The sequence below is a fragment of the Micromonospora sp. MGP-C2 genome (assembly GCF_057766525.1).
In genome coordinates, this window is the sequence record NZ_JBYMEN010000002.1 from 6,702,512 (window position 1) to 6,760,182 (window position 57,671).

At 71.1% G+C, this 57,671-nt stretch carries 50 protein-coding genes and 1 pseudogene (2 of these 51 running past the window's edge); 41 read left to right on the forward strand and 10 right to left on the reverse strand.

The window, feature by feature from the left end; genetic code table 11:
* Positions 1-756 carry the 3' end of an MFS transporter gene (locus tag AC3CF1_RS30815; RefSeq protein ID WP_327643568.1) on the forward strand. Its footprint begins 813 nt before the window's first position, so 756 of the gene's 1,569 nt are visible here — the last part of the coding sequence; its start codon lies beyond the left edge, outside the window; the stop codon is at positions 754-756.
* 11 nt (positions 757-767) lie between these two features.
* A complete protein-coding gene (locus AC3CF1_RS30820; RefSeq protein ID WP_358004265.1) occupies positions 768-1,376 on the forward strand; it encodes a TetR/AcrR family transcriptional regulator in 609 nt (202 codons plus the stop codon).
* Between the two features lie 34 nt (positions 1,377-1,410).
* Here AC3CF1_RS30820 and AC3CF1_RS30825 read toward each other — a convergent pair whose 3' ends face one another.
* Positions 1,411-3,330, reverse strand: a complete 1,920-nt coding sequence (locus tag AC3CF1_RS30825; protein ID WP_088947408.1) for a helix-turn-helix domain-containing protein — start codon at positions 3,328-3,330, stop codon at positions 1,411-1,413.
* Between the two features lie 14 nt (positions 3,331-3,344).
* Positions 3,345-4,127 (reverse strand): 3-hydroxybutyrate dehydrogenase, encoded by a 783-nt coding sequence (locus tag AC3CF1_RS30830; protein ID WP_088947409.1) that lies wholly within the window; start codon positions 4,125-4,127, stop codon positions 3,345-3,347.
* A gap of 369 nt (positions 4,128-4,496) precedes the next feature.
* Between AC3CF1_RS30830 and ruvC the strand changes: the two genes are divergently transcribed.
* The 8 genes from ruvC (at position 4,497) to AC3CF1_RS30870 (ending at position 13,925) form a co-directional block, all read left to right on the forward strand.
* Positions 4,497-5,024, forward strand: a complete 528-nt coding sequence (gene ruvC, locus AC3CF1_RS30835) for a crossover junction endodeoxyribonuclease RuvC (protein WP_088947410.1) — start codon at positions 4,497-4,499, stop codon at positions 5,022-5,024.
* Positions 5,021-5,623 carry a Holliday junction branch migration protein RuvA gene (gene ruvA, locus AC3CF1_RS30840; protein ID WP_099852214.1) on the forward strand — a complete coding sequence of 201 codons (603 nt, stop codon included), beginning with the start codon at positions 5,021-5,023 and terminating at the stop codon, positions 5,621-5,623. The genes ruvC and ruvA overlap by 4 nt, the downstream gene beginning before the upstream one ends.
* On the forward strand, positions 5,620-6,687 hold the full coding sequence (gene ruvB, locus AC3CF1_RS30845) for a Holliday junction branch migration DNA helicase RuvB (protein WP_141908817.1): 1,068 nt from the start codon (positions 5,620-5,622) through the stop codon (positions 6,685-6,687). Before ruvA ends, ruvB begins: the two co-directional genes overlap by 4 nt.
* Before the next feature lie 121 nt (positions 6,688-6,808).
* Entirely contained in the window at positions 6,809-7,165 is a 357-nt protein-coding gene (gene yajC / locus AC3CF1_RS30850) for a preprotein translocase subunit YajC (protein WP_231927316.1), read from the forward strand.
* A gap of 279 nt (positions 7,166-7,444) precedes the next feature.
* Positions 7,445-9,355 carry a protein translocase subunit SecD gene (gene secD / locus AC3CF1_RS30855; protein ID WP_488451845.1) on the forward strand — a complete coding sequence of 637 codons (1,911 nt, stop codon included), beginning with the start codon at positions 7,445-7,447 and terminating at the stop codon, positions 9,353-9,355.
* Position 9,356: 1 nt separating this feature from the next.
* Positions 9,357-10,550, forward strand: a complete 1,194-nt coding sequence (secF, locus tag AC3CF1_RS30860) for a protein translocase subunit SecF (RefSeq protein WP_488451846.1) — start codon at positions 9,357-9,359, stop codon at positions 10,548-10,550.
* Positions 10,551-10,638: 88 nt separating this feature from the next.
* Complete coding sequence (locus tag AC3CF1_RS30865; protein ID WP_088951624.1) at positions 10,639-11,205, forward strand: adenine phosphoribosyltransferase; 567 nt, start codon at positions 10,639-10,641, stop codon at positions 11,203-11,205.
* A 197-nt stretch (positions 11,206-11,402) separates the two neighbouring features.
* On the forward strand, positions 11,403-13,925 hold the full coding sequence (locus AC3CF1_RS30870; RefSeq protein WP_210923157.1) for a RelA/SpoT family protein: 2,523 nt from the start codon (positions 11,403-11,405) through the stop codon (positions 13,923-13,925).
* Positions 13,926-13,991: 66 nt separating this feature from the next.
* Here the strand turns inward: AC3CF1_RS30870 and AC3CF1_RS30875 are convergent, their stop codons facing one another.
* Together AC3CF1_RS30875 and AC3CF1_RS30880 are read right to left on the reverse strand one after the other, a co-directional pair.
* Positions 13,992-14,834: a peptidylprolyl isomerase gene (locus AC3CF1_RS30875; protein WP_488451847.1), complete on the reverse strand. Its 843-nt coding sequence runs from the start codon at positions 14,832-14,834 to the stop codon at positions 13,992-13,994.
* A gap of 61 nt (positions 14,835-14,895) precedes the next feature.
* Positions 14,896-15,774 carry a peptidylprolyl isomerase gene (locus tag AC3CF1_RS30880; protein ID WP_328375998.1) on the reverse strand — a complete coding sequence of 293 codons (879 nt, stop codon included), beginning with the start codon at positions 15,772-15,774 and terminating at the stop codon, positions 14,896-14,898.
* Positions 15,775-16,044: 270 nt separating this feature from the next.
* Here AC3CF1_RS30880 and AC3CF1_RS30885 point away from each other — a divergent pair, with 270 nt between their 5' ends.
* The 3 genes from AC3CF1_RS30885 (at position 16,045) to AC3CF1_RS30895 (ending at position 19,174) form a co-directional block, all read left to right on the forward strand.
* The gene (locus AC3CF1_RS30885) at positions 16,045-16,761 is read left to right on the forward strand and encodes an MBL fold metallo-hydrolase (protein ID WP_088947419.1); all 717 of its coding nucleotides are present in this window, start codon (positions 16,045-16,047) and stop codon (positions 16,759-16,761) included.
* Positions 16,762-16,832: 71 nt separating this feature from the next.
* On the forward strand, positions 16,833-18,161 hold the full coding sequence (gene hisS / locus AC3CF1_RS30890; RefSeq protein ID WP_355162038.1) for a histidine--tRNA ligase: 1,329 nt from the start codon (positions 16,833-16,835) through the stop codon (positions 18,159-18,161).
* Between the two features lie 71 nt (positions 18,162-18,232).
* Positions 18,233-19,174, forward strand: a complete 942-nt coding sequence (locus tag AC3CF1_RS30895) for an acyl-ACP desaturase (RefSeq protein ID WP_354980615.1) — start codon at positions 18,233-18,235, stop codon at positions 19,172-19,174.
* 124 nt (positions 19,175-19,298) lie between these two features.
* Here the strand turns inward: AC3CF1_RS30895 and AC3CF1_RS30900 are convergent, their stop codons facing one another.
* Complete coding sequence (locus AC3CF1_RS30900; protein WP_088947422.1) at positions 19,299-19,805, reverse strand: PaaI family thioesterase; 507 nt, start codon at positions 19,803-19,805, stop codon at positions 19,299-19,301.
* A 55-nt stretch (positions 19,806-19,860) separates the two neighbouring features.
* On the opposite strand from AC3CF1_RS30900, the gene AC3CF1_RS30905 reads away from it, so the two are divergent.
* Both AC3CF1_RS30905 and AC3CF1_RS30910 read left to right on the forward strand, forming a co-directional pair.
* Positions 19,861-20,337 carry a winged helix-turn-helix transcriptional regulator gene (locus tag AC3CF1_RS30905; RefSeq protein WP_354984012.1) on the forward strand — a complete coding sequence of 159 codons (477 nt, stop codon included), beginning with the start codon at positions 19,861-19,863 and terminating at the stop codon, positions 20,335-20,337.
* 289 nt (positions 20,338-20,626) lie between these two features.
* Positions 20,627-21,673 carry a S1 family peptidase gene (locus tag AC3CF1_RS30910; protein WP_088947424.1) on the forward strand — a complete coding sequence of 349 codons (1,047 nt, stop codon included), beginning with the start codon at positions 20,627-20,629 and terminating at the stop codon, positions 21,671-21,673.
* Between the two features lie 112 nt (positions 21,674-21,785).
* Here the strand turns inward: AC3CF1_RS30910 and AC3CF1_RS30915 are convergent, their stop codons facing one another.
* Positions 21,786-22,463 (reverse strand): DUF998 domain-containing protein, encoded by a 678-nt coding sequence (locus tag AC3CF1_RS30915; RefSeq protein WP_488451848.1) that lies wholly within the window; start codon positions 22,461-22,463, stop codon positions 21,786-21,788.
* A 73-nt stretch (positions 22,464-22,536) separates the two neighbouring features.
* Positions 22,537-23,271: a DUF998 domain-containing protein gene (locus AC3CF1_RS30920; RefSeq protein ID WP_355162422.1), complete on the reverse strand. Its 735-nt coding sequence runs from the start codon at positions 23,269-23,271 to the stop codon at positions 22,537-22,539.
* Positions 23,272-23,426: 155 nt separating this feature from the next.
* On the opposite strand from AC3CF1_RS30920, the gene aspS reads away from it, so the two are divergent.
* The 4 genes and pseudogenes from aspS to AC3CF1_RS30940 all read left to right on the forward strand — a co-directional run.
* Positions 23,427-25,232, forward strand: a complete 1,806-nt coding sequence (aspS, locus tag AC3CF1_RS30925; protein WP_488451849.1) for an aspartate--tRNA ligase — start codon at positions 23,427-23,429, stop codon at positions 25,230-25,232.
* Positions 25,233-25,327: 95 nt separating this feature from the next.
* Positions 25,328-26,140, forward strand: coding sequence for a sugar nucleotide-binding protein (locus AC3CF1_RS30930; protein ID WP_488451850.1), 813 nt, complete (start codon positions 25,328-25,330; stop codon positions 26,138-26,140).
* Between the two features lie 66 nt (positions 26,141-26,206).
* Complete coding sequence (locus tag AC3CF1_RS30935) at positions 26,207-26,806, forward strand: helix-turn-helix domain-containing protein (protein ID WP_488451851.1); 600 nt, start codon at positions 26,207-26,209, stop codon at positions 26,804-26,806.
* 55 nt (positions 26,807-26,861) lie between these two features.
* Positions 26,862-28,129: pseudogene (locus AC3CF1_RS30940) on the forward strand (MFS transporter); the annotation flags it as partial.
* 53 nt (positions 28,130-28,182) lie between these two features.
* Here AC3CF1_RS30940 and AC3CF1_RS30945 read toward each other — a convergent pair.
* The gene (locus AC3CF1_RS30945; RefSeq protein ID WP_488451852.1) at positions 28,183-28,923 is read right to left on the reverse strand and encodes a GNAT family N-acetyltransferase; all 741 of its coding nucleotides are present in this window, start codon (positions 28,921-28,923) and stop codon (positions 28,183-28,185) included.
* Between the two features lie 140 nt (positions 28,924-29,063).
* On the opposite strand from AC3CF1_RS30945, the gene AC3CF1_RS30950 reads away from it, so the two are divergent.
* The 21 genes from AC3CF1_RS30950 (at position 29,064) to AC3CF1_RS31050 (ending at position 55,511) form a co-directional block, all read left to right on the forward strand.
* The gene (locus tag AC3CF1_RS30950) at positions 29,064-29,285 is read left to right on the forward strand and encodes a hypothetical protein (RefSeq protein WP_053658556.1); all 222 of its coding nucleotides are present in this window, start codon (positions 29,064-29,066) and stop codon (positions 29,283-29,285) included.
* A gap of 74 nt (positions 29,286-29,359) precedes the next feature.
* Positions 29,360-30,898: a replication-associated recombination protein A gene (locus AC3CF1_RS30955; protein ID WP_488451853.1), complete on the forward strand. Its 1,539-nt coding sequence runs from the start codon at positions 29,360-29,362 to the stop codon at positions 30,896-30,898.
* Between the two features lie 2,324 nt (positions 30,899-33,222).
* On the forward strand, positions 33,223-33,930 hold the full coding sequence (locus AC3CF1_RS30960) for a hypothetical protein (protein WP_088951625.1): 708 nt from the start codon (positions 33,223-33,225) through the stop codon (positions 33,928-33,930).
* A gap of 149 nt (positions 33,931-34,079) precedes the next feature.
* Positions 34,080-34,544, forward strand: a complete 465-nt coding sequence (locus AC3CF1_RS30965) for a DUF948 domain-containing protein (RefSeq protein ID WP_088947435.1) — start codon at positions 34,080-34,082, stop codon at positions 34,542-34,544.
* 29 nt (positions 34,545-34,573) lie between these two features.
* A complete protein-coding gene (locus tag AC3CF1_RS30970; protein ID WP_088947436.1) occupies positions 34,574-34,879 on the forward strand; it encodes a hypothetical protein in 306 nt (101 codons plus the stop codon).
* Positions 34,876-37,554 carry an alanine--tRNA ligase gene (gene alaS, locus AC3CF1_RS30975; RefSeq protein ID WP_488451854.1) on the forward strand — a complete coding sequence of 893 codons (2,679 nt, stop codon included), beginning with the start codon at positions 34,876-34,878 and terminating at the stop codon, positions 37,552-37,554. The genes AC3CF1_RS30970 and alaS overlap by 4 nt, the downstream gene beginning before the upstream one ends.
* A gap of 72 nt (positions 37,555-37,626) precedes the next feature.
* Positions 37,627-38,085, forward strand: a complete 459-nt coding sequence (gene ruvX / locus AC3CF1_RS30980; RefSeq protein ID WP_088947438.1) for a Holliday junction resolvase RuvX — start codon at positions 37,627-37,629, stop codon at positions 38,083-38,085.
* Complete coding sequence (mltG, locus tag AC3CF1_RS30985; protein ID WP_488451855.1) at positions 38,085-39,281, forward strand: endolytic transglycosylase MltG; 1,197 nt, start codon at positions 38,085-38,087, stop codon at positions 39,279-39,281. Before ruvX ends, mltG begins: the two co-directional genes overlap by 1 nt.
* 526 nt (positions 39,282-39,807) lie before the next feature.
* Complete coding sequence (locus tag AC3CF1_RS30990; protein WP_488451856.1) at positions 39,808-40,677, forward strand: shikimate dehydrogenase; 870 nt, start codon at positions 39,808-39,810, stop codon at positions 40,675-40,677.
* Between the two features lie 90 nt (positions 40,678-40,767).
* Positions 40,768-42,474, forward strand: a complete 1,707-nt coding sequence (locus AC3CF1_RS30995; protein ID WP_488451857.1) for a glycoside hydrolase — start codon at positions 40,768-40,770, stop codon at positions 42,472-42,474.
* A 136-nt stretch (positions 42,475-42,610) separates the two neighbouring features.
* A complete protein-coding gene (locus tag AC3CF1_RS31000; RefSeq protein WP_354983640.1) occupies positions 42,611-43,441 on the forward strand; it encodes a phosphatase PAP2 family protein in 831 nt (276 codons plus the stop codon).
* Between the two features lie 213 nt (positions 43,442-43,654).
* Positions 43,655-45,598, forward strand: coding sequence for a hypothetical protein (locus AC3CF1_RS31005; protein WP_488452149.1), 1,944 nt, complete (start codon positions 43,655-43,657; stop codon positions 45,596-45,598).
* Positions 45,599-45,747: 149 nt separating this feature from the next.
* Complete coding sequence (locus tag AC3CF1_RS31010) at positions 45,748-47,358, forward strand: lipopolysaccharide biosynthesis protein (protein ID WP_354983641.1); 1,611 nt, start codon at positions 45,748-45,750, stop codon at positions 47,356-47,358.
* A gap of 2 nt (positions 47,359-47,360) precedes the next feature.
* Positions 47,361-48,710 (forward strand): O-antigen ligase family protein, encoded by a 1,350-nt coding sequence (locus AC3CF1_RS31015; RefSeq protein WP_435794872.1) that lies wholly within the window; start codon positions 47,361-47,363, stop codon positions 48,708-48,710.
* Complete coding sequence (locus AC3CF1_RS31020; RefSeq protein ID WP_488451858.1) at positions 48,707-50,302, forward strand: lipopolysaccharide biosynthesis protein; 1,596 nt, start codon at positions 48,707-48,709, stop codon at positions 50,300-50,302. Before AC3CF1_RS31015 ends, AC3CF1_RS31020 begins: the two co-directional genes overlap by 4 nt.
* Positions 50,303-50,309: 7 nt before the next feature.
* Positions 50,310-51,212 (forward strand): sulfotransferase domain-containing protein, encoded by a 903-nt coding sequence (locus AC3CF1_RS31025; protein ID WP_354983643.1) that lies wholly within the window; start codon positions 50,310-50,312, stop codon positions 51,210-51,212.
* A complete protein-coding gene (locus tag AC3CF1_RS31030; RefSeq protein WP_488451859.1) occupies positions 51,209-52,471 on the forward strand; it encodes a hypothetical protein in 1,263 nt (420 codons plus the stop codon). The genes AC3CF1_RS31025 and AC3CF1_RS31030 overlap by 4 nt, the downstream gene beginning before the upstream one ends.
* 221 nt (positions 52,472-52,692) lie before the next feature.
* A complete protein-coding gene (locus AC3CF1_RS31035; protein WP_354983645.1) occupies positions 52,693-53,175 on the forward strand; it encodes a UDP-N-acetylglucosamine--LPS N-acetylglucosamine transferase in 483 nt (160 codons plus the stop codon).
* A 74-nt stretch (positions 53,176-53,249) separates the two neighbouring features.
* Positions 53,250-53,864, forward strand: a complete 615-nt coding sequence (locus tag AC3CF1_RS31040) for a glycosyltransferase (protein ID WP_354983646.1) — start codon at positions 53,250-53,252, stop codon at positions 53,862-53,864.
* Positions 53,861-54,781 (forward strand): glycosyltransferase, encoded by a 921-nt coding sequence (locus AC3CF1_RS31045; RefSeq protein ID WP_354983647.1) that lies wholly within the window; start codon positions 53,861-53,863, stop codon positions 54,779-54,781. The genes AC3CF1_RS31040 and AC3CF1_RS31045 overlap by 4 nt, the downstream gene beginning before the upstream one ends.
* Positions 54,782-54,854: 73 nt before the next feature.
* Positions 54,855-55,511, forward strand: coding sequence for a class I SAM-dependent methyltransferase (locus AC3CF1_RS31050; RefSeq protein ID WP_354983648.1), 657 nt, complete (start codon positions 54,855-54,857; stop codon positions 55,509-55,511).
* Here the strand turns inward: AC3CF1_RS31050 and AC3CF1_RS31055 are convergent.
* Together AC3CF1_RS31055 and AC3CF1_RS31060 are read right to left on the reverse strand one after the other, a co-directional pair.
* Entirely contained in the window at positions 55,495-56,499 is a 1,005-nt protein-coding gene (locus AC3CF1_RS31055; protein WP_354983649.1) for a glycosyltransferase family 2 protein, read from the reverse strand. The genes AC3CF1_RS31050 and AC3CF1_RS31055 overlap by 17 nt on opposite strands.
* The gene (locus AC3CF1_RS31060) at positions 56,496-57,383 is read right to left on the reverse strand and encodes a WecB/TagA/CpsF family glycosyltransferase (RefSeq protein WP_354983650.1); all 888 of its coding nucleotides are present in this window, start codon (positions 57,381-57,383) and stop codon (positions 56,496-56,498) included. Before AC3CF1_RS31060 ends, AC3CF1_RS31055 begins: the two co-directional genes overlap by 4 nt.
* Positions 57,384-57,513: 130 nt before the next feature.
* Between AC3CF1_RS31060 and AC3CF1_RS31065 the strand changes: the two genes are divergently transcribed.
* A protein-coding gene (locus tag AC3CF1_RS31065) for a glycosyltransferase family 2 protein (RefSeq protein WP_354983651.1) crosses the window boundary here: on the forward strand, positions 57,514-57,671 show its beginning. 709 nt of this gene lie beyond the right edge of the window; 158 of the gene's 867 nt are visible here — the first part of the coding sequence; the start codon lies at positions 57,514-57,516; its stop codon lies beyond the right edge, outside the window.

Below are 57,671 nucleotides of genomic sequence, written 5' to 3' on the forward strand. Positions count from 1 at the left end.
GCCGCGCCGGTCGCCATCGTCGGCCTGGTGTTCTTCGCCGCGATGGGCTCGCTGTTCTTCGGCTCGTTCTACCTGCAACTGGTGCGGGGCTACAGTCCGCTGCAGACCGGTCTGCTCTTCCTGCCCTTCGCCGCCGCCCAGCTGGTCTTCGCACCGCGCAGCGCCGCGATGGTCCGCCGCTACGGCGGCCGGGCCGTCGCCACCGTCGGGTTGGCGCTGACAGTGGTGTCACTCGCCGCGTTCGTGTTCATCGGCGCCTCCACCCCGATCTGGGTCGTGCTGCTCGCCTTCCTCATCCAGGGCGCCGGGATGGCCAACATCATGCCGCCCGCCACCGAGTCGATCATGTCGGCGCTGCCCCGGGAGAAGGCCGGTGTGGGCTCCGCGGTCAGCAACACCGTCCGCCAGGTCGCCGGTGCGCTCGGTGTGGCGATCCTCGGCTCGGTGCTCTCCGCCGTCTATCGCAGCGACATCGGTGACGCGCTGACCGGCCTGCCCACGCAGGCCCGCGACACGGCCAACGAGTCGATCTCCGGGGCGTACGCTGCGGCGGGCCAGCTCGGCCCGGACGCGCCGGCGCTGATCTCGGCGGCCAACGACGCCTTCGTCACCGCCATGCACTGGGCGGCCGGGCTCTCCGCGGTGATCGCCGCACTGGGGGTCATCGTGGTGCTGCGCTGGATGCCGGGTCGGGAGGACACCAGCGTCGCCCCTGTGGCGCCGGTCGCCGAGCCCGAGTTGGCCGGCACGGCGTAGGTGCGGGAAGAATGCCGGACATGATGTCCACTGCCGATGCTCCGCGGTCGCCCGGGCGACCGCGGAGCATCCGCGCCGACGAGGCGATCATCGAAGCGACCCTCGACCTGCTCGCCGAGGGCAGCACCATCGAGGCGCTGTCGATCGAGGCGATCGCCGCCCGGGCCGGGGTCGGCAAGGCCACCATCTACCGCCGCTGGGCCGGCAAGGACGCCCTCCTGCTGGACGCGCTGCGGCGACTCAAGGGCGTCATGGCGCAGCCGGCCGGGCACTCCGTCCGCGACGACCTGGTCCTGCTGGTCGGCGCGATCGGCAAGAACGTCGACCCGCGCGCGGCGAAGATCATGCCCTGTCTGGTGCCCGCGGTGAACCGCAGCACGGACCAGTTCCAGCTCTACCAGAACATCATCGGGCCCCGGCGGCAGCTCATGCGCGAGGTGCTGCGGCGCGGCATCGCCGAAGGGGTGCTCCGGGCCGACATCGACGTCGAGGTGACGATGGCGCTGCTCACCGGGCCGATGCTGATCCAACGGGTGCTCCAGTGGAATCCGGACCTGGACGAGCAGACCCTGCCCGAGCGCGTCGTCGACGCCGTGCTGGAGGGCATTCAGGTCCGCTGAGCCGGCCGCGAGCCCGCCCGCTGGCCGGTCCTGGTCAGCCGGCCGGTGCGCGCAGTCGGTGCAGGCGCAGCGCGAGCTGCACCTCCAACGCCCGCTCGGGCCGCTGCCAGTCGGCGCCGAGCAGTTGCCCGACCCGCTCCAACCGCTGGGTGACCGTGTTGACGTGCACGTGCAACTGCTCGGCGGCCCGGGCCAGGCTGCCACCCACCCCGAAGTACGCCTCCAGCGTCTTCACCAGAGCCGTGCCCCGCCGGGCGTCGTAGTCGACCACCGGCCCGACGGTCGTGGCGAGGAACTGGGTCACGTCCTTCTCACCCCGATCGCCGACAGTGCCCAGCAGCAACCCGACGAAGCCCAGCTCCGCGGTGCTCGCACCCTGCCCGTCGCGACCCAGAGCGCCCAACGCCGTAAGGCACCGATCCGCCTCGTGGAACGTGGCGGCCAGCGCCGCCGGCCCGTTCGACGGACCACTCGCCCCGGCGGTCACCGGCCGGCCGGTCACCCGGGACAGGTCCCGCGCGACCGCGCGAGCGCTGCCACCGGCGTCCAGCCCCGGCAGCATCAGCACCACCCGGCCGTCCCGCGCCGCGGCCAGCCCGCTGCGCGCCGAGGCGTACGTGGTGGCCCAGGAGAGCACCCGCTGCCTCGCCGAGCCGGTCGCCGCGATCGCGTCGTCGCCCACCGCCACCAGCACGTGCGGCGCGTCCAGGTCGACCCCGAGCCGGCGGGCCCGACTGCGCAACGCGTCGGTGTCCCGCAACGGGCGGGCGATCAGGTCGTCCAGCAGCTCGCCCCGGACCCGCCCCTCCGCCTCGGCGACCGTACGGCGGAACAACAGCAGCAGCGCGGTCACCAGCGCGGCCCGCTCCAGGATCCGCTGGTCGGCGTCGACCAACTCGTCGTCCGGACGCAGCACCAGGGCACCCAGGTTCTCCGCGCCGGCCACCACCGCCGCGTACCAGAGTGGGCTGCGGCGCACGCTGCGCCCCTCGGTGCGCGACGCAGCGACCGCCTCCACGATGTCCGCCCGGTCCGGCTCGTCGATCTCACCCACCCGGGCCAGCAGGCGGCCCTCGGCGTCCAGTGCCAGCAGCGCACCGCCCAGCACCTCGGTCACCGCCGCCGCCACGTCCTCCACACCGCCGCCGCGCAGCACCAGCGCCGTCATCCGGTCGTGCGCCGCCGCGGCCCGCTCCACCGAGCTGCTGTGGGCCCGGATGGTGGTGTTCGCCGCCGACAGCTCGCCCAGCGCCGAGCGCGTCTCGGTCAGCAGCCGGGCGGTGTCGATCGCCACCGCGGCGTGCGCGGCGAGCGAGACCAGCAGCGCCACCTCCTCCCGGACGAACGGCCGGGCCGAACGGTTGGCCGCGTAGAGCACGCCGATCGAGGTGGAGCCGAGCCGCAGCGGCACCCCGAGGATCGCCACCAGCCCCTCCTCCCCGACCCCGGCGTCGATCTCACCGGTGTGGTGGAAGCGCGCGTCCTCGCCGTAGTTCGCGGTGACGTAGGGGGCCCCGGACTGGGCCACCAGCCCACCGAGGCCGGCACCCATCGGCAGGCGCAGCCGCTGGAAACGGGCCGAAACCGACCCGTCGGTCACCCGCATGTAGGTGTCGCCGCGCTCGTCGTCGTTGAGCGTCATGTAGGCCACGTCCGCGCCGAGCAGGTTGCGGGCCCGGTGCACGATCGCCCGCAACACGTCGTCCAGGTCGCGTAGCCCGGCCAGGTCGCTGACCGTGTCGTACAGGCCGGACAGCTCGGTCTCGCGCCGGCGCCGGCGCTCCAGCAGCGCGCGGACCCGCAACGCCACCGACTTGGCCTGCTCCAGCTCGGCCAGCTTGTCGGGCGGCAGCCCGGCAGCACGCGCGGCCACCAACGGTCCCTCGAACTCGACAGCGGCGGCCTCCCGCGCGAGCAGTTCCAGGAACTCCACCGGCGAAGACATGGTCGACATTGTGCTCGGGCCCACTAGTTGGCCGTCCAGCCCCCGTCGAGGGCGATCGACGCGCCGGTGATGAAGGCCGCCGGCGGCGAGCAGAGGTACGCCAGCAGTTCGGCCACCTCCTCCGGTTCGATCAGTCGCTTGATCGCGGCCCGGGCCAGCATGATCTTCTCGATCACCTCGGTCTCGTCGATGCCGTGGCTCGCCGCCTGGTCGGCGATCTGGCTCTCCACCAAGGCCGTGCGGACGTACGCCGGGTTGATGCAGTTGGCGGTCACCCCGTGCGCGGCGCCCTCCAACGCGACCACCTTCGACAGCCCCTCCAGGGCGTGCTTGGCCGAGACGTAGGCCGCCTTGTACGGCGACGCGCGCAGCCCGTGCACCGAGGAGATGTTGACGATGCGACCCCAGCCCCGGGCGTACATGTGCGGCAGCGCCCGGCGGATCAGCAGGAACGGCGCCTCCACCATCACCCGCTGGATGTACTCGAAGCGCTCGACGGGAAAGTCCTGCACCGGAGCGACGTGCTGAAGCCCGGCGTTGTTGACCACGATGTCCACGTCCACGTCGAGGCGGTCCACCGCCGCGGCGTCGGACAGGTCCACGCCCTCGGCGCGACCGCCGGCCTCGGCGGCGACCGCCTTGGCCGCCTCCAGGTTGCGGTCCACCACGAGCACCTTGGCGCCGGCCGCGCCCAGCCGCAGGGCGCACGCCCGCCCGATGCCGCTGCCGCCCCCGGTGACCAGGGCGGTCCGACCGGCGAGGTCGACCTGTACGACGTGGGGGACCGCCACGGGTTCTGCCGTCATGGCGCAAGAAGTTACGAGCTGTGTGCTCCCCGGCACATGGGCCAGCGACACATACTCCGACACAAAGCTGTGTGGCCCCACCCGCCCCGGCCACCCACTCCCGCCCCACCGCCGCTCGCGACCACCCCGCTCCGGCCCCGTCCCGCCGCGCTGCGGGCACGGTGTTCGTCGTCAAGATCCGCGCAACATCAGGGATGTTGCTGTCTCTCGCCCGCCGGAGGCAGCAACATCCGGGAAGTTGCGTAGATCTTGGCGTGGGGCGTGGGGCGTGGGGCGTGGGGCGTGGGGCGTGTCCCGTGGGGCCGCTGGGAGGGCGGGCAGTAGGGTGTCGAACACACGTACTGGTCACGGTTTTCGGGGAGGGGTCGCGTGCGGGTGCTGGGTGTGGACCCGGGGTTGACCCGGTGTGGGGTGGGCGTGGTCGAGGGTGTGCCGGGCCGGCCCTGCACTCTCATCGCCTACTACGTGGTCTACACCGACCCGGCCGACGACCTGTCGCTGCGCCTGCTGCACCTGGATCAGTCGCTGACCAAGCTGGTCGCCGAGCACCAGCCGGAGAGCGTCGCCGTCGAGCGGGTGTTCAGCCAGCACAACGTGCGCACGGTGATGGGCACCGCGCAGGCCAGCGGCATCGCCGTGCTGGCGGGGGCGCGTGCCGGGCTGCCGGTGCAGACGTACACGCCGAGCGAGGTGAAGGCGGCCGTGACCGGGTCCGGTCAGGCCGACAAGGCGCAGATGACCGCCATGGTGACCCGGCTGTTGCGGCTGGCCGAGCCACCGAAGCCGGCCGACGCCGCCGACGCGCTGGCCCTGGCCATCTGCCACGTGTGGCGCGGCGGCACCCGTTCCAAGCTGGCTGCGGCGGCCGACCGGGTACGACGAGGAGGAGCACGATGATCGCCAGCGTGCGCGGCACGGTGACCGCGACGGGTCCGGACCAGGCCGTGATCGAGGTCGGCGGTGTCGGTCTCGCCGTGCACTGCGCCCCCGGCACGCTCGCCGAGCTGCGGGTCGGTCAGGTCGCCCGCCTCGCGACCAGCCTGATCGTGCGGGAAGACTCGCTGACCCTCTACGGCTTCGCCGACGACGACGCCAAGTCGCTGTTCGAGCTGCTCCAGACCGCCAGCGGGGTGGGTCCGCGACTGGCCCAGGCGGTGCTGGCCGTGCACACCCCGGACGCGGTGCGCAAGGCGATCGCCAACGCCGACACGGCGGCGCTGACCCGGGTGCCCGGGATCGGCAAGAAGGGCGCCGAGCGCCTGGTGCTGGAGCTGCGCGACCGGATCGGCCCGGTGTCGATCGGCGCCGACGGCGTGGGCGGGGTGACTGCTGGCGCCTGGCCCGACCAGGTCCGGCAGGCGCTCGTCGGGCTGGGCTGGTCCGCTGGTCAGGCCGATCAGGCGGTGGCCGCCGTGGCGGAGACAATCGACGGCCCGACGCCGCCGGTGCCGGTCCTGCTCAAGCAGGCCATCCGCCTGCTGGGCCGCACCCGATGAGCGAGATCGACGGGCTTGTCTCGGCGTACGTGAGCGACGCGGAACGGGACGCGGAGGCCACGGTACGGCCGAAGCGGCTGGCCGAGTTCATCGCCCAGGACCGGGTGCGCGATCAGCTCGACCTGTTGTTGCAGGGCGCGATGCGGCGGGGGTCACCGCCGGACCACATCCTGCTCTCCGGCCCACCGGGGCTGGGTAAGACGAGTCTGGCCAACATCGTCGCTGCGGAGCTGGGCGCGGGCATCCGGGTGACCAGCGGCCCGGCGATCGAGCGTTCCGGTGATCTGGCGGCCATCCTGACCAGCCTCGCCGAGGGCGATGTGCTCTTCATCGACGAGATCCACCGCATCGCGCGGCCGGCGGAGGAGCTGCTCTACAGCGCGATGGAGGACTTCCGGGTCGACGTGGTGGTCGGCAAGGGTCCGGGGGCGACGGCGATCCCGCTGGACGTCGAGCCGTTCACCCTGGTGGGGGCGACGACCCGTTCGGGCCTGTTGACCGGGCCGATGCGCGACCGGTTCGGTTTCGTCGCGCACCTCGACTTCTACGCCCCGGCGGATCTGGAGACGCTGCTGCACCGCTCGGCGCGGATTCTCGGTGTGCCGATCACTCCCGAGGGCGCGACCGAGATCGCCGGTCGGTCCCGGGGCACGCCCCGGATCGCCAACCGGCTGCTGCGCCGGGTCCGCGACTACGCGGAGGTGCGGGCCGACGGGGTGGTCGATCTCGACACCGCCCGGGCGGCCCTGATCGTGTACGACGTGGACGCGCTCGGCCTGGACCGGCTGGACCGGGCGGTGCTGACCGCGCTGGTCGACTCGTTCCGGGGCGGCCCGGTGGGTCTGTCCACCCTCGCTGTGGCGGTGGGGGAGCAACCGGACACGGTCGAGGAGGTCTGCGAGCCGTTCCTGGTGCGTGCCGGCCTGTTGGCCCGTACGCCTCGGGGCCGGGTGGCGACTGAGGGAGCTTGGCGGCATCTGGGACGTACCCCGCCGAATGGTACATTTGGTATGGATAGTCCGCCCGCGCCCGATCTGTTCTCCTTGGATACCGATCAGCCGTGATGTGAACGTGATCTGTGCCGCATTCGGCGTTCTCAGGTGCAGGGTTTAGACTTCGCCGCGGTCTGTACAGGACGTGAGAATCCGCCTCCGCTCCGGCACCCCGGTGCCGGGCAGGTGGCCAATGGGAAGGTCAGTAACCGTGCATTTGGCAGCAGCGGGTGGCGGGGCCGGCGGTTTCACGCCGATCCTGATGATCGCCCTGCTCTTCGGTGTCATGTACTTCATGATGATCCGGCCCCAGCAGAAGCGCCGCAAAGAGGCAGAGGCGATGCAGTCCAACCTCGGCCCCGGCGACGAGGTCGTGACCATCGGTGGGCTCTACGGCACGGTCACCGGCATCGAGGACGACACCGTCCTGATCGAGGTCGCTCCGGGCGTGCAGACCCGCTACGCCCGACCGGCCATCGCCCGGGTGGTCACCCGCGCGGAGCTGCCGAGCGAGCCGGTCACCGAGGACGCGGACGTCGTCAAGGAGTGACCCTCCCTCCCGGGGGTGGCGAGTCCGGCGTACGGCCGGTCGACCGGCTTCCGGGCCGCCGCGCCCGACGGGGCAGCGGACGAGACGTGAAAACTGGATAGTTGGGTCGACGCCGGGCGTCGGCACGTTCCCGTGACCGTCGGCGTCCCCATGCCGGCGTGACCGGTCCTCGTGTCGGCACCTCGTCGGCCCAGGGCCGACCCGTCGGCCGGGACCCCCGGCCCGACACCCGCCGCCGCTGCGCGCAGCGGCGCGACCGTACAGGGAGACAGGACAGCCGTGGCACCACCTCAGGGACAGATGCGCCCCGGGCGGCAGCTCGCCGTGCTCGGGTTCATCTTCGTCGTCCTCTACCTTTTGGTGTTCTTCTCGGGTGCCAGCGGCAGCCTGAAGGACCGGCTCGAGCCCCGGCTCGGTCTGGACCTCATCGGCGGGACCCGGGTGACGCTGGAGGCGACGAACAGCGTCGACGGCAAGCCTCCGACGGCGGAGAACCTCGAGGAGGCCCGCCAGATCATCGAGAGCCGCGTCAACGCGTTCGGCGTGGCCGAGGCCGAGGTGGTCACCGAGGGCAACCGCAACATCGTCATCTCCCTGCCCGGTGAGAACCGCAACCTCGACGACGTCGGCGAAGCGGCCGAGCTGCGCTTCCGCAAGGTCCTCAAGGCCGCCGACGGCAGCGGGACGGCCGCCGTGCCGCCGCCGGCCGCCACGCCGGCCCCGTCCGGCAGCGCCGTGCCGACCCCGTCCGGCAGCGCGGTCCCGACCCCGTCGGGCAGTGGCGCGCCGAAGGCGACCTCCTCGCCCAGCGGCGGTCAGGGCGGGATGGCCCCGGCGTCGCCGAGCGCCACGCCGACCCCGTCCGCGTCCGCCTCGCCGAGTGCCGCAGCCCCCACGGCGAGCGCCAGCACCGAGCCGGTGCCGGCCAGCATCGAGCAGCAGCGCAAGGCCGTCGAGCAGAAGGTGGGCGCGGCGTCCTGGCAGGCCGCCAACGGTCTGCAGGCCCCCGCCGACCTGGCGTCCGACCCCTCGCTGGCCGACAAGCTCAAGCCGTTCGGCACCCTGTCGCCGCAAGAGGTGGCAGTGCTGCCGGCGCAGATGCAGTTCAACGTGCCAACCATCGGTTGCGCGCAGCTCGACGCGCGCCCGCCGGCGTCGATCTCGGACGCGAAGCAGCAGGTCGTCTCCTGCGAGGACGGCGCCTCGAAGTACCTGCTCGACCAGGCCAAGGTGCTGGGCACCGACGTGTCCGACGCCGACGCGGTGCTCGACCAGACCAACGCCTGGGTGGTCAGCCTCGACTTCACCGGCAACGGCCAGGGCAAGTGGACGGCGCTGACCCGTGAGGCGTTCAACAACGAGGGTCAGGCCTGCGACGCGACCGCGCTGGGTCAGGACGGCAAGTGCAGGGTGGCCGTCGTGCTGGACAACGAGATCGTCTCCTCCCCGGAGATCCAGGCCGTGCTGACCGGCAACTCCCAGATCACCGGCAACTTCAACCAGAAGGACGCCAGCACGCTGGCCGGTCAGCTGCGCTACGGCGCGCTGCCGGTGACCTTCGAGCAGCAGGAGGCGCAGAACGTCACCGCCACGCTGGGTGCCAGCCACCTGCGCGCCGGTCTGCTCGCGGCCGGCATCGGCATGCTGCTGGTCATCATCTACGCGTTCTTCTACTACCGGCTGCTCGGCTCGGTGATCTTCCTGAGCCTGATCCTCTCCGCGCTGCTCGTCTTCGGCGCGCTGGTGGTGCTCGGCCGGCAGATCGGCTTCACGCTCACCCTTGCTGGCATCGCCGGCATGATCGTGTCGTTGGGTGTGGCGGCGGACTCGTTCGTCATCTACTTCGAACGGTTGAAGGACGAGATCCGGGAGGGGCGCAGCCCCCGTAGCGCGGTGCCCCGCGCCTGGATCCGCGCCCGTCGGACGATCATCTCGGCCAACGCGATCACCCTGCTCTCCGCGGTGGTGCTCTACGTGGTCTCGGTCGGCACGGTCAAGGGCTTCGCGTTCGCCCTCGGCCTGGCCACGGTCCTGGACCTCGTCGTGGTCTTCCTCTTCCGCCACCCGATCATGACCATGTTCGCCCGGACCCGGGCGTTCCTGTCCCCGCGGGTCAGCGGTCTGGGCCGGGCGCTTCCGGCCCGCAACCAGCCGACTCAGCCCCGCAACCCGCGCGCCAAGGAGGCCTGAGATGGCTCAAAACGGTCTGGCGAGCCGCCTCTACAACGGCGAAGCCGGTCTCAACGTCGTCGGCAAGCGCAAGGTCTGGTTCGGCGTCGCCGGGGTCCTGATCCTGATCGCGCTCCTCAGCTTCGGGCTGCGTGGCTTCAGCCTCGGCATCGAGTTCGCCGGCGGCAACTCGTTCCAGGTGCCGGCCAGCGTCGGCACCCTGGAGGACGCCGAGCGGGAGGTCAACTCGGCCCTCGCCACGGAGAACACCGGCGTCACGGTGGCCACCGCACAGAAGGTCGGCGGCACCGGCGGCGACACCTACGAGCTGCGTACGGCACAGCTCGACGCCGACCAGACCACTGCGGTCAAGGCCCAGATCGCCGAGGACCTCGGCATCGACCCGGCTCAGATCAGCAGCAACCAGGTCAGCGAGGCGTGGGGCAGCCAGGTGACCGAGCGGGCCGTGCTCGGTCTGGTCATCTTCATCGCACTGGTCATGGTCTACCTGATCCTGCGCTTCGAGTGGCGGATGGCGGTCGCCGCGGTCGCCTCGCTGATCACGAACCTGATCCTCACCGCCGGCATCTACTCGCTGGTCGGCTTCGAGGTCACCCCGTCGACGATCATCGGCTTCCTCACGATCCTGGGCTTCGCGCTCTACGACGTGGTGGTGGTCTTCGACAAGGTGCAGGAGAACACGCGGGGCATCACCGCCAACAACAACCAGACGTACGGCGAGGCGGCCAACCTGGCCGTCAACCAGAGCCTGATGCGGTCGCTGAACACCTCGGTGGTCGCCCTGCTGCCGGTCGGCGGTCTGCTCTTCATCGGTGCCGGCCTGCTCGGCGCCGGCACGCTGAAGGACCTGGGCCTGGTGCTGTTCGTCGGTATGGCGGTGGCGTTCCTGACCTCCATCCTGGTGGCCACCCCGCTGCTGGCGCTGCTGAAGAACTACGACCCGCGGATCCAGGCGCACAACAAGCGCGTCCTGACCCGGCGGGGCGCCCTGGCCCGCGGCGAGGTCACCCCGAAGGGGGCCGCGAGCCCGGCCCAGGCCGACGCGACCGACGAGCCGCTCGACCCGGACGCCGCCGCGCTGGCGGGTGCCGCCCCCAAGGTGGGCGCCCGGCCGGCGGGCAAGCGGCCGACCGGTGCCCGGGGCGGTCGCCCGGGTGGCGGCGGCAACCGGCCGGGTGGCGCCAAGCGGCGCTGACCCGAACGGAAACACCCGAACGGCGTCCGGCATGCTGTGTGAGCAGCACTGCCGGACGCCGTCGTCGTTGAAGGAGAGCGGAACAGCCGTGACGGAGACCCACAGCACCGAGGCGCGCGGGGACAGCGGCCCGGAGGCCGCCCGACTGGTCGCCAGCCGGGTGCTGGACGTGCCCGACTTCCCCAAGCCCGGCGTCCTGTTCAAGGACCTGATGCCGTTGTTCGCCGACGGGAAGGTCTTCCGTGAGGTGATCGACGGGATCGTCGCGTACCACGGGCGGGACGCCTTCGACGTGGTGGTCGGCATCGAGGCGCGCGGCTTCGTCGTCGCGGCGGCCGTCGCCTACGCGGCCGGGGTGGGCGTGGTGCCGGTGCGCAAGGCCGGCAAGCTGCCCCGCCCGGCGCACTCGGTGTCCTACGCCCTGGAGTACGGCGAGGCCACCCTGGAGGTGCACGAGGATGCCTTCACCGCCGGGCACCGGGTCCTGGTCGTCGACGACGTGCTGGCCACCGGCGGCACCGCCGAGGCGACACTGGACCTGGTCGAGCGGGCCGGCGGCACCGTCACCGGCTTCACGGTGCTGCTGGAGCTCGGGTTCCTCGGCGGGCGCGAGCGGTTGGCGCAGCGTCCGGTGCACGCCCTGCTGACCGTTTGAGCAGTTAGACACGCGGCTGACCGTTTGATCCCAGATCCGGCGGACACTGCCGGCGTCGACCGTCCGGCGGAGCGGCAGGTGGCCTCCGGTGCGGGTAGCATTGCCCTTTGCTGACGCCGGCCGCACACGTCCGGCGAGGCGAGACCAGGCCGGCCGATGTTCGGTCGGTGTGTTTCCGGCGAGCGGTGAGGAGGCCGGTGTCCCACGATGTCGTCCCTCCGGCGGAGGGCACGGTGCACCCGACAGGCGACGCTGACGGCTCGGTGACTGACCGGACAGGCGACGCGCCGGCCCGGGTGACGGGCACCGGCAACGGCTCCGGCAAGGCTGCGGGCGAGACCACTGTCCGCCCGATCAGCGGCCCGCCGAGCGTCGAGGCCGCGCCCGGCGCCGACGGGGTTGTCGTGCCGTTCCCGACCGACGCGGGCATCGACCCGTCGCCGAGCGGTGGCTTCGGGCTGTCCAACGCGCCCACCGGCCGGCGCGTGCGGGCCCGGCTGGCCCGGTTCAACGCGCCCTGGCAGACCTCGCAGGTCAGCGAGGTGCTGGAGCCGCTGATCGCGAGCCACCGGGACAACCACCCCAAGGCCGACGCCCGGCTGCTCCAGCGCGCCTTCGACACGGCGGCGCGGTGGCACTCCGGGCAGTACCGCAAGTCCGGCGACCCGTACATCACCCACCCGCTCGCGGTGGCGACCATCCTCGGCAACCTGGGAATGGACACCACCACGCTGGTCGCCGCCCTGCTGCACGACACCATCGAGGACACCGAATACACCCTCGACCAGATGCGCGCCGACTTCGGTGGCGAGGTCGCCCTCCTGGTCGACGGCGTCACGAAGCTCGACAAGGTCAAGCTGGGTGACGCGGCCAAGGCCGAGACGATCCGCAAGATGGTCGTGGCGATGGCCAAGGACCCCCGGGTGCTGGTGATCAAGCTGGCCGACCGGCTGCACAACATGCGCACCCTGACCTTCCTGCCCCGCCCCAAGCAGGAGCAGAAGGCCAAGGAGACGCTGGAGATCCTGGCGCCTCTCGCGCACCGGCTCGGTATGAACACGATCAAGTGGGAGCTGGAGGACCTGTCCTTCGGCACGTTGTTCCCGAAGCGCTACGAGGAGATCAACCGGCTGATCGGGGAGCACCAGCCGCAGCGCGAGACGCTGCTGCGGCAGGTCACCCAGAAGGTCGGCACCGACCTGAAGGCCGCCAAGATCAAGGCGGAGACCACCGGGCGGCCGAAGCACCTCTACTCGATCTACCAGAAGATGATCGTGCGGGGTCGGGACTTCAACGACATCTACGACCTGGTCGGGGTGCGGATCCTGGTCGACACGGTTCGGGACTGCTACGCGGCGCTGGGTGTCATCCACGCCAACTGGCAGCCGGTGCCGGGCCGCTTCAAGGACTACATCGCGATGCCCAAGTTCAACATGTACCAGTCGTTGCACACGACTGTCATCGGGCCCACCGGCAAGCCGGTGGAGATGCAGATCCGCACGTACGCGATGCACCGCACCGCGGAGTTCGGCATCGCCGCGCACTGGAAGTACAAGGAGCACAAGGGCACCCAGATCGTCGGCCCGCCCGCGCACATCGACGAGATGACCTGGCTGCGGCAGCTGCTCGACTGGCAGCGTGAGGCGGCCGACCCGAGCGAGTTCCTGGACGCGCTGCGCTTCGACCTGTCCAGCCAGGAGGTGTACGTCTTCACCCCGAAGGGTGACGTCATCCCGCTGCCGACCGGGTCGACGCCTGTGGACTTCGCGTACGCGGTGCACACCGAGGTCGGGCACAAGTGCATCGGGGCGCGGGTCAACGGCAAGCTGGTGCCGTTGGAGTCGACGCTGTCCAACGGCGACGTGATCGAGATCTTCACGTCGAAGTCCGAGACGGCCGGCCCCACGCAGGACTGGCTGGGTTTCGTCAAGAGCCCCCGCGCCCGGACGAAGATCCGGCAGTACTTCAACAAGGAACGGCGCGAGGAGGCGATCGAGGCCGGCAAGGACGCGATCGTCAAGGCGATGCGCAAGCAGGGCATGCCGTTGCAGCGGATGCTCACCTCCGACGCGCTGATGTCGATCGCCCGGGACCTGCACCTCGCCGACGTGGCCTCGCTCTACGCGGCGGTCGGCGACAGCCAGGTCTCCGCGCAGTCGGTGGTGCAGAAGCTGATGGCCGCGTACGGCGGCGAGGAGGGCGCGGCGGAGGACATCGCCGAGACCGCCGTCGCCACCCGGCCACCGCGCAGCCGGCAGAGCAGCAGCGACCCCGGTGTCGTGGTCCGGGGCGTCAGCGACGTCTGGATCAAGCTGGCCCGCTGCTGCACCCCGGTCCCACCGGACTCGGTGTTCGGCTTCGTCACCCGCTCTGGCGGGGTGAGCGTGCACCGAGACGACTGCGCCAACGCCGAGGACCTGCGGGCGCAGAGCGAGCGTGTGGTCGAGGTGAGTTGGAAGCTCACCTCCGCCTCGACGTTCCTGGTCGCGATCCAGGTCGAGGCACTGGACCGGCACAAGCTGCTGGCCGACGTCACCCGAGTGCTCTCCGACGAGCGGGTCAACATCCTCTCCGCGACCGTCACCACGACCCGCGACCGGGTGGCGGTGAGCCGGTTCAGCTTCGAGATGGCCGACCCGAAGCACCTGGGCCACCTGCTGGCCACGGTCCGCAAGGTCGACGGCGTCTTCGACGCGTACCGGGTCACCTCCGGCGCCTGACGCGTACCCCGGACACGACAGCGCCCGCCGGCTCAGCCGGCGGGCGCTTCGTCGTGCGCGCGGGGGTCAGCCCTGCGGGTTGCTCATGGCGAGGTCCTTGATGATGACCTCCTTCTTCGGGTGGCCACCGCCGGCCTGCTGGGCGAAAGCCCCGTCGTCGCCGGCCTTGGCCACGTCCTTGACGATGTCCAGGCCACCGGTGATGGTGCCCAGCACCGTGTACGCCGGGTCCAGCGGCGAGTCGCCGTAGACGATGAAGAACTGGCTGCCGGTGCTGCCCGGCTGGCCGGAGTTGGCCATCGCGATGACACCCTCCGGGTACGGCGGGCGCTTGTCAGTGGGCAGGTTCTCCTCGGGCAGGCGGTAGCTCGGGCCACCCTGACCGTCGGTCTCCCGCCAGCCGTTGCCGGTGGCGCTGGGGTCACCGCACTGCAGCACCTTGATGCCCTCGGTCACCAGGCGGTGGCACTTGGTGTTGTCGAAGAAGTTCTTCTCCGCCAGGTAGGTGAAGCTGCCCGCCGTGCACGGCACCAGCGACCGGTCGACCTTGGCCGTGATCGGGCCGAGGTTGGTGTCGATCGTCATGGTCTGCACGCCCTTGGCGTACTGCTCGTTGCTCGGCACCCCGACGTCCTTGATCTGCGGGGGCCGCTGCTCGGCCGGCAGCGCGTTGAACACGCACTCGGACGCCCCGGCCGCGGGCGCGGCGGTGTCGTTCTTGTCGTCGTCGTCGCCGCCGAGGCTCATCGCCAGCCAGACGGTGCCGGCGACCACGAGCACCAGCGCGGCAGCCGCGCTGACGATCGCCTGCGTCTGCCGGCGCTTGCGGGCCTTGGCCGACCGCTCGGCCATCTCCTTCTCGAGCCGGGCGCGTGCCGCCGCGCGCTGCCGCTCTCTGGTGGACGTCACGCCTGGATCCTCCTGGGCTGTCTGCTGCTGAGTGCCGCTTGGGGTGGGTGGTGGTGCCCGGTCAGCCGGCGCTCGGGCTGCTGGCCGGGGCGCCGGAGGCCGAGGGTGCGGCGCCGGTGACCGGCTCACCGACCGTGAGGCTCTGGATCGTCACGTCGGTGCTGGGCTTGACCTTGGCCCCGGTCCCATTGTCCACGGTCGGGAGGGCGCCGATCTTCTCCACCACGTCCAGTCCGCCGGTCACCCTGCCGATCACCGGGTACTTCGGGTCGGCGGTGGTGAAGTCCTTGAAGAAGATCAGGAACTGGCTGCCGTTGCTGCCCGGCGGGTTGGAGACCATCGCCACGGTGCCCTTCGGGTACGTCGGCGGCTGGCCGGGGGCCGGGCTGGCCGACGGGGACGCCGACGGCACGGTCGGCACCTCCTCGTCGTAGAACGAGTAGGTGGGCCCACCGAGGCCGGTGCCACTGGGATCGCCGCAGTGCAGCGCGCCCTCGGTGGTGATCTCGTGGCACTTGGTGTTGTCGTAGAACGACCGGCTCGCCAGGTGGGCGATGCTCGCCGCCGCGCACGGGGAGTTGGTCAGGCTCAGCTCGGCGGTGATCGGCGCGCCCTGGTTGGTGGTCACCGTCATGGCCCGGGTGCCGTCGGTGGGCAGATCCTTGGTCGCCGGCGTGCCGACGTCCTTCAGGTTGGTGTTGGCCGTGGCGTCCTGCGGCGTCCAGAGGCAGGTCTCCTCCGCGGCCGTGTTCTGCTTCGAGTCGGAGTCGAACGCCCCGAGCGCCCAGGCCGAGCCGGCCACCACCAACACGAGGATCAGGGCGGCACCGACACCGGCCTGGATCTGCCGGCGGCGCCGCGTCGCGGCAGCCCGGCGAGCCAACTGCCGGTCGAGCTTTTCCCGCGCCAGTTTGCGCTGCCGGTCCCTGCTGGAAGCCACCCGTGCTCCCCTTTCCTCTACCTGGTCGTCGCCGGCGACCGGGCGTCCCGGCCCGTCCGGGCGTCACGTGTGTCGCGCCACACGCCCGCCAGAGTGTACGGCTAGCGACTGGGAATGTGGTGTACGAGGTTCCACCCCATCCCGAGCAGCGCTTATCGGGCGTTGTCACTGTGCCGTACGGGGCGCGAGGGGCGGACGCGGCAAAGTCGCTCGGCACGCCCGTTAGGCTGCTGGCAGGACGACAGCTGCTCGACGGAAAGGACAGCGCCTGTGCTCGTGGCCGGCTTTCCCGCGGACGCCTTCGGCACCAACTGCTACGTGGTTGCCACCGCGCCGGGGGAGCAGTGCGTGGTGGTCGACCCCGGGATCGGGGTGCTCGACCAGCTCGACGCGCTGCTCGCCGAGCACCGCCTGCATCCGGCCGCCGTGCTGCTCACCCACGGCCACCTCGACCACACGTTCTCGGTCGCGCCGGTCTGTGGTGCGCGCGGCGTCACCGCCTACGTGCACCCGGGCGACCGGGAGATGCTGGCCGACCCGTCCAAGGGCCTCTCGGCCGACCTGACGTCGCTCTTCGGCGGTCGGTTGAGCTACACCGAGCCGGAGGACGTGGCGGAGCTGACCGACGGCGCCACTCTTACGCTCGCCGGCCTGGAGATCGCCGTCGACCACGCCCCGGGCCATACCGGCGGGTCGGTGCTGTTCCGGCTGCCCGGCGCGGGGTCGGACTGGGAGGCCGACGAGCTGTGCCTCTCGGGTGACGTCCTCTTCGCCGGGTCGATCGGCCGCACCGACCTGCCGGGTGGGAGCATGCCGGCCATGCTCACCAGCCTGCGCGACAAGATCCTTCCGCTGGCCGACGACACCGTCGTGCTGCCCGGCCACGGCCCCGCCACCACCATCGGCCGCGAGCGCGCCAGCAACCCGTACCTCATCGAGGTGGCGCAGGTCGGCGGCGGCCGACCGGCGCCCACCCGGGGCCTCTAGACCTTCTCCGCGCCGCGCGCGGACCCACGACACCACCGCGCCGCGGGCGCGGCACCGCAAGGAGTACGCCGATGAGCAAGCCCACGCCCATCTCCGGTTTCCCGGAGTGGACCCCCGGTCAGCGGATGATCGAGCAGTTCGTGCTCGACCGGATCCGGGCCACCTTCGAGCTGTACGGCTTCGCGCCGCTGGAGACCCGCGCGGTGGAGCCGCTGGACCAGCTGCTGCGCAAGGGCGAGACCTCGAAGGAGGTCTACGTGATCCGGCGGCTGCACGCCGACGCGGAGGGTTCCGGTGGTGACGACCAACTCGGCCTGCACTTCGACCTGACCGTGCCGTTCGCCCGGTACGTGCTCGAGAACGCCGGCAAGCTGGCGTTCCCGTTCCGCCGCTACCAGATCCAGAAGGTGTGGCGGGGTGAGCGGCCACAGGAGGGTCGTTACCGGGAGTTCGTGCAAGCCGACATCGACATCGTCGACCGGGACACCCTGGCCCCCCACCACGAGGCCGAGATGCCCCTCGTCATCGGCGACGCGCTGCGCTCGTTGCCGATCCCGCCGGTGACGATCCAGGTCAACAACCGCAAGATCTGCGAGGGCTTCTACCGGGGCATCGGGCTGACCGACCCGGAGGCGGCGCTGCGCGCGGTGGACAAGCTCGACAAGATCGGCCCGGCGAAGGTGGCCGACCTGCTGGCCCAGACCGCCGGGGCGAGCGAGGCGCAGGCCAAGGCGTGCCTGGCGCTGGCCGAGATCTCCGCCCCGGACGCCTCGTTCGCCGACGCCGTCCGCGCGCTCGGGGTGAGCGACCCGCTGCTCGACGAGGGCATCGACGAGCTGGTCCGGGTGGTGGAGACCGCCGCCGCGCACTCGCCCGGCCTCTGCGTGGCGGACCTGCGCATCGCCCGTGGCCTGGATTACTACACCGGCACCGTCTACGAGACGCAGCTGCGCGGCTACGAGCGGTTCGGCTCGATCTGCTCCGGCGGCCGGTACGACAACCTGGCCACCGCCGGCGCCGTCTCGTACCCCGGGGTGGGGATCTCGATCGGGGTGACCCGGCTGCTCGGGTTGCTCTTCGGCGCGGGGGAGCTCTCGGTGTCCCGGGAGGTGCCGACCGCCGTGCTCGTCGCGGTGACCAGCGAGGAGCAGCGGACGGCCAGCAACCGGGTGGCCGAGGCGCTGCGGCGGCGCGGGGTGCCGACCGAGGTGTCGCCGAGCGCGGCGAAGTTCGGCAAGCAGATCCGCTACGCCGAGCGGCGCGGCATCCCGTACGTCTGGTTCCCCGGTGTCGACGGAGCGCCGGACGAGGTGAAGGACATCCGCTCGGGTGAGCAGGTCACGGCCGGTGCGCAGGAGTGGATGCCCCCTCTGGAGGACCTCAAGCCGTCTGTTGGGTGAGTCTCTCCACTGGCGCTGACGGCCGCGGGGACCTACGGTAGCGTAAGTTACGCCACCGTAGGGAGTTTCTTGTGACCGTCAGCACCACAATCAGTCAGACCGCTCTCCTCGTCGAGTTGGAGCCGGTGGTCGCACGCAACCTCGACCGCCACCTCACGCTCGCCAAGGAGTGGTTCCCGCACGAGTACGTGCCGTGGAGCGAAGGGCGGACCTTCGACGGGCCGCTTGGCGGCGAGGCGTGGTCGCCGACCGACTCGACCATCCCGGACGTGGCTCGCACCGCGCTGATCGTGAACCTGCTGACCGAGGACAACCTGCCCTCGTACCACCACGAGATCGCCACCCTGTTCGGCCGCGACGGCGCGTGGGGCACCTGGGTGCACCGGTGGACCGCCGAGGAGGGCCGGCACGGCGTCGCGATCCGCGACTACCTGACCGTCACCCGGGCCGTGGACCCGGTGGCGTTGGAGCGGGCCCGGATGACGCACATGTCCGAGGGCTACACCAACGCCCACGGCGACGAGGTGCTGCACTCGCTGGCGTACGTCTCGTTCCAGGAGTTGGCCACCCGGATCTCGCACCGCAACACCGGCAAGGCCACCGGCGACCCCGCCTGTGAGGCACTGCTGGCCCGGGTTGCGGCCGACGAGAACCTGCACATGGTGTTCTACCGCAACCTGCTCGCCGCCGCGTTCGAGCTGGCCCCGAGTCAGGCCATGCGGGCCGTCGCCGACGTGGTGGCCGACTTCCAGATGCCGGGCAGCGGCATCGACGGTTTCGCCCGCAAGTCGGTGGCGATCGCCCTGGCCGGCATCTACGACCTGCGCCAGCACCGCGACGATGTGCTGCAGCCGGTGCTGCGCCAGTGGGACGTCTTCAACGTGACCGGCCTCAACGCCGACGGTGAAGCCGCCCGCGAGCAGCTCGCCGGCCAGCTGGACAACCTGGAGCGCGCCGCGAGCCGCTTCGAGGAAAAGCGCGACGCCCGAGCCGCCCGCCTGGCCCTCCGCTAATCCCCCACCCCGCCCCGCCCCCCGACCGCACCCACCCACGCCACCGGCCCGTTGATCATGAAGTTGTTGCCATTCGCCTCGGCGTGTCGGGGCAATAACTTCATGATCAACGCGGTGGTGGGGGTCAGGGGAGGGGGAGGATCAGGCAGGTGCTGGTGGCGTGGGCTATCAGGCGGGCGTCCGCGTCGGTGATGCGGGCCTCGGCCAGGGCGGTACGCCGGCCACGTTGCAGCACGGTGCCCTCGCAGCGCAGCGTGCCGCTGTCGACAGTGACCGGGCGGAGGAACTTCACGTTCAGGTCCAGCGAGGTGTAGCCGACGCCAGCGGGCAGGGTGGTGTGCACGGCGCACCCGGCGGCGGTGTCCAGCAGCGTCGAGAGAACGCCACCGTGGACGGTGCCGAGCGGGTTGTAGTGGAACTCCTGCGGGGTCAACTCGACGCTGACCCGGCCCTCGTCGGCCTCCATCCGGCTCATGTCGAGAAGGTGCATCACCGGCGGCGCGGCCAGCTCGCCGGCGATCATCGCCCGCAGCATGTCGATGCCGCTGCGTCGACCGATCTGGGCGGCGTTGGCCGCCGGGTCCGCCCAGCTGAAGGTCCGGCTGCGCGCCGGTTCCTGCGTCTGCGTCATGGACGCAGCCTGGCAGCAGGTTGCTGAGTCTGTCAATGAGACCTAGCCTGGTCGGATGCGACCCGCGGCACTGGACTGGTCGGTGGACAACTGCACCATCGCCCGCGCGATGGAGATCCTCGGTGAGCGGTGGACCCTGGTGGTGCTCCGCGAGGTGTTCACCGGCGTACGCCGCTTCGACGACATGCGGGTGCGCACCGGCATCCCGCGTCAGGTGCTGACCAACCGGCTGGCCACCCTGGTCGAGCAGGGCGTGCTGAGCCGTGAGCCGTACCGGGAGCCGGGCAGCCGGTCGCGCCACGAGTACCGGCTGACGGAGAAGGGCCTGGACCTGTGGCCGGTGCTGGTCGCCGTGCTCGGCTGGGGCGACCGGTACCTCGCCGGCCCGGAGGGTCCGCCACTCAGCGTCGCTCACCGTGACTGTGGCGCTCCGGTTCGTGTGGACCTGCGCTGCGCCGAGGGGCACGACGTGGAACAGCCGCGCGACGTGGTGCCGCGCCCGGGCCCCGGCGCACGCCGCCGTACGCCCTGACACGCGGCGCCCCCACCCACCCGGCATCCGGTGCCGGGGAAGGCATCGACGATCGTGCGCGCGAAAAACCATGCGGGTGTGACGGTCGTTGTTCACCAGCGTGTCAGGGGTGTTGCGGCATTGTGGCCTGCCAAGATCGGCAAATCCGGGCGAAACCAGGCCTTGTCAATGATCTTAAGTATGTGAATACTTCAGTTCACTCGACCGGTTTTCGCAGATCGGCCGGGTTGCCCTCGGGTCAGCCGTTCCCCCCGGCGTGATCCGTCCCCCCGCCCAGGAGGTTTGTTACATGCGACCCACGAGGTCCTCGTTCCGCGTCGCGGCCACCGTCGCCGTGTCCGGATCCCTGGTCGTCGGCGCGCTCATCGGCGCACCCGCCCAGGCCGCTCCCGCCGCCTCGCCCGATGCCGCCGCGGCGCTCTCCGCGGCCCTCGGTGACCGCTCCGCCGGCTCGTACATCGACGCCAGCGGCAAGTCCGTCGTCACGGTGACCGACGCCGCCGCCGCCAGCAAGGCGAGCAAGGCCGGCGCCGTCGTCCGCTACGTCACCCGTGGTGCCGGCGAGCTCAACCGGGCCACCGCGGACCTGGAGCGGTCCGCCAAGATCCCGGGCACCGCCTGGTGGAGTGACCCGGTCACCAACCAGGTCGTCGTCTCCGTGGACAGCACCGTCACCGGTGCCAAGCTGGAGCGGGTCAAGGCCGCCGCCGCGCGGGCCAACGGCGCGGTCCGGGTCGAGGCCGAGGCCGGCGTGCTGAGCACCCGGATCTCCGGCGGTCAGGCCATCTACGCCGGCGGGGGCGGGCGTTGCTCGCTCGGCTTCAACGTGCGCAGTGGCAGCACCTACTCGTTCGTGACGGCCGGGCACTGCACCAACATCGCGTCCAGCTGGTACTCGAACTCCTCCCAGAGCTCGCTGATCGGCACCCGTACCGGCACCAGCTTCCCGGGTAACGACTACGGCATCGTGCGGCACAGCAACTCGGCCAACGCGGCCGGCAACGTGTCGCTCTACAACGGCAGCTTCCGCGACATCACCGGCTCCGGCAACGCGTCGGTCGGCCAGTCGGTGCAGCGTTCCGGCAGCACCACCGGCCTGCGCAGCGGCTCGGTGAACGCGACCAACGCCACGGTGAACTACGCCGAGGGCTCGGTCTCCGGCCTGATCCGCACCAACGTCTGCGCCGAGCCGGGCGACAGCGGCGGCTCGCTGTTCGCCGGTGGCACCGCCCTGGGCATGACCTCCGGCGGCAGTGGCAACTGCCGCACCGGCGGCACGACCTACTTCCAGCCGGTCACCGAGGCGCTCAGCCGTTACGGCGTCAGCGTCTTCTGATCCAGTCACCGCCAGCGGGCCGCCGGATTCCTCCGGCGGCCCGTTCGCTGTCCTGGCTGCCCGCCGTCCACGGTGCGCTCGGCGTACCTCAGAAAAGAGCGGTGCCAAGCGGTCAGCCCGGCCGCCGCCCGAAGGCCAGCGCGGCGAGCACGGCGGCCAACGGTACGACCGCCTCCGCGGCCGCCACCAGCCGCTCCGTCAACCCGATCCACGCGCCGTCGGTGAAGAACTCGACGGCGAACCAGCCGAGCAGTCCGAGGAGCACCGCCGTCACCGCGAGCGCTGTCCAGCGGACGCGCAGAGCCGACCCGTCCGGTGGATCGCGCCGGACTCGGCCGAGGGGCGGTGCCGCTCGACGGGGCACCGTCGGCGCGGCTCGACTGGGCACCGTCGGCGCCGCTCGGTGGGGCACCGCCAGGGCGGGCCAGACAGCCAACGCCACGAACGCCACCCCAGCGGCGACGACGTGCGTCGTCGACCCGCCTCCCGGGTGTTGCGGGAACGCGACCAGAACCAGTGTGGCAAGGCCGCCCAGGGCGAGCAGCCCACGACCCGCCGGTGCCGCGACGACCAGGCCGAGCGCGGTTGCCAGGTGACAGATGCCCAGGCCAGCCAGCCCCACCGTCATGATCCAGCGTTGGTCGGCGTCGGCGGCGGCGAGCGCGCTGATGGTCTGCCGGACCGGGTCGAACTCCTCGGGCTGGGCGGCCTGCGCCAGCGTCCAGCCCTCGATCAGAAACAACGGTGCGCCAGCGGCCGACAGCAGGGTCCAGCGGGGAACGGCGGACATCGGGTGAGCGTAGCGGTGCGAACGGCCCCACTCCCGGGCCCGAGGCCTGGCATTCGGGCCGATACACCGTGACCTACGGCAGCCGATCGGGCCCTCGAGGAGTGGGCCCGATTGTGGGCCCGAGCGGATCCGGGGGTACGACGCCGCCGGTCGGCAACGTCGGGCCGATGGCTGTCGCACCGCCGACGGCCCAGGCCAGGTGCGCCCGCCGGGCGGAGAGGATGGCCAGCAGTGGCCAGAGTGAGACCGCCACCGCCGTCACCCGCTCGGCCAGCCCGGTGCGGGACCCGCTGGTCACCTCGTACGAGCACCACCCGAAGAGCGCGAGCAGCACCACCGTGGCGCTCAGCCCCACCGCCCGACGGAACGCCCAGGGCGGGTCCGGCCTGTTCGGGTGCTGGGTGTCGTGCCCGCGCGGAAGCCACAGCGCCGAGCCGGCCGGCCAGAGCGCCAGGGCGAGCACCGCCACTGTCGCCGCGATGCCGTGGCTGAGCGAACCGCCGACAGTGGGGCGGGGGAACGCGACCAGCGCGATGGTCGCCACCCCGCCGACGGCGAGCAGGAACCGGCTGGGCAATCCGGCCGCGTGCAGCACGGCGGCGACGGCCAGGTAGCAGCACCCGAGCAGCACCAGCGCGGTGATCATGATCCAGGGGTCGACGGCCTCCTGCCCGGCCAACTCACTGATGGTGTCCCGGATCGGGTCGTAACCGGCGGGCTGCCGCGCCTCCGCGACCGTCCAGCCGGCCACCAGCAGCAGGGGTGCGGCAGCCGCCGTAGCGACGGCCCAGTTCGGTACGGCGCGCATTTCGCCACGTTAACCGGCATGGCCGCTGCCCGAGCCGGGTTCGCCGGGCTGCCCCACCTGCGAATCGCGTCGGCCTGCCGGGTGCCCCGGAGGCAGGGCGGCCACCCCTGACAGAATGCCGGTGAGGACTGTTCCACGATGAGGAGTTGCCAGCCGTGATCCGTACCCACAATGCCGGAAGCCTGCGCGCCGCGGACGCCGGCTCGACGGTGACGCTCGCCGGCTGGGTGGCCCGCCGGCGCGACCACGGCGGGGTCATCTTCGTCGACCTGCGCGACGGTTCCGGTGTTGTCCAGGTGGTGTTCCGTGAGGAAGATGCGCACGCGCTGCGCAACGAGTTCTGCGTGAAGGTCGTCGGTGAGGTGACCCGCCGACCGGCCGGCAACGAGAACCCGGAGCTGCCCACCGGTGAGGTCGAGGTGACCGTCACCGACCTGGAGGTGCTCTCCGAGGCGGCGCCGTTGCCGCTGCCGGTGGACGACCAGATCGAGGCCGGCGACGACATCCGGCTCCGCTACCGCTACCTGGACCTGCGCCGCAGCGGCCCGGCGAACGCGCTGCGGCTGCGCTCGCGTGCCAGCCACCTGGCCCGGGGCGTGCTGCACGAGCGGGACTTCCTGGAGATCGAGACGCCGACGCTGACCCGCTCGACGCCCGAGGGCGCCCGTGACTTCCTGGTCCCGGTGCGACTTCAGCCCGGCAGCTGGTATGCGCTGCCGCAGTCGCCGCAGCTGTTCAAGCAGCTGCTGATGGTCGGCGGCATGGAGCGGTACTACCAGATCGCCCGCTGCTACCGCGACGAGGACTTCCGCGCCGACCGGCAGCCCGAGTTCACCCAGCTCGACATCGAGATGTCGTTCGTCACCGAGGACGACGTGATCGACCTCGGCGAGGCGATCGTGTCGGCGCTCTGGAAGGACCTGGCCGGGCACGAGATCAGCCAGCCGATCCCGCGGATCACCTGGCACGACGCGATGGCCCGGTACGGCTCCGACAAGCCGGACCTGCGCTACGGCGTCGAGCTGACCGAGCTGACCGACTACCTGCGTGGCACCGAGTTCCGGGTCTTCGCCGGGGCGATCGACGCGGGTGGCTACGTCGGCGCGGTCGTGATGCCGGGTGGTGCCGCGCAGAGCCGCAAGGAACTGGACGGCTGGCAGGACTGGGCCAAGGCGCGCGGCGCGCGCGGCCTGGCGTACGTGGTGCTGGACGCCGAGACCGGCGAGGCGCGTGGCCCGGTGGCGAAGAACCTCTCCGCCGAGCACCTGGGCGGGCTCGCCGACACGGTCGGCGCCAAGCCGGGCGACGCGATCTTCTTCGCCGCCAGCGCCACCACCCGGGAGGCGCAGGAGCTGCTGGGCGCGGCTCGGATCGAGATCGCCAAGCGGACCGGGTTGATCGACGAGAGCGCCTGGGCGTTCTGCTGGGTGGTCGATGCGCCGATGTTCGAGCGCACGGACGAGGGCGGCTGGACGGCCGTGCACCACCCGTTCACCTCGCCGAACTCGGAGTGGGTCGACCGGTTCGAGGAGGCTCCGGACCGGGCCCTCGCCTACGCGTACGACATCGTCTGCAACGGCAACGAGATCGGCGGCGGGTCGATCCGTATCCACCGTGGTGACGTGCAGAAGCGGGTCTTCGACCTGCTCGGCATCACCCCCGAGGAGGCGCAGGACAAGTTCGGCTTCCTGCTGGAGGCGTTCAAGTACGGCGCCCCTCCGCACGGCGGCATCGCCTTCGGCTGGGACCGGGTCTGCATGCTGCTCGCCGGCGCCGACTCGATCCGCGAGGTCATCGCCTTCCCGAAGACCCGGGGTGGCTTCGACCCGCTGACCAGCGCTCCCACCCCGATCACCGCCCAGCAGCGCGCCGAGGCCGGCATCGACGCCAAGCCCAAGCCGCCCGCAACCGCCCACACGGGAACGGCCGGCCCCGCAGCCCCGGTACCAGACCCGGTCTGACCCCCGCTCCTGCTTGGTTGATCAAGAGGTTTGCGTCATCATCGCCCCGCGAGATGACGCAAACCTCTTGATCGTCGGTGGGGGAGTGGGCTGGGATGCGGGTGCTTGTTGTCGGGGGTAGTGGGCTTCTTGGGCGTGCCGTTTGTCGGCGGGGCCTCGGGCTTGGCTGGTCGGTTGTTGGGACGTTTTACTCCGGTGAGATCGCCGCGCCGGGCGTTGCGGAGCGCCGGCTGGACGTGACCGACCGGGCCGCCGTGCGCGCGCTGGTCGCCGAGGTGCGGCCGGACGCCGTGGTCGGGACCCCCTACCGGTACGACGACTGGGCGGTCACCGCCGACGGTGCCGCGCACGTGGCGGTCGCCGCCGCCGAGGTGGGTGCCCGACTGGTGCACGTGTCCAGTGACGCGCTGCACGCCGGCCGACCCACGCCGTACGCCGACGACGACCCGCCCACGCCGGTGCACGCGTACGGCGCCGCGAAGGCCGCCGCCGAGACCGCCGTGCGGGCGATCGACCCCGGCGCGGCCCTGGTGCGTACCTCCCTGATCGTGGGGGAGGGCAGCAAGCAGATCCAGCTCTGCCGGGAGGCGCTCGCCGGCCGGGCCGTGCTGTTCAGCGACGAGCTGCGCTGCCCGATCGACGTCACCGACCTCGCGGACGCCGTACTGGAACTGGTCGCCTCGACGTACGCCGGTCTGCTCAACGTGGCCGGCCCGGACGCCGTGAGCCGGGCCGAGCTGGGCCTGCTGGTCGCCGAGCGGTTCGGCCTCGACCCGGCCGGACTCAAGACCACCACCGGGGCCGCCGTCGGCCTGTCCCGCCCCCTCGACGTACGCCTCGACTCCGCTCGCGCCGTCGGCCTGCTGCGCACGCGACTGCGCGGGGTACGCGAACTCCTGGCACCCTGATCGCCATTGCACACTTCCTATGCACAACTCTTGTGCATAGGAAGTGTGCAGAGATAGTGTGCACGTATGGAGAGCCCTTCACCCGGCGGGTCGGTCGAGCCACGTCGAGTCCATCTGGACAACCAACAGGTCCGCACGCTGGCCCACCCGCTGCGAATGCGGCTGCTCGGCTCGCTGCGGGTCGACGGTCCGGCGACCGCGACCGCCCTGGCCGAGAAGCTGAACACCAACACCGGTGCCACGAGCTACCACCTGCGCCAGCTCGCCGAGGTCGGGCTGGTGACCGAGGACCCCGACCGGGGCACCAGCCGGCAGCGATGGTGGCAGGCGGCACACGACATCAGCGACTTCGAGCCCACCGACTTCGACGACGACCCGGACGCCCGCGCCGCCGTGCAGTGGATCCAGGCTGATCAGGTGCGGGTGATGGCCGACCTGGCCGAGCGGTGGCTGGCCGTCGAGCACCACCACCCCCGGGACTGGCGCGATGCCGCCGGCATGAGTGACCTGGTGCTGCCGCTCGACCCGACCCGGCTGCGGGCACTCAACGACGAGTTGTGGGCGGTGCTGATGCGCTACCGCGATGAGCCCGTCGCGGACAGCGCCGACGTAAAGCCGGTGCACCTGTTCCTGGCGGGCATCCCACGGCTGGACGAGCGCTGGTGAGCGCGAGGAGTGAGCGGGGTTTGCGAGCCCCGCAGTCGCGAACTGAGGCAATGTCGTGAGCGCGCTGACCGTACGCCAGGTCCGGCGTCGCTACCTCACGCTCTACGGCCTGCGCTGGCTGCCCACGGGTCTGATGATCCCGGTCATGATCCTGCTGATGCAGGAGCGTGGCCTGTCACTGCCGCAGATCGGCCTGGTCGGCACCGCGCAGGGCCTGCTGGTGCTGGCGCTGGAGTTGCCCACCGGCGGGCTCGCCGACGCTCTCGGTCGCCGACCGGTGCTGCTCGCCGCCGGGGTGCTGAACCTCGCGTCGTTGGCGCTGTTCGCGGTGGCCGACTCGTTCTGGCTGTTCTTCGTGGTCTGGGCCTTGCAGGGCGTCTACCGGGCGTTGGACAGCGGCCCGTTGGAGTCCTGGTACGTCGACGCCACCCTGGCCGCGGACCCGGAGGCCGAGTACGAGCGCGGCCTCGGGTACGCCGGCACCGTCATCGGCGGTGCGATCGGCGGTGGCGCGCTGATCAGCGGCGGCCTGATCGCGCTCGGCCCGATCGGACCGGTCAGCGCGCTCACGGTGCCCGTGTTGGCCGCCATCGTCGCGCAGGCGGCGGCGCTCGTCGCGCTGGTCGTGTTGCTTGTCGAAGAGCGGCCGGCCACCGGGTTCGCGGCGCTGCGGGCCTCAGTGGTCCAGGCGCCCGGATGATCGGCCAGGCCGTCGGGCTCTTGCGTCGCTCCCGGGTGCTGCTGGCGTTGGTGGCCGTCGAGCTGTTCTGGGGCTTCGGCATGGTCACCTTCGAGTCGTTGCTGCCGGTCCGGCTCGCCGAGGTGATCGGTGATCCGGAACGCGCGGCGGCGTTGCTCGGGCCGGCGAACTCGGCCGCCTGGCTCGCCTCGGCGGCCGGTGCGGCACTGACCCCACTGCTGCTGCGCTGGTTCGGCGCCGCGCCGGGTGCGGCCCTGCTGCGCATCCTCCAGGGTGTGACTGTGGTCGGGATGGGCTTGTTCGCCGGGCCGGTCGGCGTGCTGGTGGCGTACCTGGCCTGCTACGCCGTGCACGGCGCGTCCAACCCGCTGCACAGTGGGCTGCTGCACCGGCAGGTCGACGGCCCGTACCGGACCAGCGTGCTCTCGCTGAACTCGATGATGGCGCAGCCGGCCGCCGCCCTCGGTGGGGTGGTGCTGACCGCGTTCGCCGCCGCCACCAGCATCAGCGCCGCGATGGTGGTCGGCGCGGTGGTGCTCGCCGCCGCCGCCCCGCTCTACCTGCCGGCCTGGCTGGCCGGGCGCCGCGCCCCTGCGGCCGAGCCGACGGCGGTTCCCGTACCGGCCGACCGGTGAGGACGAGGTGCCCCCTGTCACGGCAAGGGGCACCTCGCGTCTCACCCGAGGCGGACCGAGCTGAGCGGGAGGGTGTTGGTGAAGCCCAGTCGACGGTAGAGACGTGCGGCCCCGACGTTGTCCGTGTAGACGCCCAGCGCGACGGTGTCGTGGCGGGCCAGCAGCGCCCGGGTCATGCCGGCGGTCAGGGCGGCACCCAGGCCCCGACCCCGTTGGTCCGGGGCCACGGTCAGGCCGGCGAGGAAGCCCACGTCGCTCTGACTGCGGTCCGCGCCGCAGGCCACCAGCCGGTCGCCGGCCCGGATGCCGTACCAGGCCACCACCCGTGGGTCGCCGGGGCGGGAGGTGCTGCTCGGGAACGCCACGTCGATCAGGGCCTCCAGCGCGGGACGGTCCGCCTCGGCGAGTCGCACCACCCGGTGCTCGTCGGCCTGTGCCGGCGGTGCCGCGTCGGTCCAGTGGAAGTCCCAGTCGCGGTGCTCGGTCACCGTCAGCTGGTCGGCCAGCAGACCGCGATCGTGGCGGGGCAGGTGCAGTCGCTGCCCCGGTTGCAGCAGCCCGTCGGCCGCCAGCGCGGCACAGGTCTCGATCGCCGCCCGGGCCGGGCCGATCCCGCAGCCGGCCGGCCCGTGCTCGGGCGCCACCTTCCACACCACGGCGCCGTTGCGCCGGTAACCGCGAGCCGGTGTGCCCGGTCCGAGCGCGTGCCGGGCGAACGGGTGGTGGCCGACGGCGGCCAGGATGGCACGGGTGTCCTGGAGCACCGGGTCGTCGATGATCATGCTCACCAGCCTAGGAGCCGGCGGTGCGACGCCCGCGCCGGGCAGCGGCGACGCAACCAGATCCACCGTGGAGATTGACGAGTGGACCGATTGGGTACATCACGCGCCGACCTACTGGGAACCCCCACCGGAGGACCGACATGCTCGCCATTCTCGCGGCCATCGTCTTTGGCTTTGCCCTGCTGCTCGATCTGCTCAACACCGACTTCGGCGCACCTGACCTGTTCAACTGGAACACCCTCGTGCTCATCGGGCTGCTCCTGCTCTCGCTCTACCTGGCCGGCGTGGGCAGCGGCCCGCGCGGCGGTGGCGGCGGTGGCGGCGGCCGCTGGTACCGGGGCCGTCGCCCCGGTCGCGGCTGACCGGAACCGATCACCGGTGGCGGGCCCACGGCGCGATTCCGGCGTCGTGGGCCCGGCCCGGTACTGTCTTCGTGATGGAGTCCGACGCCCTCTTCTCCCTCGGTGAACCCGCCGGGTCGCGCAGCGCGCCCGACGGCCCCGCCGGTGTCGACGGCTTCACCGCGGTGGCCGACGACTCACCCCTGCCCGTCCGGATGCGCCCGGTGACCCTCGACGAGCTGATCGGTCAGGACCACCTGCTCGCCCCCGGCGCCCCACTACGGCAGCTGGTCTCCGGCGGCGCCCCGCTGTCGGTGATCCTCTGGGGCCCGCCGGGCAGCGGCAAGACCACCATCGCGCACCTGGTGGCCGGGGCGACCGACCGCCGATTCGTCGCCATGTCGGCGCTCTCCGCCGGCGTCAAGGACGTCCGGGCGGTGATCGAGGCGGCCCGCCGCCAGCGCCGCTCGGGCGGCCCGCAGACCGTACTCTTCATCGACGAGGTGCACCGGTTCAGCAAGACCCAGCAGGATTCACTGCTCGCCGCCGTCGAGGACCGTACTGTCACGTTGCTGGCGGCGACCACCGAAAACCCGTACTTCTCGGTCATCTCGCCGTTGCTGTCGCGGTGCGTGCTGCTCACCCTGCAACCGTTGGACGACGCGGCGGTGCGGGGCCTGCTGCGCCGCGCGGTCACCGACAAGCGCGGCCTGGACAACGCCCTGACCCTGACCCCGGAGGCCGAGGACCACCTGGTCCGGCTGGCCGCCGGTGACGTCCGCAAGGCACTCACCGCACTGGAAGCGGCGGCGGCCTCCGCCACGGCGCTCGGCGCCGGGCGGATCGACCTCGCCACCGCCGAGCAGGCCGTCGACGTGGCGGCGGTGCGCTACGACCGCGACGGCGACGCCCACTACGACGTGGTCAGCGCCTTCATCAAGAGCATGCGCGGTTCGGACGTGGACGCCGCGGTGCACTGGCTGGCCCGCATGCTGGTCGCCGGCGAGGACGCCCGGTTCATCGCCCGCCGCCTGGTCATCTTCGCCAGCGAGGACGTGGGCATGGCCGATCCCACAGCGCTGAGCGTCGCGACCGCCGCCGCGCACGCCGTCGAGTACGTCGGGCTGCCCGAAGTGCAGCTCAACCTGGCCCAGGCGGTGATCCACCTGGCGACGGCGCCCAAGTCGAACTCCGCCACCACCGCCATCGGCGCCGCGATCGCCGACGTCCGGGCCGGTCGCGGTGGCCCGGTGCCGCGAGGGCTGCGTGACGCGCACTACGCCGGCGCCCGAGGGTTGGGCCACGGCACCGGCTACCGCTACCCGCACGACGACCAGCGCGGTGTGGTCACCCAGCAGTACGTCCCGGACGACCTGGTGGGCACCGACTACTACCAGCCCAGCCCGCACGGCGCCGAACGGTCGGTGGCCACCCGGCTGCCGCTGCTGCGCCGGATCGTGCGGGGTCTGCCGGCCCCGACCGTCCGTCCGGACACTCCGACAGCCGAGCCACCTGTAACGGCACAGGCCGCGTCGGCGCTACCTGGCGAGACCGGTCGCCCGGCGACCGGCACGGGCGCACCGGGCACGATGCAGGACAGCGGCACTGACGCCGCAGGAGAGGGTCAACAGTGAGATCGCGTGGTGGGGACCGCCCGGACGAGGGCCCGGACGAGCGGCGCGATCCCCGCGCCAAGACGCGTCGCTGGGGTCGGGGGCGGGCCGCCGAGCCCGAGCCCGAGGAGCCGGTCGCCGGCGAGGAGTTCGGCTGGATCGACGACCTGCGCTCTGCCAAGCAGCAACGCACCGAGCTGGGCCCGGACGGCGCCCCGGCGGAGCCGGGCCGTCCCGCTGCGGGTGCGCCAGCCGAACCTGCGGGGCCGCGTACGGGTGCGCCGGCAGCGCCGGCCGGTGGACGCGGCGGTGCTCCGGTGCCGCCGGAGGCCCCGGCTCCACCCGCGCCGCGCCAGACCGACCCGGGTGCCGGCCCCCGTCGACCGGTCGACGGTCCCTGGCCGGGGGAGGCGCCGCCCGCCGGCCGCCGCCCGGATGAGCGGCCACCCGCGGCCAGCCCCGGTGCACCCGCCCCGGGCCAGCCGGCGCGCCGAGGAGTGCAGCCGGCACCCGCTGCGCGTGCCGCCGTACCACCAGCGCCACCCACCGCCCGGCCAGTTGGCGGCGACCCGGCCGGCCCACCGGAGCCTCGCCCCGACGCGCCCGGCGGCCCGGTCCGCTCCCGCCCTGCGGCGGTTCCGCCCGGCCCACCCGTAGGCCCTCCGACCTCCGGCGCCCCGACCGGTCGCCGTCCGGATGCCGCCGGTCCGACCGGTCGCCGTCCGGACGCTGCCACGCCCGGGGGTAACCCGGACGCCATGCCACCGTTGCGCCGACCGGACGCCGGAGCGCCGGGCCGCCGACCGGGCCCCGAGCCCGTCGAGCCCGGCCGCGCGGTGCCGCCTGCCGACGGCACGCCCGCCGGTCGCCGGTCCGCCGGTCCAGCACCCGATCCAGCGCGGGGCACCGCGCCGTCCCCCGCCGCAGCGCGGTACGACGGCACTCCGGCCGGCGCCGTCCCGCCGGTCGCGGATGGCCTGCGACCCGACCCCGCCATCGACCGTGACCCGCGTACCGCCCGACGCCGGCCAGGCCCGGTCGACCCCGGCGCGCCGGAGCCCACCGGCCCCCGTGCCGCCGAGCGCTCCCGCCCGGCAGCCGGCGGCCACCGCCGCGCCGCCGAACCCGACGAGCCGATGGTGCCCCGCTCGGGCAACGCGCCGCCGGTGCCCGCAGCGTCCGGCGGTCACAGCGGCGCGACGCCCACCATCGCCCCCACCGACGGCACGGGTCGCCGCCGGGCCACCTCCGACGAGCCGGAGCGGCGTACGCCGGCCGGCGGCGAACCTCGACCGGACCGCCCGGAGCGGCCCGCCGACTGGCTGCGCCAGGCCGGTCGCCTGCCGCACACCGACCCGGGCCTGCCGGTGGTCAACCGCCGAGGCGGGCCCCCGCCGGCCGAGGGCCGGCGTCCCGTACCGCCCGCCGGCGCCGGTGACATCGTCGACCCGACGGCTGGTCGGCTCGGCGTACCCGATCCGGCCGCGGAGCGCTCCGCTGGTCGCCGGCCCGCCGGCCCGCCGACCGACCCGGGCTCGGAGGGGCCCACCGGTCGTCGTGCCGTACGCCCCGACGCGTCGGGTTCCACCGGAGAACAGGCGACGCCCTATCCGCCGGCGACCGGCGACCGTCCCGGCCGGGGCCGGGGCGCCACGGCGCCTGCTCCGGATCCCACAGTGCGGCGTGGTCGTGGGGCTGCTGGTCCTGGTCCGGACGGGATGCCCGCTCCGGATCCGGCCGGTCGGCGACGTCCGCCCGTCGAGGGTGGCCCGGGTCGACAGGGACCGGCGAGCGACCGGGGCGACGACCCTTATGCCGCTGGGCGACCCGCGCCCGGTGCCGGCCCCGCCGCACCGGTTCGGGGTGCCGCCCGTTCCACTCCGCCCGGTCGGGCCCGGCCCGTTGCGGGTGAGGCACCGGGTGCCGGCCCCCGCGACGCCGTCCGTTCGGAGGGCCCGGCTCGTGCCGCCGTGCCTCCGGGTGGAGACGGGCCGCCGCGTCCGCGTCTGGACGGTCCGGCCCGCGCCGCCGTCCGCCCACCCGGTGGCATGCAACCGCCCTCCGCCGACGAACGGCCGGGCGGTGCGCCGGGCGGCGGACCGGGTTCTCCCGCGCCGGCCCGTGGTGGTGCGCAGGTCGGTCGACCGGTGCCACCTGACCGTGCCGCCGGCCGTGCCCTGCCTCCGAATCGGGAGCCCGGCCGAGCCGAGCCGAGCGGTGTCGCCCCGGTGCCGCCACCCGGCCGCCCCGGCGATCCCGTCGGTGTGGCCCGCGCCGCAGCCGTGGTGCCGTCCCCGTCCGGCCCGGTGGACCGCCCGGCACCGGATCCGTCCGGCGGGCCGGCCCTGCGCCCAGCGGATCAGGACTCGCCGGACGACGCCGCCGCAGCGGGTGCCCGGGCCGAGGCGCACCGCGAGTCGCGTGAACGACGCCGGCTGCGTGCGGCGGTGCTGGCGCTGGTCAGCATCGTGCTGCTCGGTGCGGTGCCGCTCTTCTTCGGCATCCGGACGTTGAGCCGTGACCCGGTCTTCGACAACCTGGACAAGCTCGACGTGCCCGGCTGGGCTGCCGCGAAGACCGTCGACGACGTCAGCGGCAGCCGGTGGTGTCTGCTCGACTGCCGGCTGCGTGAGCGCACCGTCACCTCGGAGAAGGCGCCGGACGAGACGGCGAAGGCCTACGAGAACGCGTTGCGTCAGGACGGTTGGCAGCCGTGGAAGGTGAGCCGCTGCCCGGAGCAGGAGACCAAGGGCAGCTACACCTGCTGGCGGCGCGACGAGTTGACGCTCGACCTGTGGGTCCGCGAGCCGACCTGTGTGCCGCCGCCGGTCGACGGCGAGCCGGCCGTCGTGCCGTCGACCGATCCGTCTGCCGATCCGTCGGCCGCTGCGACAGGGTGCACCGGCTCGTTGGTGTCGGTGAAGGTACGCAACGCGATCGACGACGAGCGGACCAGGCCGCAGCCGACCACCGACCCGTCACTGACCGGAGAGGATCCGTTCCCGACGGTCAGTGGTGATCCGCTGGGGGAGCTGACACCCTCACCGTCCTGAGCCGGCCTCCATCACGGACGGTAGGGTCTGGGGCTGGCGGGCATGCCCGCTACCGGTGAGCGTCGACGACTCGACGACCGGTACGGGTGCCATCGTTGTGCGTTCCGAGGACGTCGGGTCCTGCGGAACTCTGCTTGAGGAGGACAGGCGTGGGCGACATTGGAGCCATCGCGGCGCTGATCGCGGCGTGCGCGTTCGCGGTGCTGGTGCTCATTCTGACGCTGCCCATCCTGCGGCTGCGGCACACGGTTGACGCCACCACCCGCATGATCAACGACCTCAACGACCGGACAGCGCCGCTGCTCGGTGACGTGAACACCACTGTGAAGAACGTCAACACGGCGCTGGAGCAGGTGCAGACCTCGCTCGACGGCGTCAACCTGCAGCTGGCGAAGGTCGACACGATGACCAGCCACGCGCAGAACGTCACCGCCAACGTCGCCAACCTGGCCACCGTCGTCTCCGCGGCGGCTGCCAACCCGCTGGTCAAGGTGGCCGCGTTCGGCTACAGCGTGCGCAAGGCCGCCGCCGGCCGTCGGCACGCCGAGACCGAGCGTGAGGTCCGCGACACCATCAAGCAGCAGCGGCGGGCCGCGCGGCGCGGCAACCGCTGACCGGCCGGCGCACCAGGAGGTAACGAGACATGAGGCGTCTGTTCTGGCTCGGTATCGGAGTGGCCGTCGGTGTGATCGTGGTCCGCAAGGCGACCCGGACCGCCCAGGCGTACACACCGGCCGGCATCGCCAGCACGTTGACGGAATCCGCTGGCGGGCTGGTCGAGTCGCTGCGTAGCTTCGTGGAGGATGTGCGGGTCGGCATGGCCGAGCGCGAGCAGGAGATCCACCAGGCGTTCGCCCAGGGCGAGGCGTTCGACGATCAGTTCGCCGAGCTGCGGGAAGACCCGCGGATCGGCGATCGGGAAATCTTTCCGGAGGAGCACCAGCGATGAAGACGGCGGAGATCAAGCGACGGTACCTCGCGCACTTCGAGGCGAATGGCCACACCGTGGTGCCGTCAGCTCCGCTGCCCGCCATCAGCGACCCGAACCTGTTGTTCGTCAACGCCGGCATGGTGCAGTTCGTGCCGTACTTCCTGGGTCATCAGACTCCCCCGTACCAGCGGGCGGTCAGTGTGCAGAAGTGCCTGCGCACCCCGGACATCGACGAGGTCGGCAAGACCAGCCGGCACGGCACGTTCTTCCAGATGAACGGCAACTTCTCCTTCGGTGACTACTTCAAGGCCGGCGCGATCCCGCTGGCCTGGGAGCTGTCCACGAAGCCGATCGCCGAGGGTGGCTACGGCCTGGACCCCGAGCGGATCTGGCCGACGATCTACCTCGACGACGACGAGGCGTACGAGATCTGGCGGTCGGTGGGTGTGCCGGCCGACCGGATCGTCCGCCGGGGCAAGGCGGACAACTTCTGGTCGATGGGCATTCCCGGGCCGTGCGGCCCGTCGTCGGAGCTGTTCTACGACCGGGGCCCGGAGTACGGCCGGGAGGGCGGCCCGGCGGTCGACGAGGACCGGTACATGGAGTACTGGAATCTCGTGTTCATGCAGTTCGAGCGGGGTCCGGGCACCACCAAGGAGGACTACCCGATCCTGGGGGACCTGCCGGCGAAGAACATCGACACCGGCATGGGCCTGGAGCGGATGGCCTCGATCCTGCAGGGCGTCGACAACCTGTACGAGATCGACGAGGTCCGGCCGATCCTGGCGCGGGCGGCGGAGCTGACCGGTAAGCGGTACGGCGCGCACTCCGGGCACGTGGCCAGCGAGTCGCACCCGGACGACGTCCGGCTGCGGGTGATCGCCGACCACGTGCGCACGGCGCTGATGCTGATCGGCGACGGCGTGACCCCGTCCAACGAGGGGCGCGGCTACGTGCTTCGCCGGATCATGCGCCGGGCGATCCGGTCGATCCGGCTGCTCGGCTGGCAGGATCGCGCGCTGCCCGAGCTGCTGCCGGTGGCCCGCGACTGCATGGCCCCGTCGTACCCGGAGCTGGCGACCGACTTCGACCGGATCGCGGACTACGCGTACGCGGAGGAGGAGGCGTTCCTGTCCACCCTGCGTGCCGGCACGACGATCCTGGACACCGCGATCGCCGAGACCCGCACCGCGGGAGGCACCTCGCTGTCCGGGGCGAAGGCGTTCCAGCTGCACGACACGTACGGCTTCCCGATCGACCTGACCCTGGAGATCGCCGCCGAGCAGGGCCTCCAGGTGGACGACGAGGGGTTCCGGCGGCTGATGGCCGACCAGCGGACCCGGGCGAAGGCGGACGCGCAGGCCCGCAAGACCGGTCACACCGACCTGTCGGCGTACCGGTCGGTGCTCGACTCGGGTGGCCCGGTGACGTTCACCGGCTACAGCGAGGTGGCCCGCGAGTCGACGGTCCGGGCGCTGCTCGGTGCCGACGGCCCGCGCCAGGCGGCGACCGAGGGCGACACCATCGAGCTGGTTCTCGACACGACGCCGTTCTACGCCGAGGGCGGTGGTCAGCAGCCCGACCAGGGCATGATCACCGTCGGTGGCGGGCAGGTCGAGGTGCTCGACGTGCAGCAGCCGGTGCCCGGCCTGATCGTGCACCGCGCCCGGGTGATCCGGGGTGAGGTGCGCGCCGGTGAGGCCGGCTACGCCGAGATCGACACGACCCGGCGGCGGGCGATCTCCCGGTCGCACACCGCCACGCACCTGGTGCACCAGACCATGCGCAACTTCCTCGGTGAGTCGGCGACCCAGGCGGGATCGCTGAACGCGCCCGGTCGCCTCCGGTTCGACTTCAACACCCCGACCGGGGTGTCGCCGACCGTCCTGCGGGACGTGGAGCAGCAGGTCAACGAGGTGCTCCTGGCCGACCTGGAGGTGCACGCCTTCATCACCTCGCTGGACGAGGCGCGGCGGATCGGGGCGATGGCGCTCTTCGGCGAGAAGTACGGCGAGGAGGTGCGGGTCGTCGAGGTGGGTGACTACGCCCGGGAGCTGTGCGGCGGCACGCACGTGGCCCGCTCGGCCCAGCTCGGCCTCGTGAAGATCCTCTCCGAGTCGTCCATCGGTTCCGGCGTTCGCCGGGTCGAGGCGCTGGTCGGCATGGACGCCTTCGGCTTCCTGGCCCGTGAGCACCTGCTGGTCTCCCGGTTGGCGGAGCTGTACAGGGTGCCCAACGACCAGGTCGCCGACCGGGTGGAGCAGACCGTCACCCAGCTCCGGGACGCGGAGAAGGAGCTGGAGAAGCTGCGTGCCCAGCTGGTGCTGGGTGGTGCGGCGGCGCTCGCCGCGCAGGCCAAGGACGTGCGCGGGGTCGCGTACGTGGGCACCGAGGCGCCGGAGGGCGCGGCCGGTAACGACGTGCGGACCCTGGCCCAGGAGATTCGCGGCAAGATCGACCCGGCGCGGCCGGCGGTGGTCGCGGTGGCGGCCCGGTCGAACGGCAAGGCGTCCCTGGTGGTGGCGGTCAACGCGGCCGCGCGCAGCCGTGGCCTGGCCGCGTCGGACCTGGTGAAGGCGGCGTTCTCCGGGCGCGGCGGTGGCAGCCCCGACCTGGCCCAGGGTGGCGGACTGCCGTCGACCGAGGCTCCGAACCTGCTGCTCACCGTCGAGAAGGCGATCACCGAGGCGTGATGGGCGATCACTCTCAGCCAGGGCGGGCCATCTGGTCCGCCCTGGTTCGTACCCACCGGGCGGTGACCGTCGGTGGTTGAGTTCAAGCGCGGTGTGCGGATCGGTGTGGATGTCGGTCAGGTGCGGGTGGGGGTCTCCCGCTCGGATCCGGACGGGATCCTGGCAACGCCGCTGGTCACACTGGCCCGTGATCTGACGGCGGCGCCGGACGCGGTGCCGAGCGACCTTGCCGAGTTGGCCGCGCTGGTGGCCGAGCACGAGGCCGTTGTTGTTGTCGTCGGCCTTCCGGTCAATCTCGCGGGCAAGCATGGCCCTGCGGCCGTCCATGTGAAGGCGTACGCTGACCGACTGGTCGATGTGATAGCGCCCGTCCCGGTAACGCTCACTGACGAGAGGATGTCGACCGTGGTCGCTTCTCGTAGGCTTGCCGAGCGTGGCGTCCGAGGTAAACGTCAACGTGCGGTTGTCGACCAGGCGGCCGCGGTGGAGATCCTGCAGAGCTGGCTGGATGCGCAGCGGAGGCGGACGTAATGATCGACGATCTGGACCTTGGGTTCGACGAGCCGGAGCGGGGGGAGAAGGGCCGGCATCGGCGCGGCTTCCGCAAGCGCAACGGTAAGTCCGGTGGCGGCGGCCGGGGCAAGACGTTCCTGGCTCTGCTGATGGCCCTGGTCCTGCTGGGCGGCATCGGTGGTGGCGCGTTCTACGGCTTCGACCGCATCCAGAACTACTTCGTCACCCCCGACTACGACGGCGCCGGGTCCGGTGAGATCACCGTTGAGATCAAGAACGGGGCGCTGATCGCCGACATGGCCGACGCCCTCGTCGCGGCCGACGTGGTGAAGAGCCAGAAGGCGTTCATCGAGGCGGCCGAGGCCAACTCCCGCAGCAAGAACATCCAGCCGGGCACGTACAAGCTGCGCAAGCAGATGAGCGGCGAGAGTGCCGTCACCGCGATGCTCGACCTGAAGAACAAGATCGTCAACGGGCTCACCATCCGCGAGGGCCGCACCGCCAAGAACATCTACAAGCTGCTCTCCGACAAGACCAAGATCCCGGTCAAGGAGTTCGAGGCCGCCGCGAAGGACCCGGAGGCGCTCGGCGTTCCGGACTGGTGGTTCAAGCGCGACGACGGCAAGAAGGTCGTCAAGTCCGTCGAGGGCTTCCTCTACCCGGACACGTACGAGATCCCGCCGAAGGCCACCGCGGAGAGCATCCTCAAGCTGATGGTGGACAACTTCCTCACCGTGACCCAGGAGATGAAGTTCGCCGACCGGGTGCAGAAGGAACGCAAGGTCAGCCCGTACGAGGCGCTGATCGTGGCGTCGTTGGCCCAGGCCGAGGCGGGTAACAAGGACGACCTCGGCAAGGTCGCCCGGGTGGCGTACAACCGGGCGTACGGCGAGTTCCCCTGCAACTGCCTGGAGATGGACGTCACTGTCAACTACTACCTGGAGTCGATCGGCAAGCCGACCAAGTCGTCCAAGCAGATGACGGCGGCCGAGCTGGACGACCCGAAGAACCCGTACAACCGCAAGCTGCCCGGCATGATCCCCACCCCGATCAACAACCCGGGTAAGCAGGCCCTGGAAGGGGCCATGGCCACGCCGACGGGCAAGTGGCTCTACTTCGTGGCGATCGACAAGGAGGGCCACTCCGAGTTCGCCGAGACGTACGAGCAGCACCAGCGCAACGAGGCCAAGGCCCGGGAGGCCGGCATCATCTGACCGGCCGTAGCAGACCAGAAAGGCTACCTTCCCGACGGTGACCGAAATTCCGGTCTCGTCGGGAAGGGAGCTTTTTTGAGTCGACGCTGACGCATTTATCGCGCCATTGTCAGTGACTCGTTCCGGTCCACGAACGGGTTCGCGGGTTCAGGAACGTCCACACGCCGTTGCTGTTCTGCTTTCGCAGCGCGAATGTGCGGTCGTAACCGGTGTTCCGGTTGACCGCGCCGTACGCCTCGCCCCAGGTCAGAGCTGGTGGTTGTCCGACCGGCTGCCCGCCGCGGCGTCCGCACGGCTGGCGCGGCGATCATCGATGAAAGACTGAAGACCGCGGCAATCGCAACAAGAGCACGCAGAACTGCGTTGTTCAAGGGTCCCTCAGTTTTCGATCGGCCGTACCGTCGCAAGAATGCATCGCCGTCAAGCGATTGTCGGGCCGTCGAGCATTGTCAGCGGTCCCGTTCTCTGGTGGCGTGGCCTGCGTGCTGGGTAGGGTCGATCCGAACATCGCGGAGGGCGGAGAGTGATGCGGAACACGGCAGGGGTCCCGGGCGATACGACCCGTAGGGCCGCGGTGCTGGGCAAACCGATCGCGCACTCCCTCTCCCCGGTGATTCACACCGCCGGTTACGCCGCCGCCGGTCTGACCGGGTGGTCGTACACCCGGATCGAGTGCGCGGCGGCGGAGCTGCCGGATCTGGTCGCCGGCCTGGGCCCGGAGTGGGCCGGGTTGTCGGTGACCATGCCGGGCAAGGAGGCGGCGCTCGCCGTGGCCGCGCAGGCCTCGCCGGTCGCCGCCGCCGTCGGCGCGGCCAACACGTTGGTACGCCGTCCGGACGGCTCCTGGTTTGCCGACAACACCGACGTCGCCGGCATGGTGCGGGTGCTCACCGCGGCCGGGGTGGTGGCCGGCGCTGCCGTGACGGTGCTCGGTGCGGGCGGCACCGCCCGCGCCGCGCTGGCCGCCGCCGCCCAGCTGGCCTGCTCCTCGGTGACGGTGGTGGCCCGCCGTGCGGCGGCGGTCGACGAGCTGCGGCCGGTGGCGGGCGCTCTGGGCGTCGAGCTCACTCCCGCCGGCTGGGCCGACGCGCATCGGCATCTCTCTGCCGGTGAGGTGGTTGTGTCCACCGTGCCGAGGGGTGTCGCCGACGCCTTGGCCGGCACAGTGGCCTGGCGAGCGGGCGCGGTGTTCTTCGACGCGCTTTACGACCCGTGGCCCACCCCGCTGGCCGCCTCCGCCGTCGCCGCCGGCCTGCGGGTGGTGTCCGGTTTGGACCTTTTACTGGCCCAGGCGGTCGGGCAGTTCGAGCAGTTCACCGGAGTGGCCGCGCCGGTCGAAGCGATGCGGATTGCGTTGAGGACGGCGACCACAGCGGTTCCCTTAGCGGAGAGTTAAGACGCGCTTACGGGAAATTGTCCTGCCTGCGACTCCGCCTAGTCATCGATACGCTGCTCAGTGTTACGGAAGCAGACGCAGGGAGTTTCCTTGGCCAGGCACGGACTACATCGCACCAGCTGGTTCCGCTCCGGACCCCGGCGCACGGCGATCGCCATCGGCGTGGTCGGCGGAACGCTGGTGGCCGGCATCGTGGCGACCATGATGCCGCTGCTGGCCAGCGATGACCTGTCCATCCGGGCGGCGGCGGACACCACCGCGACCGCTGTGTCGCAGGACGGCGACAACGCCGCCAAGACAACGCTGGCCACCTGCCCGACGCGCTGCGACGGCAACCCGCGCGGTGGCCGCGAGGCAGTCATCGAGTTCGCGGTGACCACCGTGCCGGCCGCTGCGGTCAACGTCCGGGCGACGCTGCGGGTGCACTCCTGGCAGCAGTTCGCCGCCACGGTGACGGCGCACGCCTCGCCGCTGAGCGCCCGCGAGGCGCGGCCGGCTCTCGCGTCGTCCGGTGCCGCGCTGGACAGCGTCACCGGTGTGTCCGAGGGCGTCAACGAGTGGGACATTTCCGCGCTGGTCACCGGCAACGGCACCTGGACTGTCGCGCTGGCCCAGACTGGTCTGGGCAGCCGGATCTACTGGGCGTCGGTCGACCACCGCAACCCGGACCTACGCCCCAGCCTGATGATCAGCTACGACCTCGGGGCCCGGCCGTCGCCGGTGACGACCACCCGGCCCGCGCCACCGCCGTCGCCGAGCGCCTCGCCGACCACCGCCGCGCCGAGGCCGTCGCCGACCATCGCTCCGACCCGAACGGCGACGCCGAGTGCGAGCGGCACCCTCCCGGCCGCCCGGTGCGGGGACGTGTCGGACAAGCTCGTCCCCTCCTGCGGCGCCTGGTGGGGCATGTACTCACCCGCCGGGGCGGCCGGCGGCTGGGACCACGGTAAGGCCGTGACCGATGTGGAGACGCAGGTCGGGCGCACGTTCGACATCGTGCACCGCTACCACGACTTCTCCAACATCGGCAGCAACGGAGCCTTCCCCGACGTGTACGAGCTGCAGCAGATGCGCGAGGGCCGGTTGATGTTCTTCGCCTGGGAGTCGCGCGACTTCTCTGCCGGCATCACCCTGAAGTGGTCGGATGTCTACGGTGGCCAGCAGGACGAGACCATCGACGCGGTCGCGGGCCGCATCCGCGCCGCCGGCGTGCCGGTCTTCATGGGCTTCGACCACGAGCCCGAGGACGAGCCAGCGAAGGGGAGCGACGCCGACTTCGTCCGCGCCTGGCGCTACGTCCATGACCGGTTCGCCAGGGCCGGCGCGACCAACGCGGTCTGGGTCTGGACGATGATGGGCTGGTCCGGCCACTACCCCCGGTACGCGGGCCTGTACCCCGGTGACCGCTACGTCGACTGGGTGGCCTACGACCCGTACAACTTCCACGTCTGCAACGGCAGCGCGGTGTGGAAGAGCCCGAGCACGACCGTGGGCGGTTTCTACGACTGGCTGGACGACAACGGCATCGGCGCTGGCAAGCCCCGGATGCTCGCCGAGTTCGGCACCAACTTCAACTCCGCCGACCCAGCTGCCAAGCAGCGCTGGTTCCAGGAGTTTCCGGCAGCGCTGAAGGCGCACCCGAAGATCAGGGCCGCCATCTACTTCAACTCATCGGGCATGACCAGCCGCACGGCGACCTGCGACATGACGATGAACCACGACGCCTCGGCGGTGGCGGGCTTTGCGCAGGCCGGTCAGGAACCGTATCTGCGGCAGCCCACCGCAGCCGGCCGCTGACGACCAGCCATGTCCGCCCCGGCCAATGGTGGCAGTCGAGCTTCGCGACTGTCGTGATGACGACTCGATCGCGCGGGTGCGGCCTTCAGGTCCCTTAGCGTGTCACCAATCGATTGTCGTCTGGTGGTGTCCGGCTGTGGTTCTGATCTACGTTCTGGGGGCACTGTCGGTGCTGGTGCCGGCCGTCCTGGTCCCCGTGGTGGCGACCCGTTGGGTGCCGGCCGCACTGGAGAGCCGGGCCGTGGAGCGACTGCGCGCCGCGGTGGCCGGGCTCACCGAGGCTCTCGGCCGACTCGGGACCGCTCTCGTCGTCCTGCTCGCCGGGTCGGCGGCGGTGGTCACGATCTGCTGGCCCCTCGGTGAAGCGCTGTCCAGACTGGAGACGGCCGTCGATCACCCGGTCTTCGACTACGTGCATGCCCGCCGTGTCGAAGTGTGGGTCGACATCAACTCCTTCGTCACCGCGATCGGGGACCGATACCCGCTCAAGTGGGTGACGGTGGTAGCGGCGGTCGGCTTCGCCATCGTCTGGCGCCGCCGCCGCTGGTGGATCCCACTGATCGCGATGCCGTTGCAGTTCGTCGTCGAGCAGTACACCCAGCAGATCCTGGCGACGACCGTGAACCGGGGCCATCCACCCACTGACGTCGGCACCTATCCCTCTGGCGGCTGCGCCCGGGTCATGCTCACCTTCGGCATCATCGCGGTGCTGGCGGGGCTGACCTGGAACGTTCCGCGACGCGGCCGAATCGCCATCGCGACCGCGCTGGCCGTGCTGGCCTCCGTGGAGGGTTACACCCGGATCTATGCCGAGAAGCACTGGTTCACGGACGTGATCGGTGGCTGGACCTTCGGCACTCTGCTGCTCGGCGTGATGCTACTGACCGTGCTCGTCGCCGAGGGTCGGGTGCGTCCACCTACACAGACCGCGAGCGCGGTACCCGTCGAGGTCACCACCACCGCCTGACCCGTTCGTCGCATCGCCGCTCGACCACCGGATGCGGCGAGAGTCTGACAACCGACACGGAAACGGCAGCCGGTCGTCACGTTGGGCTAGCGACGGTCCAATCGGCGGATATCGCGAAGCGTGATCGACAGGGCACGCTACGCAGGTTCTCGTCTAACTTGGAGGCGCAGCGTGCCCACAGTTTCGCTCTTCCGGCGATCTGCGAGATGTCGTATCCGCGTGGCGGCAGTCGGTCTGGTGACCGTAGCCGCGGTGGTGACGGTTCCCACCGCCGCCTCGGCCGCCGTGGTGCCGGCCCCCGAGACGGCGACCCTGGTGTCGACCAATCCCGCCGACAACACCCCGCACGGCCGCGATGGCGAGAGCCGCGCCTTCGCGCAGGTCGGCTCTCGGGTGTACGTGGGGGGCAGCTTCACCGAGGTTCGGCAGAACGCCACCGCGGCCTGGCTTACCCAGAGTTACCTTTTCGCGTACGACCGGACCAGCGGAACCCTGTCGACCACGTTCCTGCCGGCTCTCGACGGCCCGGTCAACTCTCTGCTCGCCGGCCCGAACGGCACGCTCATCGTCGGCGGCGGGTTCAAGACCGTCAACGGCGTCTCCCGGAAGAATTTGGTGGCACTGGACCCGACGACCGGGGCGACCATCGACAGCTGGGTCGGTCGCTCCGACGGCGGCATGATCCGGGACATGGTGCTGCGCGACAACTGGCTCTATGTCGCCGGCGCCTTCAACTGGTTGAACGGCGCCGCGCACTCCGGGCTGGGCCGGCTGAATGCCAGCACCGGCGCTATCGACCCGACCTTCAACATCAACGCCACTGTCGGGCGGCACGGCACCGGCTCGTACGGCTGGACCATCGATGTCACTCCGAACGGGCAAACCATGATCGCCGGTGGCAACTTCACCCTCGTGAACGGACTGTCCCGCAACCAGATGGCGATGATCGACCTCTCGGGCACGCCCACGCTGCTGGACTGGAGCACCGAGAAGTTCGTCGCACCCTGCGCGGCGCCCGCGACCTTCGTGCACTACGTCCAGGACCTGAAGTTCGGCGCGGACGGCAGCTGGTTCGTCGTCGGCACCAACGGTGGCGCCGGTTGGCCGGCCGCCTACTGCGACGCACTGATCCGCTTCGAGACCGCAAACCGGGGCAGCGGCCAGCTCGGCACCTGGGTCGACTACACCGGCAACGACACCATCACCTCCGTGGAGGTGGCCGACAACGTCATTTACCTGGGCGGGCACTTCCGTTGGCTGAACAATCCGAATGCCAGCGACGCGGCCGGCAACGGTGCGATCGATCGTCTCGGTATCGCCGCCGTCACCCCGGCGACCGGCCTGCCGGTCGCCTGGAATCCCGGCCGCCGCGGCAGCGCGTCCATGCCGGCCGGCACCAGTAACTGGGGCTCGCAGGTCCCCGTTCTCTGGCGGGGCAGCGACGGGCTCTACTTCGGGCACAACTCCGACGGAATGGGCAGCGAATACCACGGCCGGCTCGGCATGTTCCCGCTCGCCGGCGGTCGCACCTTCGCCCCGAAGAATCCGCCAACCGCGACCACCGGCAATCTCTACCTCGGCACCGGCGAGGGCCAGCTGGCCAAGGCTTCGTTCAACGGCGCGAGTGTCGGTGCCCCCACGACGGTCAGCCAGCCCAACTACACGAACGCCGGCGCCACCTGGCGGGTGAGCGACCGCATCTATTGGGCGCACACGGTGGCCGGCACCCCCACCGGCAGTCGGATCGACGTCTCGATGTTCAACGGCGGCGCCATCGGCGTTCCCTGGGAGTCGTCGGGGTTCAACGACTGGTTCAACGCGGCCGGCATGACCGGCGCGTTCTACCTTGACGGCCGGTTGTACTACACCCGCAGCGGTGCCAACGCGCTCTACTACCGTTACTTCGAGATCGACGGCAACTATCTGGGCGCCACCGAGTTCAGCCTTCCCACCACGGGCATCACTTGGTCGTCGGTGCGAGGCATGGCCTGGGTCAGCGGCCGGATCGTGTACGGCGGGAGCGACGGAACGTTGCGGAGCGTGTCGTTCGATCCCACGGCCGGCCTGGCCGTCGACGCCGCGACCAGCACGGTGATCGCTCCGGCGAGCGGAGGACTGACCTGGTCGACACCACGGACTTTCTTCTCCGTGCAGTGACGGCAGGCTTTGTCGTCACAGAGAATCGATCGATCACGGTCGGCCGGCGGCGGACCACGTCGCTGGCCCGAAGCGTCACAGGGGGATGCACGGTGCCTGCCGCAGGCGTCGTTCCGTCCAGGCGACTCACAAACAGACGGTGAAATTACATGGCTGATGCACCACCCGGTTCCTGGTCCGCCGACGCATTCGGCGGTGGGGGCACGCTGGCCCGGACAGTCACCCTGACAGACCTGCTCCGCGTCCCGGCACATCGGATCCGGCTGGTGGGGGCGGTCGCCGCCGTTGGCCTCCTCGCCGCCCTCGGGTATGTCCTGCTCAAGCCCGCCGCAGTCACCGCGAGCGCCGTGGTGGCGGTACGCCCGGTCGTCACCGACGCGTTCACCCCGAGCGGCGCCGCCGCCGACCGGGCGGTGAACATGAACGTGGAGGGCGGCATCGCCACCGGGACCGAGGTCGTGCAACGGCTGGCGTCCGAGGGTGGGGACCCGCGGGAGGTGCGGGACGCCCTCGAGGTGGAGGTGCCCACCGGCGGGCAGATCCTCCGCTTCTCCTACACCGGCCGCTCCGTCGACGACGCCGTGCGCAACGTCAACCTTGCCGCGCAGACCTACCTCGACGTACGACGGACGATGTATGAGAAGCAGCGGGCCGAGATGTTGAAGCGGTACGACGAGAGCATCGTCGAGGTGGACAAGCAGCGGGAGGCGTTGCAGCGGCGGATCGCGACCGCGAAGGAGGGTTCGCTGGACGCCGCAATCGCCGAACTAGGCGGAAGCAACAATCAGCTGACCCAGTTGAAGTCGTCTCGGACAGAGATCGCAGCGGTCGATGTCAACCCGGGCTGGATTACGCAGAGCGCGGAGAATGTCCTGGTCACCTCCGGCGGCAATGTCCTGCTCTACCTGCTGGCCGGGCTTTTCGGCGGTGTACTGCTGGGCGTGGTTCTGGCGTTCGCCTGGGAGTCCGCGGACCGCCGGGTCCGATCGGTTCACGACGGACGGGACGTCACCGGCCTGCCGCTGCTCGGCACCGTGCGTGGCCACCTGTTCCGCGGTCGGAGGGAGGCGGTGGACGCCGACATCCGCTACGTGGCGATGGCGATCGCTGAGCGGGTTCGTGAGCCGGCCCGGGTGGCGCTGCTGACCACGCGTGAGGACCCGAACGCCATCACCGCGGGTCTGGCGGTCGCGCTCGCCGCGCCCGGTCGGGACGTCTACGTGGCCGACGACAGCGGTCGCCTGGAGACACTGCGGGCTGCGGTGCTGGCAGGCCGGGAACAACTGCCCGCACTGGTCAACTCGGTCCGTCCACTCGTCCCGAAGCCCCGAGGCGCCGATTCGGTCAGCGGCAACAAGGGCACCGACCAGGTCCCCGCCCGCCGTCCGTCCCCCTACCCGGTCGCCAGTCATCCGTCGAAGGACCCGGATTCCACCCTGACCCTCCCGCGAACGAGCCTGAGCGCGACCGAGAGTGGCAGGAGGACGGTCGGAAACAGCGCCGAGGAGGTGCCGGTGGGCGCTGGCGGTGTGCGTTTCGGCACGTGGCGGCAGCGTGCCGCCAGCGGTGTCGTGCTCTTCAACGCGCCACCCTCCGAAGCCGACGAGCGTGGCGTCGCGGCGGCCCGCCAGGGCACCGCAGTCGTCGTGGTCGAACAGGACAGGACCCGGCAGAGCGACTTGCGCCGCCTCGCGGAACGGCTTCGCGCAGCTGGGGTCACCCCGTTGGGTTTTGTGCTCACCCGCAGCAGCCGGGGCTGACGGTGTCTGTCACTCTCGCCCTGGCCACCAGCGAGCCGGATGGAGAGCACCCGTCGGCCATCGCGGCGCCGTTGCCACCGCGGCTGCCGCGTTGGCCGCTGCTGATCATGTTCGGTCTGGTCCCGCTGTGGTGGCTGGCCGGCGCGTTCTACCTGATCTGGCCTCTGTTCGGCGCGGTGCTGCTGGCGTTGCTGATCGTCCGGGGTCGGGTGCCACTGCCTCCGGCCACCGGCATCTGGTTGCTGTTTCTGGCCCTGGTGCTCCTCAGCGCCACTCGACTACCCTCGCCCGTCTCGCTGCTTCCCTTCGGCCTGCGGCTGGGCTATTACGTCACCGCGCTCGTGGTCGGCGTGTACGCGTACGTGTATGCCAGGGAGCGAGTCGACCCGGCGGCGGCGCTCGTGCCGATTTGCGCGTTCTGGTTCGGTCTGGTCCTGTTGGGCTGGCTCGGTGTGCTGGCGCCGCGATTCGCGCTGACCACCCCGATGGAAATGCTGCTGCCCGCAGGCATTGCGGGCCACCCGTACATGCAGGATCTGGTCCACATCAGCGCCGCCGAATACAACCACCTGTCGCCCAACCCGATCTACCGTCCTGCGGCACCGTTCCCATACACCAACAACTACGGAAGCGCGTACGCGATGACGCTGCCCTGCGTCGTGGCGTACACCATGTTGCGCCGTCGTGGTTTCCTCCGTTGGGCACTGCTCGTGTCGCTGCCGCTGTCGCTGGTGCCGACCTTCCTCACCCTGAACCGGGTCATGTTCGTGAGCCTCGGTGTGGGCCTGGCCGTGCTCGGCGTGCGGGCCGCGCTGCGGGGAAACGCCCGGGTGGGCGCGTCGGTCGGCGGGGTCCTGGTCATCGGAGGGCTCACCAGTCTGTTGATCCCGGTGGCTCAGTTGATCAACAATCGGGTCGAGTCGACCGACACGAACACCGACCGGCTCTCCCTCTACGCCGAGGTCATTCGCCGCCTCGGGGATTCGCCGTGGCTCGGTTACGGCGCACCCATCACGGTGGACACGGTCACGGCGGAGGTTCCGGTCGGCACCCAGGGGCAGCTCTGGATGGTGTTGTTCAGCCACGGCATACCGGCGTTGCTCTGCTTCCTCGCCTGGTTCGTGGTCGTCACCCTGAAGAGCGCGCGGGCCCGCTCGGCACCCGGTCAGTGGCTGGCGGTGGTCCCGGTGATCTGCCTGGTGCAGGTTCCGTTCTACGGCATGGCCGACCCCACCATCACCGTCGCGTTCTTCGGGGTCGCCGTCGCGATGGCGCTCGCCGAAGGGGAAGCGGGCCTGCGGCGCGTTGACCGAGCGCACCCCGCCTCCCTCGGCGAGGCCGTCGCGGGATGACAGCCGGCACCCACTCGGCCGTCGACGCCGGCTACGACGAATCCTCCATCGACGGGGCGACCGAGGCCCGGCGCAGCGCTCGTACGGGTCTCGCGGGTCTGGCCGGAGCCGCCGCCAATGGTCTCTTCGGCTTTCTGCTGGTGGTCGTCATCACCCGCAGCTACGGCACGGTCGGCTCGGGCGCGTTCTTCGCCGCCATCGGCATCGTCACGGTCACCGCCGCCATGTGCACCCTGGGCGCGGAGACCGGCCTCATCTGGACACTGCCTCGCCGGCGTCTCGGCGGGCGAGGCGACGCCGCGCGGGTGCTCCCGGTGGCGCTTCTACCGCCGCTTGTGGTCGCGGTCGTCGTCGGCCTCATCGGGGTCTTCGCGGCGGACGCGCTCGGGCCACGACTGCTGGACTCGGGTGTCGGCGCCAAGCCCCTGATCGCGGCCAGCTTCGCGGCGGTGCCGCTGGTGGTGGCGATGACGCTTCTGCTCGCCGTGGTGCGCTGCGTCCGGCCGATCGTGGCGTACGTAGGCGTGCAGTCGGTCCTGGTGCCGGTCGCCCGACCGGTGCTGGTCGGTGTGGCGGCCGTTGCCGGCGGTGGTGTGTTCGTCGGTATGGCCGGTTGGCTGGTCCCGGTGGCGATCGCCGTCGTTGTCTGCCTGGCGCTGGTGGCGGGTCCGCTCGGTGTCGGCCGGGGTGCTGCACTGCGCCCCGAGCGGGCCGACTGGTCGACGTTCTGGAGATTCGCGCTGCCGCGTGCCGCGTCCGCCGCAATCGACGCGAGCGCGGTCTGGGTGGGCGTACTGCTCACCTCGGTTCTTGCCGGGCCGGCCGACGCTGGCGTGTTCGGCGCGGTCGGTCGCTACATCCTGGCCGGACAGTTGGCCATGCAGGGGCTGCGGGTCGCGGTGTCGCCGCAGCTGTCCCGGCTGCTGGGGCGCGGCGAGCGGGCCGCCGCGGCGACGGTGCACCGGCAACTGACCACCTGGGCGCTGGTGCTGTCGTGGCCGGTCTACCTGCTGCTTGCGGTGTTCGCGCTCGCGTTCCTGCGGCTCTTCGGGCCCGAGTTCACCGTCGGCACCACCGCGATGACCGTGCTGGCCCTGGCCATGCTGGTCAACACCGGTGTGGGAAACGTGCAGAGCCTGCTGCTGATGGGCGGTCGCAGCGGCCTGCACCTGACCGCGACGGTGGCCGGGCTGCTGCTCACCGTCACTTTCGGGCTGTGGCTGATCCCGGGGTACGGCGTGACCGGCGCCGCGGTCGCCTGGGCGGCCGGCATCGTCACCGAAAACCTGACCGCGTTCGGCTGTGCTCGTGCGGTGCTGGGCCAGCCGCTGGTCGACGCGGTGCTGCTGCGCGCGGCGGCTGGGGTGGTCGTCGGGGTGGGAGTCGCGGCCCTGGCCGGCGTGCTCGCGGGCGGTCGGGGGATTCCCGGCCTGGTGGTGGCGCTGAGCGTGCTGGTTGCCGGCTGCGTCGGCATGTTGACGGTGCCCCACCTGCGACGGTTCATCCAGGTGACCATGAGGCAACTCCGTGTCGAAGCGGGGTCGGCATCGGCAGCCCCCGGTGCCACCTCCACGTCGATGAAGGGCAGGTGAGGCGACGGTGCTGTCCATCCGCGACCGGGTGAAGCAGCTGGTGCCGAGCCAGGTGACCAACCGGGTGAAGGACTCTCTGGTCGACTACGGCGTGCGCACCAGCGATCGGCGGCCGTTGCCGGACTTCCTCATCATCGGCACCAAACGGGGCGGCACCACCTCACTGTGGAACTACCTGATCGAGCACCCGCTGGTGCCGCGCCTCTTCCCTGGCTGGAACACCAAGACTTCGCACTACTTCGAGGAGAACTGGCACCGGGGCGAGGCATGGTACCGCTCGCACTTCCCGACGTCCCGGCAGCGGGCGACGCTGGAGAGTCGGCACGGCGGCCCGGTACGCGTTGGTGAGGCCGCTCCGCTCTACATGTTCCATCCCCTCGCCGCGCAGCGGGTCGCCGCGCTGATGCCCACGGTGAAGGTGATCGTGTTACTGCGTGACCCGGTGGAGCGGGCGTACTCGCACTGGAAGGAACGGCGGACGCACGGCATCGAGCCGCTGGACTTCGCCGACGCGCTGGCCGCCGAGGAGGAGCGGACGGCGGGGGAGCGGGAGCGACTGATGGTCGAGCCGGAGTCGTTCAGCGAGCCCTACGATTGGTATACGTACCGTGCCCGGGGGCGCTACCTGGAGCACCTGGAGCCATGGCTGGACCGGTTCGACCGTGACCAGATCCTGTTCCTGCCCAGCGAGGACCTCTACCGCGACGCCCGGGGCGCCTACCGCAGGACGGTGGAATTCCTGGGGTTGCCCGCGCACGACCTGCCGACCTTCAAGGTCTACAACGATCGCCGGTCGGCGCCGCTGCAGCCGGACGTGCGAGCGGAGTTGACCGACTACTTCCGACCTTACAACGAGGCCTTACGGCAGCGGCTGGGGTTGGACCTCGACTGGCCGGACCAGGCACCATGACGGCGCGACCAACCGTCTCTAGCGACCCCCGTTCGCGCAGGGACGGACTGGGCTGGGTCACCCGGGCGGTGTTCGGCGACGAGCGCATTGCACTCACCGTGGGCGGTCCACCGCCGTCCGGGCACCGCGCCGCCGCCCATTACGCGGTCGTCCCGTCGCTGGCTCGGGCGCGGTTTCTGCTGCCGCTCGGCGCGCCGCGCGCCACGGCCGCCTCACTGCTGGCGTACAACGCGCTGCGCCCGCGGAAAGTGCGGGCGGTGCGGGCCGTGCTGGGAGTGCTGGCCCGGGTTGGCGCGATTGACCTGGCGCCGTTCCCCCGGCTCACCGTGTCGCTACCCGTAGAGGTTGCGGCCGACGAGGTACTGCTGGCCGGGCAGCTGGGCGCCGTACTCGGCGGGTCTTCGGTGTACGCGGCCTGCGGAGTTCGCCCGCCGGACCCGAACCACAAGCCGACTCTCCAACTGTTTGCTCCGGACGGTCGCGCCCTCGGGTACGCGAAGGTCGGCTGGAACGTCGCCACCCGGGCACTGGTGACCGCCGAGGCGGCGGCCCTGCGCGAACTGGGGACGGTGACCGGCGTGCCCGACCACCCGGTGGCACCCCGGTTGCTCGCCGAGACGGCCGCCGGGGGGCAGGTGGTCGCGCTCGTCGAGCCGTTGCCACCGGCCGTACGGGGGGTGGCGGCCGGTGCACCCCCGCGAGTCGCCGCATTGTTGGCGGTAGCCCGTCGGGGCAGCCCTCCGGAGCCACCGCGACAGCTCAACGGGTCGCCGTTCCTGGTCCGGCTCACCGTCGAGGCGGAGCGCGCCGCTGCCGGTTCACCGGACGGCGCTCGGGCGGTCGCCGCCGTCACCGCGTTGACGCGCCGGCACGATGGCACGGCTGTCGAGTTCGGGCACTGGCACGGCGACTGGGTGCCGTGGAACCTGGGGGTGCACGCGGGCCGCCTGGTGGCCTGGGACTGGGAGCACAGCGGGCCGAGCGTCCCGCTCGGCTTCGATCTGGCACACGACGCGTTTCAGCGGGCACTGGTGCTCCGGGACGAGCCAGCCGTCGCGGCGGCCCTGGCGGTCGACGCCCACCTTGACCGGTACGGCGCCGAGCTGGGGCTTGGGCCGGCGGCCCGAGGTTTGGTGGCTGACGCCTACCTTCTGGAGCTGTGGCTGCGTGTCTGGCGGCTCGCCGACGCAGGCGCGGGCTGGAATGCCGCGCTGCACCCCGCGCTGCTGGGCGTCATCGAGAAACGGCTCAGCGGCTGACCCGTCAAGATCAGCGGCGCCCGGTCCATCATCGCCCCGAAATGTGAGCAAGAAGTTTCAAGTTATGACGGTCGTCGATGCGGGTGATTGCGTCCATCTGGCCTGTTCCGTCTTATTGAAGATCTACGGGTCTTGTGATCGCTCTATTCACCGACTGGGGACGTGTGATGTGCTGTTGCATGGCTGCCACCGAAATTCCAAGCGAACTTGTGGGGAGTCGCGTGGACACGACAATTGAGAATGCCAACGATCTCGGCGTCCTGCTCCTGGTGAGCTCCAGTGGCGGCCATCTGGCCCAACTGCTCGCCCTGCGTCCGTGGTACGAACGCTGGGGGCGTTGCTGGGTCACCTTCGACACCCCTGAGGCGGTCTCGCTACTCGCCGGCGAGGAAATGGTCCGGGCGCACCATCCAACCACCCGCAACGTGCCGAACCTGTTGCGAAACACCATCCTCGCCTGGCGGGTGCTGCGGTCGCGCCGGGTCGCCGCGGTGGTGACCACAGGAGCCGGAGTGGCCGTCCCGTTCGTGCTGCTGGCCCGGCTCTTGCGTGTTCCAACCGTCTACATCGAGGTGTACGACCGCATCGACACCGCGACCCTGACCGCCCGGCTCTGCCGGCCCTTCCTCTCCGCGATGCTCGTGCAGTGGGATGAGCAGCGGCGGCAGTACCCGGAGGCCACCGTCGTGGGGACCCTGTTGTGAGCGCCGAGAGCAGCGGCACCGTCCCCGTACGCTCGCTCACAGCGGGTCGACCTCGACCGGCGTCCAGCACCGGGATGCCTCGATCGCGCCGCTCGGGTGACGTCGTCCAGGCCCGGGTGCTGGTCGCCGTCGGCACCGACAAGCACCCCTTCGACCGCCTGATCCGCTGGCTGGTGGATTGGCACCGCGGCGTGGGCGAGGACGTCGGCCTGACCGTTCAGCACGGGCACACCCGCGCACCTGCGGTCCCCGGGGCGGTGACCTTCCTCAGCCACGACGAACTGCAGACCGCGATGGCCGAGGCCGACCTGGTGGTCTGTCACGCCGGGCCGGCCACCATCCTGGAAGCACGCAGACAGGGGCATCTGCCGATCGTCATCCCCCGTGACCCTGCCCGAGGCGAGCACGTCGACGACCACCAGCAACTCTTTGCCCGTCGCTTGGCCGCAGCCGGCATGGTGGCGCTGGCCGAGACCCGGGAGGTGGTGATCGAAGCGCTCACTGCGGGGCTCGCCAACCCGATCCGGTTCGCCGTCGCAACCGACCCGGAGGCGTGCGAGGCACGCCGGGCGGCGGTCGAGCAGGTCGGGAGAATCGTGGAGGATCTGGTGGTCGCCTCGGCCGGACATCGGCAGCGCCCGAGATGGCGGCTGTGGGTACGGCCGGACCGGAACGGGGAGCGGCGATGACCGGCCTCCCGAGCGTGAGCACGGTGGTGCCCACCCGGGACCGTCCGGAACTGCTGCGGGCCGCGGTGCGCGCCATCCTCGACCAGGACTATCCTGGCCCAGTCGAGGTGGTGGTGGTCCACGACCAGTCGGAACCGGATCATTCGCTGACGGAGCTGTCTCGCCTGGACCGCCAGGTCCGAGTGATCCGTAACGAGCGGACTCCCGGTCTGGCCGGCGCGCGCAACTCGGGGACCCTCGCCGCTACCGGGGAGTTCGTCGCCTTCTGTGATGACGACGACGAGTGGCTGCCCGGCAAGCTACGGGCCCAGATCGAGGCCCTCACCGCTGCCCCCGAGGCGGAGTTCATCAGCTGCGGCATCCGGGTCAGTTACGACGGCAACACTGTCGACCGAGTGCTGGCCAGGGACTCGGTCACCCTCGCGGACCTGCTTCGGGACAGGATGACCGAGCTGCACCCGTCCACGTTCCTGATCCGCGCCGCCCCGCTGCGCGCCGGGTTCGGGTTGGTCGACGAGGCGATTCCTGGCAGCTACGCGGAGGACTATGATTTCCTGCTCCGCGCGGCGCGCAGCGCGCCGTTGGTCAACCTGCGCACGCCGTACGTGCTGGTGCGCTGGCACAAACGGTCCTACTTCGCGCAGCGCTGGGACACCATCTCCGAGGCGTTGCAGTGGCTGTTGGAGCGCCATCCCGAGTTCGGCACCCAGCCAGCCGGCGCCGCGCGGGTCTCGGGGCAGATCGCCTTCGCCCGCGCCGCTTCCGGCGACCGACGGGGGGCGATGCGCTGGGCTCGGCACGCCTTTCGGTACAACCCGCGCGAGCCGCGCGCATACCTGGCGCTGGCGGTGGCCGGGAGGGTCATCCGCGCCGAAACGGTGCTGCGCAGACTCCACCTGCGGGGTCGGGGCATCTGACCGAGGCAACCTCTCGGTTCTTGACGGCACCAGCAGATCGTGACGACATCAGCAGAGCAAAGGATGAATCTTCGTGGGACTTCATGCGCTCAGGTTCCGTCTCGTCGACTCACCGACCTCACTGGGCGCGAAACGGCGGGCGCGGCGCGCGGCTTGGCTGTCGGACACGTTCCCGAACCTGGCGGACATGACCGTCCTCGACCTGGGCGGCCGGGTGGAAAGTTGGGCGCGAGTCCCCGTCCGGCCGGCACACGTGCACGTGGTCAACCTGGAGCCGCTGCCCGCGGATCTGCCTGCCTGGGCCGAGGCTGACCACGCCGATGCCTGCGAGCTGCCCCAGAGCATCCGGCGCCGCTCGTATGACCTCGTCTTCAGCAACAGCGTCCTGGAGCACGTGGGCGGCCACGAGCGTCGCCGCCGGATGGCGGAGGCGGTCCGTGAGTTGGGGCGGGCGTACTGGGTGCAGACGCCGTATCGGTACTTCCCGGTCGAGCCACACTGGGTGGCACCGGGAATGCAGTTCCTGCCGGTGTCGGCGCGGGTGGTGATGGCGCGCAAGTGGCCCCTCGCCTATGCGCCGGGCAAGTCCTACGAGGCCGCCATGAGGCAGGTCCTGACGACCGATCTGATTGGTCGCGCTGAATTCCGGTATCTGTTTCCGGACGCCACCATTCGCAACGAGCGTCTGTTGGGCATGACCAAATCGATCATCGCTATCCGACGACACTGACCGAGTCGGCCGGAGGCGGTGGCACAGCGCTCGGGTCCTGCGGCGGCCGGGGCTCGTCAACTGGCGGCCAGCCCGCCGACCAGACGTGGCGTTGCCGCCAGACTGACACCCAGTCGACGCCACGGGACCGGTCGGCGGCGAGCAGTGTCTTGCCGACGGCACGCAGCCCGACACCGACGGCCAGCAGACCGATGCCGAGCCGGGCCCGTGGCGGTGACCAGTGGCGGCAGACATAGGTGACCTTGCCCCGGAGGATCTTCACCCGCTGCCCCTCCGAACTCGACGACGCGCCACCGACATGGATCACGGCGGCGTCAGGGTTGAGGATCGGCCGAGCACCCAGGGCGGCGACCCGAGACGCCAGATCGATGTCATCGCTGTACAGGAAGAACTGCGGGTCGAAGCCGCCAAGTTGGTAGAACAGATCCCGTTCGATGAGCATGAGGCAGCCGGACACCGCCGGTACTTCGCGTACTGACTGCCGGTCGTACCGAGGCAGGCCCTCGGGATTTGCCCAGTGGTAGCGGGAGAAGAGGGTCGACAAGCCGGTGGCGAAGGTGAAATGGCTCCACAGGCTCGGCATCCCCCAGCAGGAATAGCCGTCATCCGTGCCGTTGGCGTGCAACGTCCGTCCGGTATAGACGCGGTGAGCCGGCCGCCGTCGAGCGAACGTGAGGAGCTCGGTGACCGGGTGGCCGACCGGAACAGTGTCCGGGTTGAGCAACAGCAGGTACTCGCCGTCGCTGACGACCGCGCCCCGGTTGACGGCACGGCCCCAGCCCACGTTCTCGGCCAGTCGGATCAGCCGCACCTCGGGGAAGCGCTTGGCTATGGCGTCGGCGGAGCTGTCGAGCGAGGCGTTGTCGACGACGGTGATGTCGAACCGGACGTCCGGGGTGCGGCTGTCGACGAGTTCCCGTAGACAGCGCAGGGTCAGGTCGCGGGTGTTGTACGAAACGATGACGACCGAGACGTCGGGGCGGCTCACAGCGGATCTCCGGCCTGGATCGGCAGCCGGTGCTCGGACCCGTCGGTGGGGAAGGGCTCCGTGCCAGTCGCGATCCGGTCCGTGTGGGCTTCGCGCCGGAGCCGGAACCGCTGTCGGGCGCTTACCGCCAGCAGTTCCAGCGCGAACGGGAGATCGTGTACGAGGTACCGGCGCATCAGCCGCGCCGGCTCGCTGGCCAAGCGGTGCGCCCACTCGAGTCCGGACGCTTGCATCCACTGTGGGGCTCGTCGGTGCGCGCCCGCGACGAAGCCGATGGCAGCACCACAGCCCAGGAACCAGGAACTGGGCAACAGGGGACGCAGCCGGGCGATCACCCGTTCCTGCTTGGGAAAGCCGAGCCCGACGAACACCAGGTCCGGTCGCGTCGCCACCACGCTGGCGCAGACCGCCTCGAACTGGTCGGGTCGGGTGTCGAAGCCAAACGGCGGGCTGAGGTGTCCGGCGATCCGCAACTGCGGGATGCGGGACCGCATGACCTGTTCCGCGCGGCTCGGGGTGCTCGGTGCGCCGCCCATCAGGTAGATCGAGCGTTTCTGCTCGGCCAGCGCTGCTGACAGGCTCCAGATCAGGTCCGAGCCGGGAACCCGGGCCGGCAGCGGTCGCCCGGCGATGTGGCTGGCCCACACCAGCGGTTTGCCGTCGGCCACGACGAGGCTCGCCGATTCGACGTGTGCCCGTGATTCCTGATCTCGGCGAGCTCTACGAAGAATGTCCACATTGGGGGTGACGATTTGTCCGCCCCGACCCGCGGCAAGTTCGTTGACGACATGTCGAATTACGTCATTCTCCTCTATTGGGTCGAAGTCGATTCCGTAGACGTTGACCCGACTTCCGACACGAGAACCGTGCGCATGGGAGGGCATGGGAAAGCAATCTACCGACGCCGTGTGCGGAGGCAAGGCATCAAACGGGCAGCATCTGTGGGCTTCCGTGAGACAACCCTAGGCCATTCGACCGGTTGTTGGTTCGCCTCTCGGCTGGGAGCATCGATGCGTGCGAATTAGTGTCATCATGCCCGCGTTCAATGAAGCGGCCGGGATCGGTGGTGTCCTGGGGCACCTGCTCGCATCTCCACAATTCAGTGCGGACCTGGAGGTCGTCGTCGCCGCGAATGGATGCACCGACGACACTGCCGCAGTCGCTCGTTCTTT

Bases quoted from the DNA above. Each gene is read 5' to 3' on its own strand.
- AC3CF1_RS30900 (WP_088947422.1), bottom strand. From the start codon at position 19,805: ATGACGCAGACGCAGGAACCGGCGCGCAGCCGGACCTTCAGCTGGGCG.
- AC3CF1_RS30920 (WP_355162422.1), bottom strand. From the start codon at position 23,271: ATGCGCGCCGTACCGAACTGGGCCGTCGCTACGGCGGCTGCCGCACCC.
- AC3CF1_RS30950 (WP_053658556.1), top strand. From the start codon at position 29,064: ATGCTCGCCATTCTCGCGGCCATCGTCTTTGGCTTTGCCCTGCTGCTC.
- AC3CF1_RS31020 (WP_488451858.1), top strand. From the start codon at position 48,707: ATGACAGCCGGCACCCACTCGGCCGTCGACGCCGGCTACGACGAATCC.
- ruvA (WP_099852214.1), top strand. From the start codon at position 5,021: ATGATCGCCAGCGTGCGCGGCACGGTGACCGCGACGGGTCCGGACCAG.
- AC3CF1_RS30930 (WP_488451850.1), top strand. From the start codon at position 25,328: ATGCGGGTGCTTGTTGTCGGGGGTAGTGGGCTTCTTGGGCGTGCCGTT.
- AC3CF1_RS30955 (WP_488451853.1), top strand. From the start codon at position 29,360: ATGGAGTCCGACGCCCTCTTCTCCCTCGGTGAACCCGCCGGGTCGCGC.
- AC3CF1_RS31010 (WP_354983641.1), top strand. From the start codon at position 45,748: ATGGCTGATGCACCACCCGGTTCCTGGTCCGCCGACGCATTCGGCGGT.
- secF (WP_488451846.1), top strand. From the start codon at position 9,357: ATGGCTCAAAACGGTCTGGCGAGCCGCCTCTACAACGGCGAAGCCGGT.
- AC3CF1_RS31045 (WP_354983647.1), top strand. From the start codon at position 53,861: ATGACCGGCCTCCCGAGCGTGAGCACGGTGGTGCCCACCCGGGACCGT.
- AC3CF1_RS31040 (WP_354983646.1), top strand. From the start codon at position 53,250: ATGCCTCGATCGCGCCGCTCGGGTGACGTCGTCCAGGCCCGGGTGCTG.
- AC3CF1_RS30915 (WP_488451848.1), bottom strand. From the start codon at position 22,463: ATGTCCGCCGTTCCCCGCTGGACCCTGCTGTCGGCCGCTGGCGCACCG.
- AC3CF1_RS30990 (WP_488451856.1), top strand. From the start codon at position 39,808: ATGCGGAACACGGCAGGGGTCCCGGGCGATACGACCCGTAGGGCCGCG.
- mltG (WP_488451855.1), top strand. From the start codon at position 38,085: ATGATCGACGATCTGGACCTTGGGTTCGACGAGCCGGAGCGGGGGGAG.
- AC3CF1_RS30970 (WP_088947436.1), top strand. From the start codon at position 34,574: ATGAGGCGTCTGTTCTGGCTCGGTATCGGAGTGGCCGTCGGTGTGATC.
- yajC (WP_231927316.1), top strand. From the start codon at position 6,809: ATGGGAAGGTCAGTAACCGTGCATTTGGCAGCAGCGGGTGGCGGGGCC.
- AC3CF1_RS30830 (WP_088947409.1), bottom strand. From the start codon at position 4,127: ATGACGGCAGAACCCGTGGCGGTCCCCCACGTCGTACAGGTCGACCTC.
- AC3CF1_RS31030 (WP_488451859.1), top strand. From the start codon at position 51,209: ATGACGGCGCGACCAACCGTCTCTAGCGACCCCCGTTCGCGCAGGGAC.
- AC3CF1_RS30825 (WP_088947408.1), bottom strand. From the start codon at position 3,330: ATGTCGACCATGTCTTCGCCGGTGGAGTTCCTGGAACTGCTCGCGCGG.
- AC3CF1_RS30935 (WP_488451851.1), top strand. From the start codon at position 26,207: ATGGAGAGCCCTTCACCCGGCGGGTCGGTCGAGCCACGTCGAGTCCAT.
- AC3CF1_RS31060 (WP_354983650.1), bottom strand. From the start codon at position 57,383: ATGCCCTCCCATGCGCACGGTTCTCGTGTCGGAAGTCGGGTCAACGTC.
- AC3CF1_RS30820 (WP_358004265.1), top strand. From the start codon at position 768: ATGCCGGACATGATGTCCACTGCCGATGCTCCGCGGTCGCCCGGGCGA.
- alaS (WP_488451854.1), top strand. From the start codon at position 34,876: ATGAAGACGGCGGAGATCAAGCGACGGTACCTCGCGCACTTCGAGGCG.
- AC3CF1_RS30945 (WP_488451852.1), bottom strand. From the start codon at position 28,923: ATGATCATCGACGACCCGGTGCTCCAGGACACCCGTGCCATCCTGGCC.
- hisS (WP_355162038.1), top strand. From the start codon at position 16,833: ATGAGCAAGCCCACGCCCATCTCCGGTTTCCCGGAGTGGACCCCCGGT.
- AC3CF1_RS30910 (WP_088947424.1), top strand. From the start codon at position 20,627: ATGCGACCCACGAGGTCCTCGTTCCGCGTCGCGGCCACCGTCGCCGTG.
- ruvB (WP_141908817.1), top strand. From the start codon at position 5,620: ATGAGCGAGATCGACGGGCTTGTCTCGGCGTACGTGAGCGACGCGGAA.
- AC3CF1_RS30905 (WP_354984012.1), top strand. From the start codon at position 19,861: ATGCGACCCGCGGCACTGGACTGGTCGGTGGACAACTGCACCATCGCC.